This is a genomic window from Candidatus Stoquefichus sp. SB1 (assembly GCF_001244545.1).
Classification (GTDB): Bacteria; Bacillota_I; Bacilli_A; order Erysipelotrichales; family Coprobacillaceae; genus Stoquefichus.
In genome coordinates, this window is the sequence record NZ_LN852696.1 from 980,414 (window position 1) to 1,038,084 (window position 57,671).

Below are 57,671 nucleotides of genomic sequence, written 5' to 3' on the forward strand. Positions count from 1 at the left end.
AACCAGAAATTTCACTTTCTTCGCAATTAGAAGATGTTTGTTTTGTTGGTGATGAAGAGCATTGGCGTGTTGCTATTGAAAATATTATTGAAAATGCAACCAGATATGCAAAGTCACAGATTAAAATTGTACTGAAAGATAAATATTTAGAAATATATAATGATGGTGATAAACTTGATGAAGAGACTTTACCTTTCTTATTTGATCCTTATGTCAAAGGTGTCAAAGGTCAATTTGGTTTGGGATTATCTATTGTCAGTAAGATAGCAACGATGTTTGGATATCAGATTGATGCTGTCAATCAGGAAACTGGAGTCAGTTTTATATTTAAAAAAGAAACAACGTCATAAGGCGTTGTTTCTTTATGCATAATTTTTAAGTTTATTTATGACAGCAAATGTAACAAAAATGTTTAAAATAAATTCTGATGATATAAAGATAGAAATCAGTGCACCTTCAGGACCTAATATTTGTAAAATCAATGCATAAAGGATTGTTCCTAACCACATTGCTATAAAACCAATTTTCTTTTCTTTGGTTAATAAATAATATCCAAAAATAATGATGATTCCACAAAAGGCTCTCAAGATATTAAAAACTGAAAAATAATTTGTTAAACTTACTAAAATAGAAATACTCATTAAGACCATTGCGATGCATATAAACGTTGTTGTGAAATTTGTTCCCTTTGATTCCATCATATATTTCCTCCTATACATTTATTATAGCTTATTGTCAGATAAAAAAATAGAAAAAGCAGGTCTTATGCTTAATCTATTTGAAATATCAACGACTTATTAATGAATGAGGTGTTATTTTACGAATACGTAAAGCAACACAAATGGAAATGATAAATCCAAAGACAATAATCATACAGTTTAAAAGAATAAATATGATTGGCAGAATTTCAAAATTAACTTTCATGATGCCAATACTTGAAAATAATAAACTTAAGATAGGATTGATTGTGTAATAAGCAATCATAGAGCCACATAAAGATCCAATAAACAAAGTTGGCAGTAAACTCAAGGCATTTTGTAAAACAAGTTGTAAGGTTGTATAGCCTAATGCTTTTTGAATTCCTAAATGTTTTTTCTTACGTGTGAGTGAAGTTTTCATGACAAGATACAATGTTAAAACAATAATAATAGCAGTCACTATAGCAATCACAATCACTAACATACTCACAATTTCACGATATGTTCCCATTGAGGCAGTGATAGCTTTGATGTTATTAGTAGCATGTAAAAATGTATCAGAGTATTTCTCTTTTATCATTTGAATAAAGTCATCAACATTGACATCATCATTTAAATAGACATTGAGTGTTGATTGCTGATGACCAGGTGATAATGCTTGATAAGCATCAGTTGTCATTGCTGCATCATGTCCCATAAAGTTAGAACCTTGAATGAAACCTGTAATTAAATAATCCTGCTGGTTATCACCTTTAATAAGAGTGATTGTATCACCAATTTGCTTATGAAAAGATTGTGATAGCAGACCTCCAATAGCAACTTCATTGGTATGTTTTGGAAATCTTCCCTGATAGACAATATCTTGATTATCATACTGATCATAATTCAAAGTTGCATAACAGATCACAGAAGCGCCTTCATCAGTCTTTACATATTCTAAGTTATAATCAATTGTTTTTCTCACTTCAGGAAATGTTTCTAACAATGATTTGGCTTGTGATAAATAATGAGGATCTTTCACAACGAGTTGTAAATCACAGATTTCTCCAACAGTATATTCTAAAAAATTATCAAATTTCACTGAGATATTGTCATACATAACACTTGCAAATAAAGCTGCAAAACTGATTCCAGCAATAATAATGCCAATAAAAAGATTTTGTTTGATACTTTGAATAAAAGTTTTTCCAGCCAACAAAATATGCAAATTCCCATGAGTTGTATCAAGCGGGAAAACATTATGTTTGAAACTGTGTGTAGATAACCCACTTCGTAATGCCTGAATAGGCTGAAGATATCTCGCTTTTTGTGATGAAAGAAATGCCACAAAGAAGGTTAACGAAGAGAGTAAAACGATTGTTAATAATGCTGATAGGATATCAAATCCTGGTTCCCATATAATTCCTGTTTGAATCGCAAACATATAAGAGAGCAAGGGCAAAAGTGCATATGAACAGGCAATTCCAAAAATTGCACCAATGATGGTCATTGTTAGAAACTGAAGTAAAAATGAGTTCACAATATCTTTGCCAGTATAACCAATGGCTTTTAAAGCACCAATGTTATGCATGTCTTCTTCAATGGAATTGCCGATTCTAAATTTAATGACAATGACTGATATACTTGCTAATATCACTGCAAATGCAATAATTAATAGAGAACCAATTGATGATGTAATTGTCCTTGCCATTTTTATAGTATCATAGAAAACACAATCATAAAGCATGGAAGAACGATTAACATCAGGGGTATGTCTCGTTGTGTATAGTTCAGCTGATGAAGGATCAGTCAGCTTGACAAGATACATGTTGCCATCGATTGAATGCTGAAATGTATCAGATAATTGCTGATATTGAGCATCTTCTAAAATAAGACCTGTTGTTGTTGAATTAAGAGTTGCTAACATTGTTTCTTCATAAAATCCAGCAACTTGATATGAAAACTTTTTTTCTTGCCCCTCATTTGAGTATACTTTTAAAGAAAATGCATCACCTAATTTATAGTTTCCACCTGTTTTAAAAAGATAAGGTAGATAAATAGGACTATCATATGATTGTTGAGATTTTTCTACATAAGAGATTTGTCCAATCTGATGTTGAGATTTTGTATTCATGATCGCAAATTGCTTTGTTGTTTCATCCTGATTATATTGACATTCACCAGCTAAATACAAAATAGATTGTTTTTCGATTTGAGAAGTCATTTTATCGGTATAAAGTTTCTGTTCAAATGATTCAATATACTTTGAATTGTTTTTTTGAATCGCAATAATGACATCAGCATTATTGTGCTTTTTTGCACTTTGATCAAAAGATTGATTATAATTGAAACCAACCATGAGTCCTAAATTCATTAAAATCGCAGCCAGAATAATCATTAATAAAAGTGAAAAGGATTGTCCTTTATTCTTACGCAAATAGGACTGTGTTAAAAGCCAAATATGTGTCATGATTACCACCCCATCTCAAAAAGAAAAGAAGTTAGAGTTTCATGACGTTTTTGATCATTATGCTGATATGCTCCTAAATGGCATTCTCCACGAATGACTCCATCTTGTAAATAGAGAATACGATTTCCACGACGTGCTGATTTTAAATCGTGAGTGACCATAATGATACTCTGACCTAATTGATTCATCTTGGTTAAAGTATCTAAAACATCAGTACTAGAAGCTGAATTTAATTGACCCGTTGGTTCATCAGCAAAAATAATTTCTGGTTGATTGATTAAGGCACGAACGATACCTGCTCGTTGTGCTTCTCCTCCAGAAAGTTGAGTTGAAAACTGAGACCAGCAATTTTGTGGTAAGCCAACTGATTTTAATAATTGGATTGCACGATTTCTGATATCTTTGCGATCATGTGAAACCAATAAACCAGCAGCCATGATATTATCCATAACACTCATTGTATCAAGTAAATAAATTTGTTGAAAAACAAAACCACAATGTTGTCTTCTAAAAATCGCTAATTGATCATTGTTGAAGTCAGTAATCACTTTATCAGAAAATTGGATAGTTCCAAGTGTTGGCTTATCCATTCCCGATAAAGCATATAATAATGTTGATTTTCCAGCCCCAGAAGGCCCCATAATAACAGTAAAATCTCCTTTATATATGTCTAAATCCAAATTCTTTAAAACATGTTGTTGATTTCCTTGACTAGAGAATGTTTTGCATAACTTTTGAGTTGAAAGTATAATTTCATTCATTTTTATATACCTTCCTTTCTGTCTGTTGACATATTCACTTTATCATAGAAAATCCTTATTTGTCTTTGTCCAATTCTTAACAGTTTCTTAATTATAATGTTAAAGGTAATGATAAAATCAAAGCGAGACCAAGTGATGTTTCTACAGCTTTTATATCTCCATGCATTTGTTGCATAAAATAATGTGAAATATAAAGACCTAAACCAGCTCCACTTTTTTTAGAACTATTGTGACCACGATAAAATTTTTCAAATAATAGGGGAAGTTCATCTTTTTTGACACCTATTCCATTATCAGAAATTGTTATGATAAAATTGTTATTTTCAAATTCAAATCCTATATCAATTTCAGTTGCTTCATATTTATAAGAATTGCTTATAATATTATCAAAGACTTGTTGTAAACGAATAGCGTCAAAAGCCACTAAGCAATCAGGAATAGAATGGATTTGGGTTTTATTTTGATAATCAGAATTTTTGATCATTTGAGAGAGTTCATGACTTTGATGAAGGACAGGAGAGACACTGAGTTCCTGCAATTCTTCTAAGGAAGCATGAAATAAATCTGAGATTAATTGATTAATTTGGTTCGCTTTATCATAAATAATTTGTAGTTGTTGTTTTTCTTTGTCATTTGTTGTTGTGACACTCATGAGTTCTGAAATGGCTTGAATTGATGCAACAGGTGTTTTAATATCATGGCTTAATTTAGCAACCAATTCTTTTTTGCTTTGATTAGCAATTTGTTCATTGAATCGTGCTGTTTTCAATTCTTCACGCATCAAGTCAAAACTTTCACTAAAAGCTCCAAATATATTATGTCGATCCATTGTTAATGGAATATCTAAATCTCCATGAGCAACACGAGAAGCAAATTCCTGCAATTTTTGAAATGGCTGAAAAATAATGTGTTGTAGATAACAAAAATATCCAATCACTAAGATGATTTCTAAAATTGTTGTCAAACAGATAATAAAACTTATTTTCTGCTGATTTTCTAAGTATAGAGAAGGAGTTTGATTATGAACAATGAGTTGTCCAAGAAGTTGATTGTGATTTTGGATATTTACAATTGTATCTTGCTTAGAAAGAGAATGCTGTAAATTGATAAAAAGATCTCTTTGAGTTGTATACAAAACATCTTCTTGATTATTAATGATAGTCAAATCAAAAATATGGTCTTGATCAGGGTTTATAAATGAATGTGTTTCTGATAATGCTTGCCATTGCTGTAATGCAGATTGTTGAATATCATTAATCAGTACACTATCTAAAGGTTCGATATTTTGTGAAGAGAAAACTTGTAAAAGAAGAAGAGCTTGCAGACATATCAAAAAGGCAATGATAATGAGAGTTATTTTCTTTTTCATGATGATTGCTCGTTGAACGAATATCCTATACCCCAAACTGTACGAATCAGGGTAGGTGAATCAGGAGCTTCTTCTATCTTTTCTCTTAAATGACGAATATGAACATTTAAAGTTCCATCGCTTGTGAAATGATCACCCCATACATGATTAAAAATATCTTCTTTACTCACAACTTTATTCCTGTTTTCAATCAGATAACAGAGCAGTTTATATTCTAAACTTTTTAATTGAATAGGTTGACCATGAATACTTACTTTTTGAGCAGAGTAATCAATATAGAGATGTTGATACTCATAAAAATCTATCTTTTTTGTTCCATAACGTTTTAATGTGACTTTCACTTTTGCAAGCAAAACATTAAGTGAATAGGGTTTACGAATATAGTCATCTCCACCAATATGAAGTGCTAATAAAATATCATCATCACTTTGTCTTGCACTGATAAAAAGAATCGGAATCTGTGTTTGTTTTCTAAGTGATTGACACAGATCAAAACCAGATGTTTCTCCTAAATTAATATCAAGCAATATCAAATCAACTGTATTGAATTTTAAAAATTCTATACAGGCATCAGCATCAAATACAGCAGATGAATTGACACCAAATAGATTAAAATATTCTGCTGTACTTTGTGCTAAAGGAATTTCATCATCAACAATTAAACAATCATAATGCATAATTTCACATCCTATCTTTTTTACCATTGTATCGACTTCATCTTTATCTGTCAATTATGTGTTTTACATCTCATTGTTGACAAAGTGATATACTAGAAATGGCTTATCACTTTTTGTTTCATCTATAGAAAAATAAAAGGACTGTTGATAAAGTATTTTATCAACAGTCTAAATAGAAATTTTATTATCCTTTTTTCTTTGGATCTTTTACAATTTCTGCAATAGCAGTTACACTGCTAGCAAGTCCTTGTAAATCACTAGGAATAATAATCTTTGTCGCATCACCAGTTGCTAATTTTTCTAATGCTTTAAATCCTTCTAATGTTAAGTATGATTGATCTGGGTTAGCATCATTAATATACTGAATACCTTTGGCTTGAGCTTCATAAACTAATCTTAATGCTTCAGCTTGACCTGTTGCATGAGCAATTTGTGCTTCTTTTTCAGCATTGGCTTCTAGAATCATAGATTCTTTTTTACCTTCAGCTGTTAAGATAGCAGCTGTTTTCTTACCTTCAGCCTGCAAAATAGCCTCACGTCTTTCACGTTCTGCACGCATTTGTTTTTCCATGGCTTCTTGAATATCACGTGGAGGAATAATATTCTTCACTTCAACACGATGAATTTTAATACCCCAAGGATCAGTTGCTTCATCAAGAATAGAACGCATTCTTGAATTAATAATATCTCTAGATGTTAATGTTTCATCTAATTCAAGATCACCAATAATATTACGTAATGTTGTTGCTGTTAAGTTTTCAATGGCATTTAATGGTCTCACAACACCATAAGTAAATAACTTAGGGTCAGTAATTTGGAAATAGACAACTGTGTCAATTTGCATTGTAACATTGTCTTTAGTAATCACAGGTTGTGGAGCAAAATCCATAACTTGTTCTTTTAATGAGACCTTATTAGAAATTCTATCTAAAAGAGGAATCATAATGTGTAAACCTACATTACATGTACGATTATATGCCCCAATTCTTTCTACAACATAGGCGTAAGATTGAGGAACAATACGAATTGTTCTTGCAATAATAATAATTGCCAAAATGACTAAAATCACTATCCATAAATAATTAACTATAAAATCTAACATACACTATCATCTCCCTGATTTAATTTTTTGACTATAACATGTGCACCTTCAATTGAAACAACTTCAGCATATTCACCAACTTGAATTCTTTCATTATTTAAACTTGTTGCTGCCCATAAATTTCCCATAACTTTCACTTCACCTTTATTATCAGCTGTAATTGTTTCAGTAACTAAGCAATGTTTACCAATAACTCTATCCAAATTTGTTTTAATAGTATTACCACGTAAATATTTTTTAGCCAAAGGTCTTGATACAAATATACATACAACTGAAATAATTGTAAATATAACAACTTGTAAGACTTGGCTCAATCCACAGGCTTCACCAATTAATGCAGCGAGTGCACCTAAACCAAACCAAATACTTACAAGATCAACTGTAATGGCTTCAACAATCACTGAAACCACCAGAACAATTGCCCATATAAGTGTTATTGACATTGATTTCCCTCCTTATAGTTGTGCAGTCATAATTGAATGTACAACATCATATGTGACTCTATACTTATAACATTGGTTTTCACTAAAATCTAATCCAAATTCTTGACTCAGGTCATAAACAAATGACTTGTTTGAGATTCGACCATAGCTTTTTCCCAAAGAAATGCGATGAAGCTGACTAGCAGGATAGATGTTATCATCTATTTCTTGTTTTGTCACTGGCTTAATTCCAATTTGTCTTGCTGTTTTATCAATACCCAATAAGACATAATTGACATCTTCAAAATGAACACAAGCTGCTTTATTAAGCGTTAAATTCGTTTCATAAATTGATAATGTCATTGTTGCAATATCATTTGTAGACCATTCAAAATTCATTCTCTCATCCTCCTTGATATTATTATATTATTAATATTATTTTTTTGCAACAAAATTAGATAAATTTTTACAAACAATTCATATACTTTTCATAAAGTCCGTTTATGATAATGAAGAGGAATTTTATTGCAATGCTTTATATACTTTCAAATCAAGATAGTTTATAATATAAGAGATAAAGGAGAGTACAATGAAGAAAAGAATCTTGTTATTATTATCATTATTTTTATTATGGGGTTGTCAGTCAACACCTAGCAAAACTTTAAGTCAACCTGTGACACTTTCTTTCTTTTATACACAAACATGTCCTGTATGCAAAGCATTTAAAAAAGAGGCTATCCCATATCTTGAAAAAGTATTTGGAAATTCTCTGACTATTGAAATGTATGATATAGATGAAGATGCTACAAAACCTAAATATGATGGCATTATTGATTCATTAGTAGATTTTGACCAATCAGAGTATGGTTACGGTCCTTTTTATGCTGTTGAGGGATATTTTGCTAAGTTAGGATATACAGCTGGTGATGAAGAGTATCTTGCAGATGATATTGAACGTGCTGTTAATCATGAGACATTAAGTGATGAACTGAGCGGTCTACGCTATATATATAAGGAATCATAGATGAAAAAGTTTTTATGTGTTTTACTTCTTTTACTTAGTGGCTGTCATTCGAATCCGCAATATTATTTATATGTTTATTATGCGAAAACATGTCCCGTTTGTCAGTCATTTATAAAGCATGTGATTCCTCAATTAGAAACAGAATATGGTCAAACAATGGAAATTATAGAAATGGACATTGATGAAGAAGCTTCATTAGATGCCTATGCAAAAACATGTAGTTTATTAGAAAATTATTATTTTGATGGTGATTCAGGAAGTGTACCATTCATTGTATTAGATGGTTACTTTGCAAAAGTTGGATATGATATTGGTGAAAGTCAACTGATGATAGATGCGATTAAGAGTGCTATTGCTGGTAAAGACCTTCCATCAAATATCACAGATATATATTATTTTCAAACAGGAAAGACATTTCATTAACATTAAGGAGGAATTTTATTATGTCAACACCACACAATCAAGCAGAATTTGGAGAAATAGCAAAAACAGTTTTAATGCCAGGAGATCCTTTGCGAGCAAAATTTTTAGCTGAAACTTATCTTGAAGATGTCAAACAGTTTAATGCAGTTAGAAATATGTTAGGGTATACTGGTACATATCACGGTAAGAAAGTTTCTATCATGGGTTCTGGAATGGGACAGCCATCTATTGGTATTTATTCTTATGAACTCTTTAAGCAATATGGAGTAGAAGCCATTATTCGTATTGGATCTTGTGGCTCTTTTCAAAAAGATGTTCATTTAAGAGATATTATTATTGTACAAGGTGCTTGTACTGATAGCCGTTTTGCCCATCAGTATGAACTTCCAGGAACATATTCAGCAATTAGTTCATATGACTTACTTGAAAATGCAGTCATGAAATCTAAAGAAAAAGAATTAACATATCATGTTGGAAATATTTTATCATCTGATATTTTCTATCATGCTGATCAAGGGACAACTGAAAAATGGGCGTCAATGGGATGCTTAGGAGTTGAAATGGAATCTTATGCCTTATTTGCAACAGCTGCTCATTTAAATAAAAAAGCATTAACATTATTAACTGTTTCTGATTCACTCGTAACTAGTGAAGAAACAACAGCTCAAGAGCGTGAAAAAACATTTACTGCGATGATGGAAGTTGCATTGGAGATTGCCTAATGACACAAAAGGTTGCACTCTTTGATTTTGATAATACGGTTGCTAAAGGAAATTCCATAACACGTTTATTAAAATATGATCTCGCTAAACATCCATGGCATTTTTTCTACTTTTTGAAGGTCGCATTCTATTACTGTCTTTATTTATTACATCTTTCTTCATTTGAAAAAGCGAAATCAGCGATTTTGTTTCCACTTAATTATATGAGTGATGAAGAACTTTCTGATTTTTATAATCAAGTAATTGTGCCTACATATTATCAAAATGTAGTTGCAGAAATGTATAAAAAGAAAGAGGAAGGCTACCTTGTAATTTTGTGTACTGCATCAGTGGAAGCATATATGCAATACAATCAATTACCTATTGATTGTCTGCTTGCGACACAAACCCAACCTGATTCTTGTCAGGTTATTGGAAAAAATTGCAAAGATCATGAAAAAATTAATCGTATTCAATGTTATTTAAAATCTTTAAATATGGAAATAGATTATGATCATTCTTATGGATATTCAGATTCAGATTCTGATATTCCTATGTTGTCACTTGTGAAACATAAAAAAAGAGTCTTATTAAAGACTGGAGAAATGGTTGATTTTATTCCAAAAAAATAATGGATATACCTGGTATATCCATTATTTTGTATCTAAGTCTGTAAACAGTAACATAATGTTAATGATTCCAGCGATACCAACAATCATATAGATAATAGCACTTAACAATGAAGTCCCAAAAATACTTTCTACGAGGTTAAAATTGAATAAACCAATCAAACCCCAATTAATGGCACCAATGATTGTAAAGACTAAAGCAATCTTTTGTATAACGTTCATAATTTACTCCTCCTAGTGATAGTATAACCAAACATTGCATCTTTATTCATAAAACATGACATTATTCATAAAATATGACGAGGAGGAATAATGATGAATAAGAAATATATTGCAATTGTTGTAAGTGTCGTGGTTGTGTTGATTGGAGGATTTTGTTTTTTTAAATTTAAATCATCGTCACTAGACAAGTTGATGAAAGAAGCTAATGCATATAAAAGCTATCAACTCGTCTGTAACATGGAAATGTTAGAAAATGATGAATTGAAATCTTATCAAGTGACATCAACTTATGGGAAAATTGATGATAAAGATTATTATAAAGTTGAACTCTATGATAAATCTTTAAATCAAGCACAGGTGATTGTTAGAAATGATGATGGAGTTTTTGTTTTAACACCATCTTTAAATCAGGCATTTCAATTTAAAAGTGAGTGGCCAAATAACTCTCCAAAGCCATACATCTATCAATCATTATTATCATTTTTAAAAGATCATAAACCTGAAAAAGTAAAAGATGGCTATGTTGTCAATGGGGATATGACTTATGAAAATGATGAGCGTGTTAAAACTCAGGAAGTGAAATTTGATAAAGAATTAAAGCCAGTTTATGTAACTGTATATGATCAAGATGGAACTGAAGTTATTAAATTAACGGTGACATCTTTTAAAGCAAATGAAGATATTAAAAAAGATGCATTTGTTCAAGACAATATTATGAAGGAAACTAAAAATCAATATACGACAACATCTGCTTTACCACTATATCCAGTTGCTTTAATGGGATCTACATTAGAGAATGAAAAAGTATCAAAAATTGATAATACAACAAATCATATTTTAAAATTTACGGGCGATAAATCATTTACAATTATTGAAAGTGCTTCAACAACAAATGATAAAGTGAATGTACAAACCATAAACAGTGATATGATAGATTTAATTGATGGTGTTGCTTTTCATGATGATAATCAAATGACATATGTTTCTTCTGGTGTTGTTTGTTCACTCTATTCTAACGATTTAACAAAAGAAGAAATGATTGCAGTTTTATCAAGTATGCAATCATCACAAGTAAAATAGGGTCTTGACCCTATTTTTTCTTGAAAAAAAATGGTCTTTAGACTATACTAGAACAATGAAAAGGGGTGTTATTATGACACATTATCGTGATACGTATGCAGTCATTCGTTTAGATTATCTGCAAGATAATGTTGAATTATTATATCAAAAGGTTCAAAAACCAATGATGGCGATTATTAAAGCCAATGCATATGGACATGGTTATCAAGAAGTGGCAACGATGCTCAAATCTCATCCACATATATCTATGTTTGGAGTTGCAACTTTAAAGGAAGCTATTGATTTAAGAAGAATTGGTGTTGAAAAAGATATTTTGGTTTTAGGTGCTATTCCTCTAGAAGATTTAGATGAAGTGATTGCTAATAATATTAGTTTAACATTGTATTCAAAAGATTATATGCTAGAAATGATTGAATCTTTTCATGGTTTACAACCAGTGAAAGTGCATCTTAAAATAGATACAGGAATGAATAGACTTGGGTTAAAGTCTAAGAGTGAATTTGAAGAAGTACTTCATACTTGTCAAAAATCTATTTTTCAAGTTGATGGAGTTTTTACACATTTTGCATCAGCAGATGATGAATTGCAAAATGATGCCTATGAAGAGCAATTAAAGAAGTTTTATGAAATTATAGGTGATCATTCATTTCAATATATTCATTGTCAAAATTCAGCTGCTATGATGTATCATAATGATGAAAAATCTAATATTGCTAGAATTGGAATTGCTATGTATGGAGTGGATCCAGCTGGCGAAGAGTCACAAGAATTAAAACAAGTTATGTCGCTTTATACAAAAGTAACAATGGTTAAAAAAGTGGCAAAAGGTGAACGTATTGGTTATGGATTGACTTATACTGCTGATCAAGATGAGTATATTGCGACAGTGCCAATTGGTTATGCTGATGGTTTTATTCGTGCCAATCAGGGACGTGAAGTTTATATAAATGGTCATTATTATCCAATTGTTGGAAGAATCTGTATGGATCAAATGATGATAAGAGTTGATGAAACAATCAAAGTCCATGATTTAATAGAAATTTTTGGTGAACATTTGAGTCTTTCAAGAATGGCGAAAGAACTGCATACCATTCCTTATGAAATTACATGTTTAGTAAGTGAACGTGTTGAAAGAGTTTATCAGAAATAAAATGAAAATTAATTTTTATGAACCTATTCATGGAGACTATCTTCAATATGTTGTGATGATATGTCACTATCAGGGAAAATGGGTTTTCTGTCAGCATCATACACGTCAGACACTTGAGTTGCCTGGTGGTCATCGTGAAGAGGGTGAAGATAACCTTACAGCAGCTAAACGTGAACTTTATGAAGAAACAGGAGCTATTCAATATCATATCAAACCATTATGTGAATATTCAGTTGTCGATGATAATCAGAAAGAGAGTTTTGGGATGTTATATGATGTTGAAATTCTTGAGTTAGAATCACAATTACATTATGAAATTGCAAAAGTTGTACTTATGGATGAATTACCAAAACACTGGACTTATCCTGATATTCAACCTTATTTAATCCAACATTATCAAATGATGAAAGAAAATGGCTAATGTCATTTCTTTTTTTGCATAAAAAAACCATCATTTAAAGATGATGGAATTCTATTTAAAATTCTCTTTTACAAAATCATAGAGAGAGTAATATTGCATTGCGCCTTCTTTTTTTGCTACCATTTTACCTTCTTTTATAATAAATGTCACAGGATAAGAAACTTCAGATTCAAATGTTTTTTTAACATAATCTTCTAATTTATCTACATCAGCTGTATTTAAATAGTAGAAAGGTGTAGATCTATTCTTTGTTGTATATTTTGTCATAATACTTTGATAACCTTGAACAGTCGTATTGCTAGCATCCCCTAATACAACAACAAAGTCCTCTTTACTTTCAATCATTTGTGTTAATTTATCCTGACTAATTGTCTTATAGTCTTTGAATGTCGCTTGACGATATATAAATAGTCCTAAAAAGATGACAAGTACTAATCCAAAGACACTAATTTCCTTAGCAAATTTTTTAATAAATTCCATGATTTATGCCTCCTAGTGTTCTTATTTTAACAAATTTACATACATATGACAACAAGAAGATTATGTGAGAATATCTAAATAAGTTTACTTTTCTTTTAGAGATGCTAAAATGAAAGTGGTGATGATAATGAATTTAGCAAAATTAAAAATAGAATATCATATGGATTTAGAATATCTGTTAGAAACAATAATTAAATCGCCTATGCCGATTGTTATTCTTTTTAAAGATCGGCAAAGTCGTATCTTATATGTTAATGATCAATTTTATCAAAAACATCCTGAATTTAAAAAGAATCCTGATTCAGTTTTAGGAAAGACTGATTTTGATTTATTTCCTTCCTCTTTAGAACATGCTTCTCAAGCATTTAAAGATGAACAAAATGTAATGGAAACAGGTCAAGCGATTAATATTTTTGAAGTAGAAGGATTAAATCAACAAGGATTTTTTAAAATTGCTCATACCAGAAAATATCCTGTTTATGATGATAATCGGGAATGTGTTGGTATTTTTGTTGTGACTGAAGATGTGAGTAATGATTTATCAGTATTACAAGAAAGTCAGGAAAAGAATGCACAATTGATGAAATTGAATAAAGAATTAACACAAGAGAATACAAAAGATAGTTTAAGTGGTTTATTTAATCGAAGATTTATTCGGGCACAGTTAAATTCATTGTATCAACAATATTTAGAAGAAAAAACACCGTTTTCTATTTTATTAATAGATTTAGATAATTTCAAACAGATTAATGATACTTATGGTCATACATTAGGTGATGAAGTCATTCATTATGTTGGTGAAATTTTATTGAATATTAAAAGACAATATTATCCTACAATTGATCCTTGTCGTTATGGGGGAGATGAATTTTTAGTGATTATTCCTATTTATCAAAAAGAAGGAGCATTAAAGATTGCAAAGGATATATTAGAGGCTTTTGAAAATCAAAAGCTACATTCAGGAGATTTTCATCAAAATATTCAAATGAGTATTGGTATTGCTACGATTGATAATGAAAGTATTCATCATTTATTAGAACGTTGTGATCAATGCTTATATCAGGCAAAGAAAGATGGAAAACATAAGATTTATGGATAAGTCGTGATTGAAACGACTTTTTCTTGTTTCAAATATGAGTTTCTTTTATAATATAAAGGGGTGATTTTGTGAATGAACATGAACAAACACGTTATCTTTTTGCTCAAAGTGCTAAAGATTTAATGAATAAACGTCCATTAGATAAAATAACAGTGACAGATATTGTGAAACATAGTGGGATGACAAGACAAACTTTTTATCGCTATTTTCAGGATAAATATGATCTGGTGAACTGGTATTTTGAAAAATTAGCGGATAAATCATTTCGTCAAATTGGAAATTCTTCTACTTTAAGAGAAGGTTTGATTAAGAAATTTACATTTCTATTTAATGATAAAGTCTTTTTTATGCAAGCTTTTCGTTCTAAAGATTATAATAATGTTGAAAACTATGATTATCAGTGTATCTTAGAATTTTATAAAAATATTATTCAAAAGAAAATTGGAGATATTCCTTCTGATATTATGTTCTTACTAGAAATGTATTGTCATGGTTCCATTACAATGACAGTTGATTGGGCTATTGGTGGGATGCAAGAATCACCAGAAGTGATAGCTGACTTATTAATTGAAGCTTTACCACCAAAATTAGAAAAACTTCTATCTGATTTACAATAATAGAAAAGGTCATTAATAAAGTTTTAATTCTTTATTAATGGCCTTTTTATCATTTCATTCACAGAATACAATATTCTACGAAACAGATTATAACATAGTTCAATGAATTTTCAACCGAATTTAACAAATTTTGCTTTCATTTAGACTTATTTGTCATAAAAATATCACATTTAATAAGATAAATATTAGAGATAATGAAATAATAGATTGTTCATTGTCTTTTTTTTCGCAGAATATTGTATTCTGCGAAAAGGTAATGGATGGAGGAGTTATATGTTTTGGTATGTTGCCAGATGTAAAGCTGGTAAAACAAAGAAACTTGTGAGTACATTAAATAAACAAGCAAACATGAACGCCTTTATACCTAAAAGTGAAAGATGGTTTGGTAGACAAGGAAAGACTATTGAATTTATCGTTAAAGAACTCTATCCCGATTATGTGTTTATCAAGAGTAGTCTGGATATGGAAAGCTTTGATAAAAGATTTAAAGAGTATTTTAAAACTATTAGTGGATTGATAGATTTACTTGAATATAAAGATACATATCCACTTACTAGTAATGAACAGGTTTTATTAGAAAAGTTATTAGATAATGCTGATACGATCAAACATACAAAAGGAATTGTTGTAGATCAGAAATTTGTTCCAACTGATGGTCCCTTAGTAGGTTTAGAAGATATGATTAAAAAAGTTGATAAACATCGAAGAATAGCAACATTAGATACTAGTATTTTGACTGGAAAACTAATGGTTGCAATAGAGATTGAATATTAATGAATTGGTATGTCTTATATGTATTAAGTAATAAAACAAATAAAATACTTTCTAATTTGAATCAAAGAGAAGAACTTACTGCCTTTATACCTAAAAGTGAAGTATTTCATAGGGAAGCAAAGACAAAGACGGTAAGAGATATGTTTAATAACTATATCTTTGTAAAGTCAGACATGAATCAAAGTGATTTTAATAATCTTTTGTTGTCTATGAAAGAAGAAAATGATGGACTTATTAAACAATTAGAGAATGCTGAAGTATCTGCTCTAAGAGAAAAAGAAATAGAATTCTTTAATACTGTATTAGATGATGAGTATGTTGCTAGAGTATCTGTTGGGTATCAAGAAAATGGTAAGACAGTTATTACGAGTGGACCATTACTTCATTATCAGGATCATATTATTAGAGTTATTAAGCATCATTGTATAGCACAACTAGATTTACCTTTCTTTGATAGAAAGATAGTTCTAGGTGTTGAAATTAAAAGCAAGAATTGAGTGTTACGTTGGTTAACTGGCTGACACTTGTATTTGGAACATAAAAGCTAGTTTATTTGGGGTAAGGGGGAACTGTATCTTCTAGCCCATAAATATGGCTTAAACAGGTGATGAACCTGTTTTTTTATGTTCAAAAGAGAGGTGGGAAATTTGTTAAAGATAATAGAAGAAATAAAATTAGCAACTATCAAATAACTACTTTATTAAAACTTTTAACAGTCAAATTATTATTAACTTAGAACCAAAAGATAATAACAAAGAACAAGATTGGTAAAAAGATTATAAGAAACAGTTTGAGAAAAGCTAAGTTTCTTTTAAAGATGGGGAGGTAATTTAATGGAAAAGAATTATAACTTGCAAGTACTTCGGGGGATTGCATGTATTTTTGTGTGTCTTAATCATTTTACTTTTTTTAATAAATACGGATTTGGTAGTGCAGGAGTAGAAGTTTTTTTGATTTTATCAGGATATTTAACAATATTTAATTATTATAAAAAAGGGGGAAATTTATCTGACCATTATCTAAAAAGAAAATTCATCACAATATTACCAATGTATTGGATTCTAACAGTATTAGTTTATATAGTTGGTTTAATAATACCCAGCATTTTTAATACTTTAGATTTTAGTTTTAAAAATCTGATATATTCACTTCTATTAATTCCTGGTAAAACTCCTTTCATTCCACCTGGATGGACTTTAACATATATTTTTTATTTTTATATAATTGTTTATCTATGCAATTCATGTTTTAAACAGATAAGGCTAGAAACAAAAATTACGATTTGGATAGTGTTAGCTATTATTGTTTCTTTCATCATACATAATGAGTTTGTGATTAGTTTGAATAGTCCAATTATGATTGAATTTGTCTATGGTTTTATCTTGTATAGAATTAAAGATTTAAAATTTACTTCAAATAATAAAATTATAACTTCATTCATATCTATTATGTTAGTTCTTATTTTTTTCTTTCCAGGATTACGTTTATTTTTTCAAAACACTATATTAGATTGTAGATTTATTATTCAGGCGTTAATTACTACAGTTTTAATAAAAGGATTTTTGGATGTTGACTTATCGGGATTAAAGTCGAGTCATTTAAAAATGATTGGAGATATTTCGTTCACTATTTATTTAGCGCATGTACTAATAATTAGACCGTTTGATAAAATTGCTCGAATATTCAAAATAGATACATCATTTGTAATGTTATTAATGATACCTATTTGCTTATTTTTTGTTGTGATAATATGCAAATATATTGATTTAATAAATAAAAAAATTTGTATTTATTTAAATAGAATAAATATGGTGGGTTAATTGTAGAACGAATTTATTAATAATAGGAGCAGGTGGACATGGTCGTTGTTGTTTGGATATTGCAAGAGATATGAATGTATTCGATAGGATATCCTTTCTTGATGATAATCACATTAATGAACTAATCAATGATTGTGAGGTTATTGAACCAATTGATGAGATGAGTTCATATTATCCAGAATACACATATATTCATATTGCGATAGGCAATAATGTGGCTAGAAGTAATTTGTTATTAAGAGCGAAAGAAATTGGATATTCATTATCAGTATTAAAGCACCTTACTAGCGTAGTATCTAAATACGAATCTTTGGATGTGGAAGTGTTTTATTCACATATTCGGTTGTAGAAGCCAATAGCAAGATAGGTAAGGGAAGTATAATTGCTTCTAATGTTGTTATAAATCATGATGTTCAAATTGACGAATATGTTTTGTAAATACTGGGACGATAATTCGTCCAAATACAATAATAAAAAAATATGTAAGTATAGGCAGTCAATGCTTAATTGAAATGAACACAATAATTGAAAAGAGAAAAATAATTAAAGATGGTGTCAAAATGTAGCCATTTTTTTAATTTGGGAAATTATGGAGGAAAAAATGATAACTGAAAAACAAAAAAAGTATTTGCCACTCAAAAGAGGAATTGATGTTATATTAAGTGGTGCTGCAATTGTTGTATTAAGTCCAATACTTGGACTACTAGCTTTAGTTATTAAATTAGATTCACCAGGACCAGTACTATTTAAGCAAAAAAGAATTGGTAAAGATAAAAAACTATTTGAGATTTATAAGTTTAGAACTATGAGAATAGATGCTCCTAGAGACATGCCTACTCATATGTTAAAAGATCCAGATCAATTTATTACTAAAACTGGTAAGTTTTTAAGGAAGACTTCTTTAGATGAATTACCTCAAATTTTTAACATCTTTACAGGCAAGATGTCCGTAATAGGACCAAGACCTGCTTTATGGAATCAAGATGATTTAATAGCAGAAAGAGATAAATATTTTGCTAATGATATAACACCAGGATTAACTGGGTGGGCACAAATCAATGGTAGGGATGAATTAGAGATAGAAGTAAAGGCAAAATTGGATGGAGAGTATTATTCAAATTTCTCACTTGTTTTTGATATAAAATGTTTTTTTAGCACAATTGTTTCTGTCCTCAAACATGACGGTGTAGTAGAAGGAAGTACAGGAACAAGAAAAAGTGATAGCGAGGTTAATAAGCATGGATAAGTTAGTTTCAATAATAACTCCAGCATATAATTGTGAAGAATTTATTGAAGAAACAATCGATAGTGTATTGAATCAAACTTATCAAAATTGGGAAATGATTATAATTGATGATTGTTCTACAGACAAAACATCTGTATTAGTAAATAAATATTCACTAGAAGATTCACGAATAAAGTTGGTGTCATTAAATAAAAATGGAGGAGTATCAAATGCCCGAAATATTGGTTTATCTAAAGCGCAGGGATCTTTCGTTGCTTTTTTAGATAGTGATGATATCTGGGCAAAGAATAAATTAGAAAATCAAATTTCGTTTATGGAAAAAAATGATTATTATATAACGTACTCTTCATATGCAAAATTTATAACAACAACACAAGATGTTAAGTCAGTTATATCCGTACCACATAAAATGGAAAAAAATGATATATTGAAAAATACCATTATAGGCTGTTTAACAGTTATTATAAATGTTGAAGAAGTGGGAAGTATTGAAATGCCAAACATTTCACATGCTGAAGATCAATGTACATGGATAAATGTATTGGAAAGAGGATATGTTGCTTATGGAATAAATGAAGTTCTTGCCTATTATAGAATTAATTCTACGTCATTAAGTGGAAATAAAATAGAAGCTGCAAAGAAACAATGGACTGTGTATAGAAAATATCATCATTTCTCTATATTGAAAAGTTTATATTATTACTTTTACTATGCTATTAATGTGTTAAAACGATAGTGTTTTTGGGAGAATGGGTATTGAGATAATATGAAAGTGGAGGAAATTATGAAAAAAATAGCAATTATTACTATATATCATAAAAATTATAATTATGGTGGACAACTTCAAGCATATGCTATGACAAGTTTTCTAAATAAAAAGGGATATACAGCAAAACAAATAGATTTCGATAGAGTTAGTGGTGGTTTTTTAAAAAATAAGGGAAAAGTTTTTATGAAGTGGCCTTATTCTAAGAAAAAAGAATTTATTATAAATCATTTTCAAAGATGGAAATCATCTAAAAATAGTGGAACGTTTACTATGCAATATAATAATACTATTAAGAAATTTGATGATTTTATATTAGAAATACCACATACATCCAAATATAATAAATCAAATATTTCTCAAATAAGTGATAATTATGATTTTTATATTACTGGAAGTGATCAGGTTTGGAATATGGATTATTGCACAGACGAATATTTTTTAGAATTTGTTAAAGATAAGAAAAAATGTATCTCTTATGCTGCTAGTATGCAAGTTTTAGATTTAGGGGAAACTTCAAGACAAAAATTATTTAAACAAATAAAGGATTATAAGGCTATTTCAGTAAGAGAAAGTGGTGCAAAAAATTTAATTGAATCATTAGGAATAGATAATGTTAGTTTGGTTTGTGATCCTGTAATGCTTTTGGATAAAGCACAATGGGACGAAATTGCAAAAGAACCTGATACTAAGAAAAAATATTTGTTTGCGTATTTAATTCAAAGAAATAAGAAAGAACGATCAATTGAATGCGAGAAACTTGCTGACAAACTAGGGTTAGAATTAATATGCATTACTTCTCCTGGATGGGAAAATGATTTGAGTTCAACAATTAATCAAGTTCCTAATGGTATTGGTCCAAAAGAATTCTTAGGATTAATAAAAAACGCTGAATATATTGTTACTGACTCATTTCATGCTGTTTCATTCTCTATTATTTTTAATAAAGTATTTTTCAGTTATGGGGAAGATGATAGAAAAATAACGTTGTTAAATTTTTTTGGATTAAAGAATCAAATAGTTAAAAAATCTGGATTACAAGAAACATATGCAAATAGAGTGATTGATTACTTAGAAGTTAATAAAAAATTAAGTGCATATAATAACAGTTCTATAGAATATTTAGAGAAAGCATTAAATAGTGGTGAAGAAAATGATTAGTCCTTCTAATGATTATAAGAAATGTATTAATTGTGGGGTGTGTGAAAGTGTTTGTAAAAATGACGCTATATATTTTGAAAATAACAATGAAGGTTTTCTTTATGCAAAAATTGATAGTAAAAAATGTATAGGTTGTTTACAGTGTCAAAAAAACTGTATCGCCAATATCGAGTTAGAATACAATCTAATAGAAAGTATGCGAGGCTATGCCGGAAAGTATATGGTTAAAGAAGAAAGAATTAAATCTACAAGTGGGGGATTTTGTGATGCATTATCTAAATATGTAATCAAAAATAATGGATGTGTTTTTGGAGTAGCATATAGTGAAGATTTTAAATTAACAGAATATATATGTGTAAATAATTTTAAAGATTTATCTAAAATACGTGGTGTAAAATATTGTCAATCTACTAATCCAAACATAGCTTTGCTAGAAAAAAAACTAAATGAAACTAATCTGGTTTTAATTATAGGATTACCTTGTGTTATAACTGCATTAAGCAATGCTTTTTCTAGAAAATATAATAATTTATTACTCGTAGCATTAGTATGCCATGGACCCACTAGTACAAAAGTTCATAATAAATTTCTTAGTAAATACAATGAAAATTTTAATTGTATACAACTAAGAAAAAAATATGGTGGAAAAGATTATTTTTATTTAGCTAATGATAATAGAGTTATAGATAAAAGACTATGGGAAAATACATCATATTTTGAAGCGTTTAATATTCTAAATAATGAAGCATGTTACTCTTGCAAATACAAACTAAGTTCTATTAAGGCAGACATATTAGTTGGGGATTATTGGGGATTAGAAGATGATAAAGAATTTTTTTCTGAAGATGGAAATAATGCAATCATATTTATGAATGACAGAATTAAAGAAGATGAATTATTTAGTAATTTGCCTAATTTTGAATATAAAAAGAAAACTATTAATGATATTGTTTCTAGAAATAAATCGATTATTTGTAAAGGAGAAAAATCACCATATTATGATAACTTTATAAAATATATTGATACCTGTGCAAACTTAGATAACACTATAAAGAAAACAATTCCTTTTAAAATTAGAATAAAAAAAAATATAAAAATTATAATTATGAAATTTTTACCAATAAAAGTAATAACTTTCGTACGACAAAGGAGAAAATAAGATGATTATTTTAAGAATGATAGGTGGATTAGGAAATCAAATGTCTCAAGTTGCTTATTCGGCTATATTGGCTAAAAAACTAAACAAAAAATTATATATAGACACTAGTTCATATAATAATTATAAAATAAGACCATGTTCTATACAAAAATTCAGATTAGATGATGGTATAGAATTTTACAAAGACTATAGTAAAATCCAATATAAACGACTACGTATTTCTCAAAGGATATATCATTTACTTCAATTTGTTATAGGAAAGCGAAAACAAATGGGAATAAAATGGTATAACTTTTTTTGTGAAATGGGTCATTATTATTCGTTTGATTCAGATTATTATGGATTTCCAGATTCAAAAAAAGACGTTGTAGATGTATATGGGTATTTTTTAGCAGAAGAGTATTTTCGTGGGAATAAAGAATATATAAAAAAACTTTTTTTATTAGATGATAAGTACATATCTAATACTGCTAAAAACTATTATTCAAGTATAACAAATTGTATATGTCCTGTAGCAATAAGCATTAGACTGCAAGATGATTATCTAAAAAGTAATGTTCACAATGTATGCACAAAAGAATATTTTTTGAAATCTATACAAGTGATACAAGAAAAATTTCCAAATGCCTATTTCTTTATTTTTGCTGATGATATTGAGAGAGCTAAAGAATTGGGATTAAATATACCTTCAACATATATTGAAAATATGACTGATGTTGAAGGTATGTACCTTTTAAGTAAGTGCAAGCATTATATCATTTCTAATAGTTCTTTTTCATGGTGGGGAGCATATTTAGGTGAATTTTCTGAAAAAGTAATAATTGCTCCAAAAAAATGGATGAACAATTCAATAAATTATTCATCAAAATATTATGAAGGAGTTGTTAAGATTTGATGAGAACTGATAAAAATAACACTATAAATATTTGTGCTGGAATTACAACATTCTATCCAACTATAGATGATGTGGAAAACATAATGATGTTAAGTAATTGGTTTGAAAAAATCTACATATATGATAATACACCAAATAGTAATTTAGATTTTACTGAACAAAATATTATGATTATAACTTCTGGTGAAAACAATGGATTAGGTATTGCATGTGATAAAATGTGTAAGATTGCAAAAAAAGAAAAATTTCCATTCATAATGTTTTTAGATCAAGACAGTCGAATTGATTATAAAGATTTAGAAATAATGTCTAATTTTATAAAATCAAATATCCAATTAGCTACTATTTATTGCCCGAAGATAAGTGTTATTAATAATGAAGAAAAACGTAAAGAACAAGAAAAAAAATTTTTTGAATTTGAACTGATCAAATGGTGCATTACTTCGGGAACTATTCTAAGACTTTGCGATTATGGAGAAATATTTTTTGATAAAAATTACTTTATAGATAGGTTGGATATGGATTTATGTACGCAAATAATCAAAAAAGGAGGGAAAATATGTCGTATTAATAGTGCTATTTTGGAGCAAAAGCTTGGTAATAATTATAAAAATAGTTATGCAACACATAGTGCTATTAGACATTATTATATAGCTAGAAATAGATTATATTATAATCACAAATATCAAATTAGTGCTTATGTTAGTGTTTTGCAGTTTATTAAGCATTTTTTAAATATTTTGTTCTATGAGCAAGAAAAATTAAAAAAAATTATTTGCGTAAAGGAGGGTATAAATGATTTCAAAAAAAACAGAATGGGGAAAAAAGTATGATATTGTTTTTGTATTGCCTATGCCAACCAATAAAATAGTTGGTGGATATAAAATGGTGTATGAATACTCTAATTATCTTGTTAATAAAGGGTTAACAGTTTGTTTAATTTATAATGGATGTAATGGTAAGAATTCAAAAGGAATTCCAAAACCAATTATTTTAGGAATGAGATTTATAATGGCAAAAAATGGTCCAAAATGGTTTGATTTAGATAAAAGAGTTGTTCAAAAAACTATTAGTTGTTTTGATGAAAAACTTTTGCCTTCTTCATATATTTATATTGCTACAGTTGCTCGATCAGCAATATTTATAAATTCTATTGACAAGGCGAAGAGCAGGAAAATATATTTTATTCAAGGATATGAAGATTGGGAAATTAGCGAAGAAGAATTACATGAAACATATTCTTTTAATATGAAAAAAATTACAGTATCTAAATGGCTGAAAGATATTATTAGTAAATATTCTAGTTCAGAGGTTGAGTACTTACCAAACGGAATTAATTGTAATATTTTTACTGAAAGTAAACCATTTAATACTAGAAATAATTATACTATTTCAATGTTATTTCACAATAGTGTTTTAAAGGGGGCAAATATAGGTATAGATGTTTTACTCGCTTTGAAAGAAAAGTACCCTCTACTTGAGGCACATTTATTTGGCACTCCAAAAAGACCTGATAGCTGGCCTGAATGGATTAAATACACACAAAATGCGAGTCCTTATGAAGTAAGCGCAATAATGAATAATACTAAAGTTTTTCTTTGTACTAGTAAATCGGAAGGTTATGGGTTAACTGTGTTAGAGGCAATGTCTTGTGGTTGTGCTATTGTAACTACAAAGTGTGGTGGCATAAATGAGTTTACTACTAATAATAATACTTTGTATTGTGAAATTGACGATAAAGATGGATTGATTGCAGCTGTTTCTCTTTTATTTAATAATAATAAAATGTGTAAGCAGTTTGGAAATTTAAGTTTACAAATTTCAAAAGAATTTAATATTGACTATTTAAAAGAAAAATTTTATTTAATCATTCAAGAAGAATTATGTAATATAAAGGAGGAAAACAAATGATAGTTTTTTTAATGTTAGTTATACTATTTTTTATGGTTTTTTCTTATATTACTGAAAAAAATTTGTTTAATCCAATTATGATATTTAATGGTGCGTTTTTTATTTTAGTTTTATTATATTCTTTTCGATTGTTTGGTATATATAGTGTTAATACAATAGTTTTTGATTATATTCTTATTGGAATACTTTTGTTTAATTTAGGAGCTATATTTATTAGATTACTTTCTGGAAATTTTTCGGGTCATATTGGTTCTAAGTCTATGTTTAAGTTTACAAATTTAGAAATCAAGAAATGGAATCATGTATACAACATTCTTATTAAATGTGTAATTATTGCAATTATTATAGAGTTTATTTATGTTATACCATCGATTGAATATTTATTGCAAGGTAATTCGCTTTATGCTTTACGATATGTTGCTGCGAATTCATTGAATGGTGCTAACTCAACAATTATGGTTATACTGCATTCGTATTTTGCTGTACCATTTCTTTTTATTGCTTTACCTGTTTCCTGTATAGAATTTATATGTGAACGTAAGAAAAAACTATTAATACTTGCAATCATTCTTGATATATTATTCTTCTTTACAAATGCTGAAAGAATGGCGTTTGTGTATCCTGTAATTTATATAATTAGTTCACTTCTTTTATTAAGGAATGGTAGAAATAGCATTGTTGATAAAAAACAAAAGAAAAAAATAATTATTATTTTTTGTATTATCATATTTGCAATTTATTTATCAACAATTATTAGAAGTTCAGGAATCAATCAACAGTCTGAAACCTTTTTTAATTCAATGTACCGATATATTATCGGTGCATTGCCTAACTTTTCGCAAAAACTAAATGATTCACAGATTCAGCCATTGTATTCAATGGGACAAGTAACTCTTTATGGATTTTATAATATGTTTAATACTATTTATGAAATATTATTCCATAATACATTACAGTTTTTTTCTAATGGACAATTATTGTGGGATTTAATTAGAGGTGGAATTGTATTTATAGATACTTCGGGTAAACTATATAATTTTTGTACTACAGGATTTATTTATTTCTATGCAGATTATGGAGTTTTTGGTATCTGTTTTTTTAGTACACTTTTTGGAATGCTTTCTGAGTATTTCTATATAAAAGTATTGAGGAAGCAGACTATGTTCAACATGTTGATATATTTAAATATTATGCAATCGCTTGCGATGTTTATTCTTTATAATATGTACAGTAATGTTCAATTTGTTTTAGCTATTGTTTATATTATTATATTTTTTAATGGTAAATTTAAAATGAAAATTAATTTATCAAAAAATAACAATTCTAGTTATGGTGGAGTGCGGTAAATATGAAAATAAAAATAACAAAATATGATGTGATTTGGAATTGGGTAGGTATAATTGTTTCATTGTTTTCGAATTTTTTAATGATACCATTTTTAGTATTGTATTTAGATAGTGATACTTATGGACTTTGGAATGTATTTGTCTCTTTAGGAAGTATTTCAGTTTTATTTGATTTTGGTTTTAATTCAATGTTTTCAAGGAATGTATCTTATTGTTGGAGTGGGGTTAATGAATTAAAAAAAGAAGGAGTAATGCAGGCCAATAAGGATGCTAAAACGAATTATTTATTGCTTGGAAAGGTAATTAAAACTTGTCAATTAATATATTTTTTTATTTCAATAGTAGCTTTTATAGGATTATCAACAATTGGAACAATTTATATAATATATGTGTCTAAAGAAATATTTAATATGAATATTTTATATGCATGGATTATTTATGCAATAGGTGTTTTTCTAAATTTGTTTTATGGTTACTATGATGCGTTTTTACGAGGCGTAGGAGAAGTTGGTACAGTAAATAAAATTAGAACAATTGCTAAAGTAGTACAAATAACTGTGACTGTAGTTCTTTTGTATTTAGGATTAAATTTAATCGGTGTAGCAATTGCATATGTTATTTATGGAATGATTTTCAGAATATTATGTAAAAGAGCATTTTACTCTATTGATGATATTTCAATGAATCTTAACAAAAAATCCAAAATTGATAGATGTGATATTAAACAGATTTTTGAAGTAGTATGGTATAACGCATGGAAAGATGGAGTTGTTTCAATAGCAAATTATATTTCGAATCAGGTTACGACGATTTTATGTTCTCTATATTTAGGCTTGACGGCAACAGGAGAATTTGGATTGATAGTGCAGTTATTCTCAGCAATTGCTCAAATTTCTGGATCCCTTTTCAGTGTTTATCAGCCTTCATTACAAGAAGCGTATGCTAGGAGAGAAAAAGAATATTCGCAAAGAGTTTTTTCTTTCTCAATTATTGTTTTTGGACTTTTATATGTTATAGGTTCAATTGCTGTAATAGTAATAATTATTCCTATTCTTAAACATATGCGTCCACAAATGACATTTAATATTTCTGTGTTAATGCTTCTTTGCGTTTATCAAGGCGTATTAAAATATAGAGATTGTTATGCTTGCTATTTAGCAGGAACTAATAGATTAATCTATTATAAGTCATTTCTTTTTTCAGCGATAGTATGCCTATTATTATCATTAATATTCTTAAAATATTTTGATTTGGGGATTATTGGACTTGGAATAGCCCAGATAATAAGTCAATTGATATATAACGTTTGGTACTGGCCAAGATTGGTTGATAATGAGTTATCGTTGAATTTTACAATGAAATATAAAAAATTTATTAGTGTGTTACAGGATAAAAAATTATAAAACTAAATGCAAAATATTTTAAGAAGATCGTAATTATAAAAACAAGAGATTACGAATATTTAGCCTTTATAATAAGTTTAATTTAAGAAGAAATAGTGGTATAGATTCGTTAAGGATAATAGCAATATTATTAATTGTTCTTAGCCATACTATATCATTTTACTAGAATAATGAGTTCTTTAGTTATGTGAATTTGAGTAATTTTATTAGAGTAATTATTAATTTTATTCTTATTTTGATTAGAAATTTCGGTCAACAAGGAAATATTATTTTTGTAATATGCTCTATATGGTTTCTTATTAGAAATAATAAGATAAATATTAAAAATGTAGTTATTGATATTTTGAGATATTAGTAATATTTCTTATTATATTTAAATTTTTTTAGAATATCTATAAGCATTACGTTAATGGTAAGAAACTTATTATCTATTTTATTCAATGATAATTACTTTTCTAGGAATTTTCATCTAAATAATCATTTATTTATTATTTCGTATATATGAAGTAACTATAAAATAGATAATAACTAAAATGGGCACTTATATTATAGGTTTAGTTTCTAAAGATACATATGAATTAAAGAAAATATTATTAAAATTGGATTAAAACATAATTATAATTTGTAATTATTTTAATGGAGGTGAAACAATGCAATTAAAAACTACATCATATCAAGATATACTGGATTCATTATGTTCAGCATTAGAATTAAAAGAACAAGTCATACTAGATATCATTGATTCTGGCTACTACATGTTTCAACAAGATCATCAAATACTATATATTGATGAATTATATGATTGCTATTTCAGTATAGTTAAGAAAAATTTAAAACATAATATTGAATCAATTCCATTCTATAGCATATCTAGAAGACTAAATGATAATGATAATGAAGGATTAAGTCTGTTAGACTTACTAACAGGAGACAATAGTTTTTCAAACTATTTAAAAGAATATGGACTTACATTCAAATTTGATAATGAAATTGAAATGTATGTTAATGGAAACAAGGTTGATATTCCTGAGAAAGATAGATATAAACATTATTTAAAATATAGATTTAAATATAATTATGCATTTAAGGGATATGCTTTTGATGATCAATTAATGAATAATGAAATATTAGAAATAGTAAAATATGGTCCTGAATTCTTTGGACATCTTTATGAATATATAGATAATGATGATGAAATTATCGATAATTATTTAGAACAAAGTAAATTATATAAGTTTGAGTACTTAGTACCAATTGATGATATATATTTTGAAAATTATGAAGAATTAACTTATAAAGAAAAGCAATATCATATACTTACTATGATGATGCTTAGATTATATTTTTATAAATATGATAAAGGTTTTGTTAAAACTGATGAACTTAATCCACTAATGGTAGTGATTGATAATAAATCACTTTCTAGCAAATATCTTATAAATAAAACTGAATTAGATGATGAGGCACTAGGTTAACAAGTAACTTAGTGTCTTTTTCTGAACAGGTATTTTTATTATTGGTGATTAAATATATAGAATTATGACTAAAAATATTTATAAAACAGTGAATTCTTAAATGTGCAAGATTAAAGTTGTTGAGAATATGTCATGAACAATTTTTAATTAGGAAAGATATGATTTTTAATTTGATAGCAAGTATATTGTATTATAGAATCCTTTTCTTATTTTCATCAGTTATATAAAGATATATGAAAAGTGATTTGAAATGTGACAGATTGATTTATCTGTCACTTGTTTTTAATTTCACATGAATGATAAAATGTGAATAGATAAAAACAAAGGAGATTAGAGATATGGCAAACAGATTTATTTTAAATGAAACAAGTTATCATGGAAGTGGAGCAATTAAAGAAATTCCTAATGAAGTTAAAGCAAGAGGATTTAAAAAAGCAATGGTTTGTTCTGATCCTGATTTAATTCAATTTGGTGTTACAAAAAAAGTAACAGATTTATTAGATGAAGCTGGTTTAGATTATGTTATTTATTCTGATATTAAAGCAAATCCAACAATTGAAAATGTACAAAATGGTGTAAAGGCATTACAAGATGCTAAAGCTGATTATATCATTGCAATTGGGGGAGGATCTTCTATGGATACTGCAAAAGGTATTGGTATTATTGATAGAAATCCTGAATTTGCAGATGTAAGAAGTTTAGAGGGTGTTGCAGATACAAAGAATCTTTGTACACCTATATTGGCTGTTCCAACGACAGCAGGTACTGCTGCTGAAGTCACAATTAACTATGTCATTACAGATGCTCAAAAAGATCGTAAAATGGTATGTGTAGATCCACATGATTTACCAGTTGTTGCATTTGTTGATCCAGATATGATGTCAAGTATGCCTAAAGGTTTAACAGCAGCTACAGGGATGGATGCATTAACACATGCAATTGAAGGTTATATCACTGCTGGAGCATGGGAAATGAGTGATATGTTCCATATCAAAGCCATTGAAATCATTGCTCGTTCTTTGCGAGGAGCTGTTGAAAATACACCTGAAGGTAGAGAAGGTATGGCTTTAGGACAATATATTGCTGGAATGGGATTTTCTAATGTTGGGTTAGGTATTGTTCATTCTATGGCTCATCCTTTAGGAGCATTATATGATACACCTCATGGTGTAGCCAATGCTATTATTTTACCAACAGTTATGGAATACAATGCTCCTGCAACGGGAACAAAGTATAAAGATATTGCTGAAGCTATGGGTGTTGATACAACAGGTATGAGTCAAGAAGAATATCGTCAAGCAGCCATTAATGCTGTTAAGAAATTATCTCAAGATGTCGGAATTCCTGCTGATTTAAAAGATATTGTCAAAGTCGAAGATTTAGATTTCTTGAGCGAATCTGCATATGCTGATGCTTGTCGTCCTGGTAATCCAAGAGAAACAAGTGTAGCAGAGATTAAAGAATTATATCAATCATTATTATAATGCATGTATTCCACATGCATTTTCTTTATTGTTTGATTGTGTTATAATACTTTCAAGGAGTTGAGAGGATGGAATTAATTAATCAGACATTAATCATGGCTTTTTTAGGAATTATAGCAGCTTGTAGTGTTGTCTTTCCCATATTGTTTCTGGTACAAAGAAAAAAACAGCACAAAGCAATAATGGAATTATTAAATAAGAACTCCTCATCTTAAATAGGAGTTCTTATTTTGAGAAATAAAGTCAATCATCATTATGATAAATTGTTTTTGATGAAATGGTGGCATTCTTTCTGGATGCCATTGAACAGCTATGATGAGATGATTTTCTAAGCCTTCAATTAATCCATCTTCGCTCATTGCGCTCAATTTAAGAGATGGTGCTATGTCTTTAACATTTTGATGATGGAAAGAATTAACTTGTATTTTATCAGGAAAATACAAACTCAATAATGAATGAGGTTGAATCAAAACATCATGATAACCTTTTTGATGTTGAATAGATGTCTGATAAAGACTATCAATATCTTGATAGAGTGTTCCTTTAAAAAAGACATTAATGATTTGAATGCCACGACAGATGCCAATAATAGGTTTATGAGCATGATAAAACTGTTGTAACAAAGCAAAATCCATTGTTTCAATCAGTTCATCTTCTTGGATGTTTGAAACATGTGTTCTTTGGTGATAATAATGAGGGTTAATATCATTACCCCCACAAATGAGTAAAGCATCATTTCTTTTGACTATATCACTATAATGATGATGAGTTCTTGGAACAACAAGTTCAATATCAAAATAGGGAAGAAGAAACTGATAATAAGTTTCATTCATAAAAAAAGTCATATGATCTTCTTTTTTTCTTAAAGTAATGGCAATTTTTAACATATTTCTACCTCAAATGTATTTTATTTATTGATAATTCATAAAAATTGATTATACTAATATATATGTAAATACGCGAAGAATTTGACAATTCTTTTAAATTATATTACTATTGAATAAATTTAATCATAAGGAGATTAACAATAGATGGACCCGAGTCAGATAGTTATGATTTTCATGTTTATTATATTAATTGCTTTGTCAGCACTTTTTTCAATGAGTGAAACTGCATTTATGGCGGTTAATAAAATTAGAGTAAGAACTTTAGCAGAAGAAGAGAATAATAAAAAAGCAAAGATCGTTGATAGTTTATTAGACAATCAAGATCGTTTATTAAGTTCTATTTTGGTGGGCAATAATCTTGTGAATATTGCGGCATCATCACTCACAACTTCGTTTGTCATTTCTATATTTGGTAATGAGGGAACTGGTGTGGCAGTAGCGACTGGTGTTGTCACATTAGCGATTTTGATTTTTGGAGAGATTACCCCAAAATCTTTAGCAACGAAGAATGCAGAGTCTATTTCATTTGGTGTGTGTCGTTTTATTAAATTGATAACTATTATTTTTTCGCCAGTAGTGGTTATATTAAATATTATTTCTAGTGTCTTTATTCATTTGTTGGGTGGTGACACAGTCAGTGGACCAACAATGACAGAAGAAGATTTAAAAACCATTGTCACAGTTTCACATGAAGAAGGTGTCTTAGAAGATGAAGAAAAAGAAATGATTCATAATGTCTTTGAATTTGGTGAAACTGAAATCAAAGAAATTATGACACCTAGAATTCATGTTGTGAGTGTGGCCGATGATGTCACATACAATGATTTGATGAAAATTTTTAAAGAAAGTCAATTTTCAAGAATTCCTGTTCATTCAGATTCATATGATGAAATTATAGGTGTTTTGCATATTAAAGATCTAATGTTATCAAAGGTTGTCAAATCTAAATTTGATGTCAAAGATTTTATGCGTGAAACATTTGTTGTTTATGAGTTTAATCATATTTCTGATGTTTTTGAATCAATGCGTAAAGAGCATGTTTCATTAGCGATTGTATTAGATGAATATGGTGTTATGAGTGGAATTGTGACTTTAGAAGATATTGTTGAAGAAATTGTTGGTGAAATTGATGATGAATATGATGAGATTGAAGATTCTATCATTCAATTAGATGATAATCTTTATACAATTGATGGAAGTTTGAATATCGATGAAGTGAACGAAACATGTGGAACTGAGTTTGCTTCAGAAGATTTTGAATCAATTGGCGGTTTGGTATTAGGACAATGTAATGGGAGTCCAGAACTTAACCAGGTTTTAAAGATTGATAATGTTTTATTAACAATTAAAGAAATAGATAAGAATAGAATTGTTTCATTGCAATTAGAACTTTTAAATGAAGAAGAACATGAAGAAGAGGAAAATGAGGAAAAGCATGACTAATGTTTTTCCTTTCTTAATCAATGGAGGGAAAACATCATGATAGCTTTTTATGAGCGTTGTGTTAAAATTTATGATGATTATCGGGCTGTTGTGCCACCATATGCAGCAGCGGCTTTATCGTTTTATTTGTTATTGATTTTAATTCCCGCATTTTCATTGATAGCTGTGGGAACTTCGCTTTTAAATATTGATATGGGACTCATTGAGTCTTTGATTCAACGTATTGTGATGCCAACTTATTCACAGATGTTAATTGATATTTTAGAATCTCGTTCTATGAATACTGTGGCATTAATTACTATGATTATTTCAATTTATACTGTCTCACGCGGGATTGGTAATATTTATGAAATATCTAAGAATATGTATCATCAACATATTGAGGAAACAATTGTTGGGTATTATATTTATACGTTTAAAGTAACGATTTTTTTGTTGTTATTGTTTATTGGAATTATTGCCATTTTGGCCTTAGGTCCATTAGCATATATTTTTAATTTTTTATATTCATATTTTGGCATTAGGCATATTGTTTTATATTTTTTAATGGTCTTTTGCTTAATGAGTATTTATTTGATTGTTCCACGGATCCGTATTCATTATGGTGATGCTTTTCAAGGCGCACTTGTTGCAAGTGCATTAATGCTTGTTTTGTATTATGGATTAAATATTTACTTTCGATTTGCCGATTTTCAGTCTGTTTATGGACCTTTAGCATCTATTGTGGTCATTTTATTTGTATTTGATTGGGCAGCAGAAATCTTTTATATTGGTATGTATATAACGAATATTTTACATTTAAGGAGAGAGAAATGAGAAAAGAAAGAGTAGAAATTAAGAAGTTAGGAATTAATGGTGAAGGAATAGGATATATCAATAAAAAGATATGCTTTATTGATAATGCGATGCCTGGAGAAATTGTTGAAGTAGAAATTACAAATGAAAATCCAAAGTTTTATAAAGGAAAAGTCTTACAATATATTGAAAAATCTACTGATCGAGTAGATACTATTTGTAAAGAAGATCGTCATTGTCAGGGATGTTCATTAACATCTCTGGCTTATAGTAAACATCTTCCTTATAAAAAAGGGATTTTAAAAGATGCATTAAAAAAATATACAAGTTTTGATGTTGATAAATTACCTATAAAAGCCACTTACCCTTCACCAATTGAAAAAGGATATCGACATGTTGTATCATTACCTATTACTTATTTTAAAGGTAAAGTTCATGCAGGTATTTATCAAAGGGAAACAAAATATTTAACATTAATGAATGGATGTCCTATGCAGGATTCATTGATTAATGAATGTTTAGTAAAGATAGAAGATATTTTAAATAACTACCATGTAAGAGATTATAATGATAAGATAAAAAAAGGTTTACGTTTTATGAAACTTCGTAATATCGATGGACAAATTCAAGTTTTATTTGTGACAGGACAAGATGGTATCAAATCAGAAGTGATTGAAGAAATCAGTCAAATAGATGCTGTTAAAAGTATTTGGTTTACTATCAATACAACAAGACATCAAGAGTTTGAATTACAGGGATATAAGAAAGTCTATGGTCAGTCAACTTTACCATTTACATGTTTCAATCAACAATATCTTTATTCTGTTAAATCAGAATTTCCAATGAATCCAGATATGGAAAAAGTAAAATTAGATATCATTCGTTCAATGATTCCAACAGATGCTTCAGTATTATCTTTAAACTGTGGAGTAGGAGTATTAGAATTGGCTTTAGAAAATCCACAAATTATTGCTATTGATGAAAAAAATTATCATATTAAAGATGCTAAAGATAATGCCAAATTCTTACATAAAGATAATGTTGATTTCTTATGTAAAAACATTAATGAAGGAACAATTTCTCAATGTAAAAAACAATCATTTGATTATATTATTGTTCGCAGTGAAGAATTAAGTTCAGCAATGAAGCAAAGTTTTGTCTTATCAAAGTCTAAAAATGTTATTTATGTTAGTGATCATCCATCATCACTTGCTAAAGATTTAGAAGAATTAAGCCAATATTTTGAAATTGAATCTATTCTGCCATTAGATACATATCCATACACAGCGAAACTAGAAACAATCGTTAAACTGAAAAGAAAGTAAAAAAAGGACTAAGGTCCTTTTTTTGATTCTTAATGAGAATGAACAAGCAGTTCATCTTTAGAAAGTTCTTTTCCACATTTTTTACAAATATAAACAATTTCAATGTTGCCATCACAGTCTTTATGATGAAGGCATTTATAACTTTTATCAAGGTGACGATCACCCCAAATAATTAATGCATTGAAAATATCATCTAAGTCTTCACTTTTTTTTGTTAAATGGTATTGGTAACGAGGTGGATGCTGTGAATATAAATCACATTTTAATAAATCATCTTCACATAATGTTTTCAAGCGATTAGATAGTAAATTGGTTGGAATACCAGGTAGGTTTTCTTGTAATTCTTTATATGTTTTGTAACCAGATTGAATCGCATGTAATATCAGAAGAGTCCATTTATCACCAATCAAATTTAAAGTTTGAGCAATATTGCATTCAATATCATATTGTTTTTTCATCGTTTTCACCTCATTTGTTTAAAACTTCATGAATCATTGATTCCATAATATCAATATTTAACTGTCCAATTGCATAACCATATGGCTTTCCATCTTTATCAATCATAAAAGATGTTGGTAAACTTGATACCTTAAAGTCATATGAGACTTCTCCATTATCAAAGAGAACGGGCATATTATAACCCTTTTCATCTAAAAATTCTATAATTTCTTGTTGACTTTTTTCTCTACCACCAGGATTAACAATTGTTATAATCGCAACTTGATTACTGTTTTTATATTTATCATAGAGTTTTTGAATTTCAGGCAATTCTCTTTGACATGGTGGACACCATGTTGCCCAAAAATTAACAAAGACTGCTTTTCCTTTTAAAGATGCAAAAGAAACATCTTTTTGATTTTGATCTTTTAAAGTATAAGGGAGAGGAAATTGATTATCTTCAGTAGATTCCTTTGGGGTAGCAACTGGCGCTGATGCATGACTCATATACTGAGAAATATCATTCATTTTACCTGTGATCATAATTATACCGATAACGATAAGAACAATCGCTCCAGCTTTGACAGCAATATTCATCCATTTTTTACGCTTACTTAACCATTCTAATGCTTGATCAGTAAAGAGACCAACAATAAAGAATGGGAGTGTTAAACCAATCGCATAAATAATAACCAAAAGATTACTTACAAGGAAACTACCTGTACTTGTACCTAAAATAAGAATGGATGCTAGGGCTGGACCAATACAGGGAGTCCAGGCAAAGCCAAATGTAAAGCCTAGAATAAAAGCGAAGATAAATTGTGATGACACATGTTTCCTCGTTGTAAAACGCTTTGTTTGACTCAGCTTTTGTGAACGAATAATTCCAAACTGATAGAGTCCAAGCATAATAATAAGAATTCCACCAATTCGCGTCATAAGGGTCATATATTCTTTAAAGAAAGAACTGATCACCTGGACTGATATATTCAATAAGAATATTGCTATAAAGATACCAATAATAAAACATGTTGTGAGTAAGAATAGTTTTTTACGACTAGGTTTTTTGTCATCATGATTTTGACCAGAAAGATATCCTATATATAAAGGAATAAGTGGTAAAACACATGGTGAGAAAAAAGAGAAAAGTCCTTCAAAGAAAACAAGAATAAAATTCATAAATTATCCTTTCAACATCTTTTCTAAAGTAGGATAAGGAACAAATCCTAACTGCTTGTTTATGATATTACCGTTTTTCACAACAAATAAACTTGGAATGGATTGAACATTGAATTTTGCTGCTAATGTAGGGAGAGCATCAACATCAACTTTTACAACTGTTGCTTCAGGATGTTCATCAGCTAATTTATCAATACTCGGTGCTAACATTTGACATGGACCACACCATTTGGCAAAGAAATCTATAAATAATAACTCAGCATTTTGATATAGTTCTAAAAATTCATTTTCATTTGGATGTAATACTTTTGACATAATTCATCTTCCTTTCTTATATATTGAATAAATCATTGAGAGCTTCACTCATTGATGGATGAGTAAAGATGTGATTTCCAATATCCTGATATTTTAAATTTTGATTCATAGCAAGTTGAACAAAGTTAATCATTTCTTCACTATGTTCACATAATAAGACACAACCTAAAATAGCATCTGTTTTTGTATCAATAATAGCTTTTAAGATGCCTTCTGGTTTGCCATCAACATTGGCACGTGGAATCGCAGCTGTTGGTAATTTAGCAACTTTAACATCATATCCTTGAGCAATAGCTTCTTGTTCACTTAATCCAACGCGAGAGAATGTTGGTGAAATAAAGACAGAATAAGGAATATGTCCACGATTGTGAATTGTTCTTGTTTTATTTCCAAAGAGATGATCTTTAACAATACGATAATCATCTAATGAAATATATGTGAACTGTAATCCACCTTTGACATCACCCATTGCATAAATGTGAGGAACATCAGTTTGTAAGTAGTCATTCACAATAACATTTCCTCTTTGATCAACTTGAACATCAGTGTTTTCTAAACCTAAATCAGCTGTATTAGCAACGCGGCCAGTGGCTAATAAGACGGCATCAAAACGATCAATATATCCAACATGATCTTGATTGTATTGAATAACAACTTTTTCACCTTGGTTGCTGACTTCTTGAACACGGCTACTGAATTTAAAGTGTACGCCTTGATTTTCCAAAATATGTTGAATTTCTAAAGCGACATCTTCATCTTCACGTCCGACTAAGCGTTCATTGAATTCAAAGACTGTGACATGACTACCATAACGTGCATACATACTGGCAAATTCTAAACCAATGTAGCCACCACCAATGATTGCCAAATGTTGAGGAAGTTTTGTTTCTTTCATCATCTTATCGCTTGTATAAATATGTTTCGTTTCATGGATTCCTTTTATTGCTGGAATGACAGATTTTGAACCTGTATTAATAAAGATATAATCAGCTGAAATATTGTCTTTTCCATTGATTTCAACGGTATGATTATCTATAAATCTGGCTGTTCCATCAATGATATCTACATTATCTAATTGTGCTAATTTATCATAATTCTTTTGACGTAATTTTGTAATTAAGTTTTCTTTTTGTTCAACAGCTGCCTGATATTCTTTTGTACCTGCTTGAACAATTAAAGATTTAGAAGGAATACATCCTTCATTAATACATGTTCCACCATACATTTGATTTGATTTTTCAATTAAAGCAACTTTTTTACCACGCTTTGCAAGATCTCCTGCCAACGTTTTTCCACCTTTACCAAATCCAATAATAATTGCATCATAATGTTTCATTTTCTCAAGACCTCCTTTGTCTACGATATCACTTTAACATAGTAACTTTATAAAATCAAGTAATATGAATAAATAAAGTATTTGGTTTTTTTTCGTGATTTATTTTTTTCATGTCTTTTATATGGTACAATGAAAACAAAGGAGGGATAACATGATTGTTTCTACATTATCAACTTATCCAGGTAAGAAAGTGGTCAAAGATTTAGGCATTGTTTTTGCGTATGATGATGCTATAAGAATGACTAGGATAGCTATGAATATGGATAAGTATTTAAATCATGCATTAGATTATTTAGGAGAGAAAGCAAAAGAAAGAGGGGCTAATGCTGTTTTAGGAATATGTTTTGATGTAAGAGATACAATGAAACCGATGTTAATGGGGACAGCGGTAATTTTGGAGGATGAAGTATGATTATTTCCGCTTTACCCTATTATAAGGATAATGAAATTGTTGAAGATTTAGGGTATATTTATGCATTTGATGATCAGATGATGTTTTCTAGAACTGTCGATGATAGTATGGAAGAGGCAATGAAAGCACTGAGTCTAAAAGCTAAGAAACGTGGAGCCAATGCTGTTTTAAGTGTCCATGCACTTATTAATGAAAAATCACGTATTATGCTGTGTGGACAGGCTGTTTTATTGGCTGATAAAGAATAAGAGGATTTTGTCATAGTGTGTCATTTGATGGAAAATAACAGAGAATTGGAAAATATTGTTTGTTATTTTTCCTTTTTTTGTCTAATAAATAATTATTGATAAAAAAAACGTTTATTTTGCTTTTCTAAATAAGAAATTGACTCGTGAAAAGGTTCCCAAAATGAAAAGTTGATGTTATAATGTATAAGTAAAAAGATATGGAGGGATACAATGTCGATTTTATCTGGAAAAGGAAAAGTGAAATTAAATGGACAAAAAGGTTTAACAAAAGATAAACCTATTTTATCTATTGAAGCACCTGACGTTGTTTATATTCCCCTTGTTTTGGGAGTCGCAACTGATTTTGATGTTCATGTCAAAGAAGGCGATCATGTATGTATAGGAACAAAAATTGCAACTCGTAAGAGTATGTATGTACCTATCTATTCATCTGTTTCTGGAACAGTTAAGGGAATTGAAAAACGTATGCATGCTTCAAAAAGATTGCAACAGCATATTGTCATTGAAAATGACCATAAAAATGAGAGAGTGAAAGCATATGAAGTGAAAGATCCTGATCGTATGAGTCAAGAGGATGTCTTCAATGCGATTAAAGAATTAGGAATTGTTGGTTTAGGTGGGTCTGGATTCCCAACTTATATTAAATATTCTCATACAGAAAATATTGAAACAATCTTAATTAATGGTGTGGAATGTGAACCATTCTTAACAAGTGATCATCTTGCAATGAAAAGAGATATTAAAGCTTTGTTTGATGGAACACAATATTTAATGAAAGCTGCTGGAGCAAAGAATGCAGTTATTGCGATTAAAGAACATAAACCAGACTTAATGGAATTATTGGTTGAAGAAGCAAAGAATTACAGCAATATTGAACCAAGAGAAGTTCCTGATCGTTATCCAATGGGATGGGAGAGAGTTTTGGTTGAAACTGTCTTTAAAAAAGAATATGATAAGTTACCTGCTGAAATTGGTGTTATTGTTAATAACTCATCAACGGCAATTGCCTTATCAAAAGGTATTCGTAATGGTGAACCAATAACTCATAGAGTTGTGACTTTCTCTGGTAATGGATTGAAAAATCCTCAAAATGTCGAAGTTGCAATTGGAACACCAGTCAACTATATTGTTGAAAAAATTGGTGGCTATATTGATGAAGACTGTGATGGATTCTTAGTTGGTGGTGGACCAATGATGGGAAAATCAGTCATGAATGATACATTTGTGATTTATTCTCATAATAATGCAATTACAGTGATGAAGAAAGAAGACATCAAACCTTTACCATGTTTAAAATGTGGTGAATGTACATTACATTGTCCTGCTCATTTACAGCCAGTACGTATTATGCAAGGTGAAAAAGCAGCCAATGTAGAATTGATTGAAAAATTAGAAGTTGATCGTTGTGTTGAATGTGGTATGTGTACTTATATTTGTCCAAGTAAGATTGAAGTGACAGATATGGTGGCGAAAGCAAAACGTCGTTATCAGTTAGCACAAAAGAGAAAGAATGCGTAGGGAGGATTATATAGATGAAGATTACTTTACAAAGAACATCACCAAATTATCGTCAAAAACTCTCTACACATAGAATTATGAGAGATTTGACAATCGGATTATTAGTGATTGTTGCTTATTCATTATACAATTTATATTATAACTATACATCTAATGAACCATTAATAACAGCTGCTTTAATTTATGGTGTCTCTATTGTTGTGGGACTTGTTACAGAAGCTGTATGGGGATTAGTTCATAAAACAAATGTATTAGAACAAATAAAAAATGGGTTTCCTTGGGTTACATCAATTATTTTTGCATTGACATTACCTATTGGAACACCACTATATGTTGTAGCCATTGGCTCATTTATTTCTATTTTCTTAGGAAAATTAGTATTTGGTGGTTTTGGACAAAATATCTTTAATCCAGCTTTAGTTGGACGTGTGATTGTTCATTTATCTTTTGGTGATAAGTTATTACCTTATATTGAAGCGATGAAAGGTGCAAGTGGTGCTATTGATATTACAACATCTGCAACACCAGCAGCAATGCTTGCTGGAACAAACTGGATGGGTGGCGATGGATTTAGCTATACACTCACTGACTTGTTGCTAGGAAATCATGGTGGAACATTAGGTGAAACATGTATTTGGCTTATCTTATTAGTTGGAATTGTTTTAGTTGTGAGACGTGTTTTTGATGCCAGAATTCCAGTTGCTTATTTAGGTACAATTTTGGTATTAAGTGAAGTCTTTGCATTAGTATGTGGGTTAGATCCTGTAACTTATCCATTAACACAATTATGTTTAGGTGGAGTTGTCTTTGGGGCTGTCTTTATGGCTACTGATCCAGTGACATCACCAACGAGTCCGCTTGGTAAGATTGTTTACGGTATTTGTTTAGGTTTCTTAACAATGATTATTCGTTTGAAAGCCAATTATCCTGAAGGTGTGCTTTTCTCTATTCTTATTATGAATATGTTAACACCACTTATTGATTCATTTATTCTTGGTAGAACAAATACAAGAATGGCAAAACAATGGTTAACTGTTGGACTTTCTTTAGCTATTGCTGGTGGTTGCGTTGCTGGTATTGGTAATGGTATCCAAAGTGATATTGCTGCTGCTGAAGCAAAAGCTGCTGAAGAAGCAAAGAAAAAAGAAGAAGCTGAAAAGAAAAAAGCTGAAGAAGAAGCCAATGCATTTAACTTTAAGGTATTAGAAGAAATTGATGGTGGATACATCATGGAAACAACTGGATATTCTTCTGATAAACCAATGAAAATTGAAGTCAAGATTTCAGGAGATACAGTGAAATCTGTTAAAGTTTTAGAAGCACCAGGTGAAACTGAATATTATGGAGCTGAACTTGTTAAAGGAACTGATAAGGCATCAACAGAAGCAAAAGCTTTCTATGATAAGTTCTTAACTGGAGAATTTAAGACAAGCGATATTGATGGTGTAGATACAGCAACGGGTGCAACAATGACAACAAAAGGAATTGTTAATGCAATTAAAGGTGCAATTGTTATGTCACAAATTGAACGTGAAGTGAAAGGTGACACTTATGTATATACAATCAGTGAAGCTGGATATAGTGCTGATAAACCAATGAAAATGAAGATTACAGTGGATAAAGCAAAAGAAACTGTAACAAAAATTGAATTCTTAGATGCATCAGGTGAAACTGAATATTATGGTGCTGAACTTGTCAAAGGAACTGATAAAGCTTCTGATAAAGCCAAAGCATTCTATGATAAATATTTAGCACAGCCATTCCAATATGCAGATATTGATGGTGTTGATACTTCAACTGGAGCAACAATGACAACGAAAGGAATTGTAACTGCAATTAGAAAAGCAATTGCAGCGACAAAATAGGAGGGTTATTTATGAAGAAAATTATAACATTAGCTCTTTTCCTTGCGGTTGTTGCTGGACTTTCTGGAGCAGCTTTGTCATTTGTTTTTCAAATGACAGATCCTGTTATTCAGGAAGCAAAAATTGCAAGTGAGAAAGAAAACTTAGTTAAGATTTATACATCTGGTGAAGAATTTAAGGCAGTTGAAACAAACTTAACTGATTATCCTGCTATTCAAGGTGTTTATGAAGCGAGCAGTGGTGGAACTGTAAAAGGTTATGTCTATAAATGTAGTGTTGTAGGATATGGTGGAGCAAGTACACCTATTCAATACTTAATTGCTTTAGATCAAGATGGAACTTATAAAGGTTATGAAGTTCTTGATAAAAGTGGTGAAACAAATGGTTTTGGTTCTAAAATTGGCGATGCTGATTTTAAGAACGGTATTGTAGGAAAAAATATTGGTGACTCTATTGATACAATCTCTGGGGCAACAATATCATCAAGTGCAGTTGTTAGTGGTATCGAACAGGCAACTGCTCATTACGAAGAAAATTTGAAATAGGGAGGGAACATAGATGAAAAAATTTGATATCTTCAAAAAAGGTTTACTGATTGAAAATCCAATCTTTGTCTTATTGTTAGGTCTATGTTCAGCTCTAGCAATTACAACAAATTTAACAAATGCAGTTGGTATGGGAATGGCTGTTATTTGTGTCTTAATTATGAGTAATGTGATTATTTCATTATTGAGAAAAATCATTCCTAATGAAATTAGAATTCCTGTCTTTATCGTAATTATTGCCACATTAGTTAAATGTGTACAAATGTTAATGAATGCTTATACTCCTGCTTTATATGAATCATTAGGGGTATTCATTCCATTAATTGTTGTGAACTGTATTATTCTTGGAAGAGCTGAAAGTTTTGCTTCTAAGAATGGTGTCTTTGATTCTTTCTTAGATGCTTTAGGAATGGGATTAGGATATACTTTTGCAGTTGTTGTGATTTCATTCTTTAGAGAATTGATTGGAACAGGAGGATTATCTTTATATAATCCATTTGATGCAAGTCAAGTTATCTTTGAATTTAAGATTATTAGTGATTATGCCGTTTCATTGTTTACACAACCAGCAGGTGCATTTATCACTTTAGGTTGTATCCTTGCTTTTATTCAATTCTTAAGAGTGAGAAAAGAAAACAAAGCAAAGAAAGTGGAGGTAAAATAGTATGGAATTGGTCAGTTTATTTATTGGATTAACTTTTGTGAATAACGTTGTTTTAAGTAAATTCTATGCTGTTTGTCCATTGCTTGGGGTTTCTAAGAAACCTAAGAATGCTTTAAACATGGGATATGCTGTTACATTTGTTATTTTTGTAGCATCAATTGTGACATATGCTCTTTATCATGGTGTATTGGAACTATTAGATATTACTTATTTAGATTTAATTACATTTATCTTGGTTATTGCTTCTTTAGTCCAATTTGTTGAAATGTTCTTAAAGAAAACAAGTCCAGAGATTTATAAATCAATGGGAGTTTATTTACCATTAATTACAACAAACTGTGCTGTTTTGGGTGTTGCATTAGACAATATTAGTGCAGGTTATGGGATTGTACAAGCAGCTGTAGCTGGATTAGCAGTTCCAATTGGATTTACTATTGTTATTTATGTGTTTGCAACAATTAGAGAAAGATTAGATATCGCTAATGTTCCTGAAAGTTTTAAAGGAACTCCAATTGCATTAATTACTGCTGGTCTTATGGCATGTGCACTTGCCGGAATCGCAGGTCTTGTTTAATGAATATTTGGGCGTTTGTTTGGCTAGCCATTTTGGTTGCTGTCTTTATTGGAACGTATTTATTGAATAAAAATACCCCTAAACCTGAAGGGTGTGAAGATATGAGTGAGTGTGGAGGATGCAATAATATAGCATGCTCTCATCACAGTGCTCATCATGAGGAGGAAGACTAAGATGAATATTAGTGCTGTTTTATCATTGGTGGCTATTGGAGCGGTGCTTGGTGCTATTTTAGGTATTGCTAATAAGTATTTAATTGTTGAAGAAGATAACCGCATTGGTGAAGTTATGGAAATGTTACCTGGTGCCAATTGTGGTGGTTGTGGTTATCCTGGATGTTCTGGATTTGCTAATGCACTTGTTGAAGGTGAAGCGAAAAAAGTTTCTGCTTGTGTCGTAAGTAATCAAGAAACAAGAGAAAAAATTTCAACTTATTTAAATGAAACACCAGGGCCAGATGGTCAACCGGTGAAAGTTACTATTTAATCAAGAAGAATGAAGAATCATGAATAAAAATCATGATTCTTTTTTTGAGCAAATTTTTTGTAATTGGGTATACTTAGGTGTAGAATAGTTAGCGAGGTGAATGAGGATGAATGTAACTGATTCGATAAAATATATTGGAGTTTATGATCAAGAACTTGATTTGTTTGAAGGACAATATCCACTTAGAAATGGTGTCACTTATAATTCGTATATAATTATTGATGACAAAATTGCGATTATGGATACAGTTGATCGTAGAGGTAAGGATATTTGGCTTGAGAATGTTGAAAAGGCGCTTAATGGTAGAGAACCAGATTATTTGGTTGTTTCTCATATGGAACCAGATCATGGGGCTTGTGTGCAATACATTGCTGAGAAGTTCCCAAATATGAAAATTGTTGGAAATGTAAAAACATTTGCAATGATTGATGAATATTTTGATTTAAATGAAAACACTAAGCGTGTTCAAGTTAAAGAAGGAGACACACTGCAACTGGGTTATCATACATTACAGTTTATGATGGCGCCAATGGTTCATTGGCCAGAAGTCATGATGACTTATGAGTTGCAAGAGAAAGTTTTATTCTCAGCTGATGCTTTTGGAACATTTGAAAAAATGTCAGAAGATGAAGCATGGGTTGAAGAAGGTAGACGTTATTATACCAATATTGTTGGTAAGTATGGTTTACAGGTCAAGAATGTTTTAAAAAAGGTAAAAAACTTAGATGTTCAAATGATTTGTCCATTGCATGGACCAGTTTTAAAAGAAGAAATCATGCAATATGTCCGTTATTATGATTTATGGAGTACATATACACCTGAAGAAAGTGGTGTATTGATTGCTTGTGCTTCTATTCACGGTCATACGATGGAAGCAGCTCAGTTACTTAAATCAAAATTAGAACAACAAGGTGAAACTGTTGTTTTGCGTGATTTATCAAGAATAGATGTTTCTTATGTCATTGCTGATGCATTTCATTATGATCGTCTTGTTTTGGCAGCTTCAAGTTATGATGGTGGTGTTTTCTGTCCAATGGAGCAGTTTATTCATCATTTGAAAAGCAAAAATTTTCAAAATAGACCTATAGCATTTATTGAAAATGGAACATGGGCACCAAGTGCAGTCAAAACAATGAAAGATATCTTAGGCACTTTAAAAAACATTGATTATATGGAACCAGCAATAACTATTCGAGGAGCTTTAAAAGAACAAGATAAAGATGCTTTAGAAACAATCGCAACAACAATTATGGAAGGTGGATGTATAGATGAAATATGTGTGTGATGTATGTGGATATATTTATGATGAAGAATTAGGAGATCCTGATCAAGGGGTTGCCCCTGGAACAAAATTTGAAAATATTCCTGAAGAATGGGTTTGTCCATTATGTGGTCTAGGAACAGATGTTTTTTCTCTCATTGAAGAATAATATATAAATATTAATAAAGAATTGACCAAGCAGAATATGTTTGGTTTTTTTCATTAAAAAAATGGCTTTACATTTTTTATTGAATATGATATATTATGTTCGTAGCCGAACAAATAGGAAGTGAAAACATGTATAGAGACCCTGTTGGTCATAGGATTAAGACATTAAATAATTTAATGAAACGTGCAATGGATAAAGAGTTTGGTCATCGACCTGATCGTGCAACATTGATGCATACTTGGATTATTGGTTTTTTACAAGACCGTGAAGATTCAAATATAGATACGTTTCAAAAAGATATAGAAGAAGAGTTTTCTATTAATCGTTCAACGACTTCAGAAATGTTAAAATTGATGTGTCAAAAAGGGATGATTGAAAGAGTTGCAGTTGCTCATGATGCCCGTTTAAAGAAAATTGTTTTAACAGAGCAAAGTCGAGAGTTTAATGCCCGTATGTCTCGCCAAATGGAACATATACATGATCGCTTAGTTGATGGTTTAACCGAGTCAGAAATTGAATGTTTTATCAATATTTCGGATAAGCTTATTCATAATATAAAGAATGCACTATAAAATCAGGATAATCCTGATTTTTATTCAATTATATTGTTCGTTAGCAAACAGTTTGGTTACGTACTAAATAAAAGAAAGGATGATCTTATGATTAAAACTTTAATGAAACAAATTAAAGAATATAAAAAATCCTCTTTAGCAACTATATTCTTTGCTGTTATTGAGGTCGTTCTTGAAATTATTATTCCATTATTAATGGCAAGTTTAATTGATAAAGGGATAGAAGCTCAGAATATGGATGCAGTTATTCAATATGGTGCATTTATGTTTGGTATAGCTATTTGTACTTTACTGTTAGGTTTTTTGGCAGGAAAATATGCTGCAAAGTCTTCAACTGGATTTGCTGCAAATTTAAGAGATGCAATGTATACAAATATTCAAACATTTGCATTTTCTAACATTGATAAATACAGTACAGCAGGATTGGTGACACGTTTAACAACTGATGTTACTAATGTTCAAATTGCTTATCAGATGATTATTCGTATGTGTATTCGTGCACCAATGAGTTTGATTTGTGCTTTAGCAATGGCTTTAATGATTAATGTTGAATTAAGTATGATTTTTGTTGGTGCCATTGTTTTCTTAGTCATTATACTTGGAATCATTATGTATAAAGCTATGCATTATTTTAATGAAGTTTTTCCTAAATATGATGATTTAAACGAAAGTGTTCAAGAAAATGTTGTTGGTATTCGTGTTGTTAAATCATTTGTGAGAGAAAAACATGAGAATGAAAAATTTAAAAAAGCAGCACAAAGTATTTATAAAATGTTTGTGAAAGCTGAAGGTATCTTAGCTTTTAATAATCCTGCTATGATGTGTGCAGTATATAGCTGTATCTTATTATTGTCATGGTTAGGTGCAAAAAGTGTTGTTGCTGGAAATTTAACAACAGGAGAGTTAACAAGCTTATTTAGTTATACAATGAATATTTTAATGTCATTAATGATGTTGTCTATGGCTTTTGTCATGATTACTATGTCACTTGCTTCAGCAAGACGTATTGTGGAAGTCATTAATGAAAAATCTGACCTTGTATCTCCACCTCAAGCTTTGACTTCAGTCAAAGATGGTTCTATTGATTTTAATAAAGTGACTTTTTCTTATAAACATGGTGATGGTGAACCTGTTTTAAGAGATGTTGAATTGCATATTCATAGTGGTGAAACAATTGGGATTATTGGTGGAACTGGAAGTGCAAAAAGTAGTCTTGTGAATTTAATTAGTCGTCTTTATGATGTTGAATCAGGTAGTGTTTGTGTTGGCGGTGAAGATGTTCGCTTTTATGATTTAGAAGTTTTAAGAGATGAAGTTGCAGTTGTTTTACAAAACAATGTTCTATTTAGTGGAACAATCCTTCAAAATTTAAGATGGGGAAATGAATCTGCCACATTAGAAGAATGTCAGGATGCCTGTCGTTTGGCTTGTGCTGATGAATTTATTCAAAGATTTGAAGATGGTTATAATACTTATATTGAACAAGGTGGAACAAATGTGTCTGGAGGACAAAAGCAACGTTTATGTATTGCTAGAGCATTATTAAAGAAACCTAAAATTTTAATTTTAGATGATTCAACAAGTGCTGTAGATACAGCTACAGATGCCAGTATTCAAAAATCATTTGAAGAACGTATTCCAGATACAACAAAATTAATTATATCTCAACGTATTTCAAGTGTTCAAAGTGCTGATCGTATTATTGTTTTGAATGATGGTATTGTGGATGGCTTTGATACACATGAAAATTTATTAGCTGGAAATGAAATTTATCAAACAATTTATGAAACACAAATGAAAGGGAAGGAGGAAGCTTAATGAAAAAGCAAAATGTATTAATGCGTTTATTAAAAGATATTTTTAAACAATATAAGATCCATTTGATTATTGTTTTTATTTGTATTATTGGAAATGCTTTTGCAACAGTACAAGGAACATTATTTATGCAGGTTTTAATAGATGATTATATTATTCCTTTGATTGGAAATCCTCATCCTGATTTTAGTGGTTTATTTCAAGCTTTAATACGTGTAGGATGTTTCTTTGGTTTTGGTGTTGTATGTGCTTATTCATTTAACCGTATTATGGTTTCTGTTACTCAAGGATATTTAAGACATTTAAGAATTCAATTATTTGAACATATGGAGTCTTTACCTATTCGTTATTTTGATAGAACATCACATGGTGATATTATGTCAGTCTATACAAATGATACAGATACACTTAGACAATTAATTAGTCAATCGATCCCACAATTAGTATCAAGTGCTATTACAATTGTTACTGTCTTTATATCTATGCTGACTTTAAGTTTACCTTTAACAGGAGTAAGTCTTATCATGTTGTGTGTTATGATGTTTATATCTCGTAAACTGGGAAGTTTATCTGGTCATTATTTTGTACAGCAACAAAATGATTTAGGGAAAGTCAATGGATATATTGAAGAGATGATTTCTGGTCAAAAAGTAGTAAAGGTCTTTAATTATGAAGATAAAGCAATTGAAGGCTTTAGAAAAATGAATGGTGAGTTGCGAGAAAGTGCTTATCAAGCCAATAAATTTGCTAATATCTTAATGCCAGTTACAGTGCAAACAGGAAACATATCTTATATTATTTGTGCAATCATTGGGGCGGTATTAAGTTTAAGTGGCTATGCTGGGATAACGATAGGAACATTAGTATCATTTTTAACTTTAAATAAAAACTTTAATCAGCCAGTTGGTCAAATTTCACAACAGATCAATAGTGTTGCAATGGCACAAGCAGGAGCAAAACGTATTTTTGATTTATTGGATCAAAAAAGTGAAGTTGATGAAGGTGTTGTCACTCTATGCCGTGTGAAATATGAGAATTCTAAGATGATTGAAACGAATGAAAGAACTGGTCATTGGGCATGGCGTCATCCTCGTAGCAATGGAGAAGTTGAACTTGTTCCAATGCAAGGAGATATACGTCTTGAAAATGTTGATTTTGGTTATTTTGATGATCGAATGGTTTTACATGATGTCAGTGTTTTTGCTTCTCCTGGTGAAAAGATTGCTTTTGTTGGAGCAACAGGAGCAGGGAAAACAACGATTACAAACTTAATTAATCGTTTTTATGATATTCAAAAGGGAACAATCACATATGATGGTATTGATATTAAACTGATTAAAAAAGATGATTTAAGACGTTCTTTAGGTGTGGTTTTACAAGATACTCATTTATTTACAGGTACAATTATGGATAATATCCGCTATGGACGATTAGATGCAACTGACGAAGAATGTATTGCGGCGGCTAAGCTAGCGAATGCAGATATGTTTATTAAACATTTACCTGAAGGTTATCAAACAATGCTGACAGGTGATGGAAATCATTTATCACAAGGTCAAAGACAGTTATTGGCAATTGCCAGAGCAGCAGTCGCTAATCCACCTGCTTTGATTTTAGATGAAGCAACCTCTTCGATTGATTCTCGTACAGAAAAACTTGTTCAAAGTGGAATGGATAAATTGATGGAAGGAAGAACAACATTAGTGATTGCGCATCGTTTATCAACAATCAAAAATAGTGATTGTATTATGGTTTTGGAACAAGGGCATATTATTGAACGTGGTAATCATGAATCTTTAATGAAAGAAAAAGGAAAATATTATCAGTTATATACAGGAGCTATTGAAATGGATTAAGGTCGTAAGACCTTTTTTCTTTGTTGATAAATAAGTAAGGCTGTGATAGACTCAATCTATATATAGAAAAGAGGTAATGAGATGTCAAAAATATTAGTTTTAGCAGAAAAACCATCTGTGGGTAAAGATATAGCAAGAGTTTTAAAATGTCATCAGAAATTAAATGGAGCATTGGAAGGAAATCAATATATTGTCACTTGGGCATTGGGTCATTTGGTGACTTTAGCAGATCCAGAAAAATATGATAAACGATATAAAAATTGGAATTTAAATGATTTGCCAATTATGCCTGAACGTATGTCATTGGTGGTTATTCATCAAACAGGGAAACAATATAATGCTGTCAAAACACAAATGTTAAGAAATGATGTATCTTCAATTGTTATTGCAACGGATGCAGGACGTGAAGGAGAATTGGTTGCACGTTGGATTATTCAAAAAGCAGGAGTTAAAAAACCATTAAAGCGTTTATGGATATCATCAGTAACAGATAAAGCCATTCAAGATGGTTTTAAGCATTTAAAAGATGCAAAAGAATATGAAGCTTTATTTTATAGTGCTTATAGTCGCAGTGTTGCTGATTGGTTAGTTGGTATTAATGCAACACGTGCTTTGACTTGTAAATATAACGCACAACTCGCATGTGGGAGAGTCCAAACACCAACTTTGGCTATGATTGCTGCTCAGGAAGATAAAATTCGTCAATTTAAACCTAGGGATTTTTATGGCATTCAAATCAAAACTGATGGAATGATATGGACATGGAGAACTCAAAAAAACGAAACACATCTTTTTGATGAAGAAAAAGTTGATCACATGATAGAGGATTTACAAAATCACTCATTTCAAGTCACAGATATTCAAAAGAAAGCAAAAAAGAAATATTCACCCCAACTCTATGATTTAACAGAATTACAAAGAGATGCTAATAAAATATATGGATATTCTGCAAAAGAAACATTATCCATCATGCAAAATTTATACGAATATCACAAACTACTGACATATCCTCGAACAGATTCACGTTACCTAACAGATGATATTGTTCCAACTTTAAAAGAACGTTTAGAAGCATCATTAGGAGGACATCATGATAATACGATTCAAAAGATTCTTGCAAAACCTATTCAAAAACAATCTCACTATGTTAATAATAGTAAAGTCAGTGATCACCATGCAATCATACCAACTGAACAGCCTGCCTATTTAGGAGAACTTAATGATAGTGAATTAAAAATTTATGAATTGGTCTTAAAAAGGTTTTTAGCAGTATTATTACCACCATATGAATATGAACAAACCACATTAACTGCAACAATTGCTCATCAGTCTTTTTATGCCTCTGGGAAAATAGAAAAAGCTTTAGGCTGGAAAGAAGTTTATGGCCATATTGAAGAAGATGAGGATGATCTTTCACAAACTTTACCTGCTGTAAAAAATGGTGAGTATTTGAAAATAACAGATATGAAAAAAACCAGAGGGCAAACACAACCACCAGCTTATTTCAATGAAGCTTCTTTGTTGTCAGCAATGGAAAATCCAGTGCGTTATATGAGCGGAACTTCACAGGAATTAAATAAAACGCTCATTCATACAGGTGGTCTTGGAACTGTCGCAACAAGAGCTGATATTATTGAGAAATTATTCAATACTTTCTTAATTGAAAAACGTGGGCAAGACATTCATGTAACACAAAAAGGCCGTCAATTATTAAATCTTGTTCCTCATGACCTATGTTCACCAGAATTAACAGCGAAATGGGAAAGTGAACTTGCTTTAATTGCCAAAAGAAAGAAACATTCACAGGAATTTATTAAAGAAATACGTCAATATACAACACAAATCATTGATGAAATTGAAAACAGTGATGCTCAATTTAAACATGATAACCTAACGACCAAAAAATGTCCTGAATGTGGAGAATTGTTACTAGAAGTCAATGGTAAAAAAGGAAAAATGCTTGTGTGTTCATCACGAGAATGTCATTATAAAGAGAGTTTATCGATTGTAACAAATGCCCGCTGTCCTCAGTGTCATAAAAAATTAGAACTGGTTGGCAAAGGTGAAAAGCAGATGTTTGTTTGTAAAACATGCGGATATCGTATAAGTATGAAAGCTTTCCAAAAAGAACGCAATGAAAGAAAAACAGCAGCTGGACGAAGTGATGTTAAAAAGTATTTACAAAAACAACAAAAAGAAAAACAAACAAGTGTTGAAGATTCTCCTTTTGCAGCATTATTGAATTTAAAAGATCAGTTAAAATAGTTTCATGATATTTGGAAATATTTGTGATATCCAAGCACATTCGTTGAAAAATAACATAGTCTATGATAGACTCTGTATAGATTGATACAGAAGTATCATAATAGAGAGTGAAAGGATGATAAATATGTCAAATGTAATACATGCAAATAGTAGTGAATTTAATGATGTCATTGCCAATAATGAATTGGTTTTTGTGGATTTCTTTGCTCAATGGTGTGGACCATGTAAAATGTTAGCACCTAGCATTGAAAAATTAGCTGATGAACATCCAGAAGCAAAAGTTTTAAAAGTTGATGTTGATCAGGAAAATGCTTTAGCAATGCAATTTGGAGTTCAATCTATTCCAACTTTAATTGTGTTTAAAAATGGTCAACCAGCATCTCGTCAAATGGGATTCATGCCTTATGAAGCATTAGAACAAATGTTAAAATAAAGTGATATTTGAAACGGTATAGTTTGCTATATCGTTTTTTTGTATAATTAAAAAAGCAAGGAATTAACCTTGCTGAAGAAGTCTTTTTAAACGCATTTGTGAAGCTGTTTTCAAAATGATATCAGGTTCATTGAGATATTGGGCTAAAACATCTGCATCTTTTAACAGTTCACTATACTCATCATCAATATGTTCTTTATGACTGTGTAAAGCAATCGCATTTAAAATGATTTGTTTTTCTGAATCATTGAATTCATTTAATAAAGAAGTTAACATTTCACTGCTTCTTTTTGCATGTTCAAATGAAGAATGATGAATAAATTGAGCATAGTCATGAAATAAGCCGATAATTGCAGCCAATTCAATATTCAATCCTCTTTCTAAGGCAAGTTTTTGGCATAATGAAGAAACAGCAAGACTGTGAAAATAAGCTCTTTGTTTATAAATACCATGTGTTTTCTCTTCAATAGTTTGATAAAAAATATCTTTTAAATTCTCATATCGATTCATCGTCTTAACCCCTTTGGATATAAATTTTTAGCCTGATGATTGCTTTCTTTGTAAAAAGAAAGTGGATAATCTTCAACAAATAAAACACCATAGCCCGATTGATTGCTACCGGGAATCGATTCACCATGAAGATAGTCTAGAATTTCTTTATCAAATTCATGATATGTATAAGATTGTTTAACATCCTCTTTGTGTAAAGTTCTTGCTAAGGCTAAACTCGGTTCAAAACGATTCTTTTTACATTCACCTAGATAGAGACCATTTCTTAAAACACGTAATCCTTTCAGTTCAGGAAATTGTGGCATAATTGCATAAATATGATTGTTGTTGTCATAGAGATAAGGGGGTGTTTTGATAGAAAGATATTGTTTGAAAAAGTCATTAACGAGTTGCTGATTTTGTTTTGAAATCATCGGTTTGAGAGCTTTGATTTTAACCGGTTTGGCTTCTCCGTGTTTTTGAATAAGAGCAATAAAATGTCCTTCGCCTTGGTAATGATGAGGATATAGACGCACAGCCTCTGGCATATGAACACCTGGCAGTATGCCATGACTCTTATCAAGCGGTATGAGAGAGCAATCATGGTGGTCTAATAAATACTGGATCTGTTGTTCATTTTCAATCGTATTGTATGTACATGTTGAATAAATCAGTTGTCCACCTGGTTTTAATAAAGTCATTGCTGCATCAATCAATTGACGTTGAATATAAGCACATTCATGCACTTTTTCCATTGACCATGTATCAATAGCTGCGTCGCTTTTTCGAAACATCCCTTCACCACTGCAAGGGGCATCTAAAATAATCTTATCAAAAAAACCTACTAATCCTTGAGTCATCTGTAAAGGATCACAATTTGTAACAATAGTATTTTTAAGTCCAAATCTTTCAACATTCTCAGAAAGGATCTTAGCACGCAATAAAACAATATCATTCGTAATCATTAGCCCCTGAGAGGATAAACGACTTGCGACTGCACAGGTTTTTCCACCAGGAGCCCCACACATATCTAAAATATAATCATCTGGCTGAATATCTAAAAAGTGTGAAACAAGCATTGCGCTTGGTTCTTGAATATAATAAAGTCCACATGAAAAAAAAGGCGATTTTCCTAATGGATAGCTTTCATAATCAAAATAATAACCATCTTTTACAACAACATGAGGATGAATATATTGTTGCTTTAAATATTTTAATCCATTTTTTTTAGCTGGATTAAGATAAAAACCCTTAACTGGTGGTTTTTCTAATGCCTGCATAAAATCATCATATTCATCTTTTAATAAATCTTGCATTTGTTCTTGAAATAATTTATTCATTCTTATCACCTTTTATCATTATACAAATCAAAATGAGATGTGTAAACAAAGAATCTATGATATACTGAATTTGGTGATGAAAATGAAAAGATGTGCATGGGCATACAATGATGAATTAAGAGAATATCATGATCATATTTGGGGTCAGCCTCAACATGATGAGGTGATGCTCTATCGAATGTTAATATTAGAAGGGTTACAAGCTGGATTAAGTTGGGATATTGTTTTAAAAAAAGAAAAGGCTTATGAACAAGCGCTTGATCATTTTGAATATGAAAAGATTGCAAAGTACAATGAAGACAAATATCAGGAATTAATGCAAACACCTTTATTGATTAAAAACAAACTCAAAATGAAAGCCATTATAACAAATGCGCAGGCATTTATAAAAGTACAAGATGAATTTAAGAGTTTTGATCATTATATTTGGTCATACGTTAATTTTAAACCAATTAAACACCATTATCATTCTTCATCAGAGGTACCAGCTTTTGATGAACTTTCACAATTGATTTCTAAGGATTTAAAGAAGAGAGGGTTTAAATTTGTTGGACCAACTATTATTTATAGTTATTTACAGGCAATTGGTATTTATAATGATCATGAAATTGATTGTGACTTATATTGACGATTCCTTTTTAAAAATGAATATTGTATAATATAAGTATCTAAGAAATTAAAGGAGGTAATAAAGAAATGAGTTTTCCAAAAGATTTTTTATGGGGTGGTGCAGTTGCTGCCAATCAATGTGAAGGTGCCTATTTAGAGGATGGAAAAGGATTATCAGTTCCTGATATGTTATTGGGTGGAGATGTTCATACACCAAGAACTTTCTTACCAAAAACGGATCTAAATGCTTTCTATCCAAGTCATGAAGCCATTGATTTTTATCATCATTACAAAGAAGATATTGCTATGTTTGCTGAGATGGGATGGAATGTTTTTAGACTTTCTATTAACTGGGGACGTATCTTCCCTAATGGTGATGATGACGAGCCAAATGAAGCTGGTTTAGCATTTTATGACAAAGTTTTTGATGAATGTCATAAATATGGAATGGAACCATTAGTGACTTTATGTCATTATGAAATTCCATGGAATATTGTGACAAAATATAATGGTTTTTCTGATCGTCGCGTTATTGATTTATTTGTTAAATATGCAACAACTTGTTTTGAACGTTATAAAGACAAAGTAAAATATTGGTTAACATTTAATGAAATTAATATTCCTTGTATGGGGGAAGGTGGTATTGGTAATCTTTATGGATTAGGAATAATGGATAAAGATGATGTCAATGCAGATCATCGTATTCCATTAAATGAATTAAAATCTAATGATCAAATAACATTTATGGCTTTACATAATGAATTTGTCGCAAGTGCTTTAACTGTGAAAGCAGGACATGCGATTAATCCTGATTTTATGATTGGAAACATGATTGCTCATACAACACTTTATCCTTTAACACCAAATCCAAAGGATATTATGGCTGCTTTTGATGAAGAAAACTTTAAAAACAATTTCTGTGGTGATGTTCAGGTACGTGGAGAATATCCAAGTTTTATGTTTAGATATTTTAAAGAACATGGAATTGATACTTCGTTTATTACAAAAGAGGATAAACAGATTTTAAAAGAGGGAACAGTGGACTTCTATACATTCTCTTATTACATGTCTAACTGTGTAACTGTTGATGAAAATGCTGAAAAGACACAGGGAAATATGTCTGTAGGAGCAAAGAATCCTTACTTAAAAGCCTCTGATTGGGGTTGGCAAATCGATCCTGATGGATTAAGATATACTTTAAACGTTTTACATGATCGTTATCCAAAAACACCATTAATGATTGTCGAAAATGGTTTTGGTGCATTTGATAAGGTAGAAGCAGATGGATCTATTCATGATGATTACCGTATTGATTATTTCAGAGGACATATTCAGGCTATGAGTGAAGCGATTGAAGATGGTGTACCTTTAATTGGTTATACAACTTGGGGTCCTATTGATTTAGTTTCTGCGGGAACTGGACAATATGCAAAACGTTATGGTTTTATCTATGTTGATAGACATGATGATGGAACAGGAGATTTTTCAAGAAGTAAAAAAGATTCATTTTACTGGTATAAAAAAGTCATTGCTAGTCATGGTGAAGATTTAGATTAATCATTAAAAACCAATCTCTTATGGGGATTGGTTTTCCATATAAATTAATCATAATTTCTATTGCATTTTATAAAAATATATAATATAATAATTGAGCAGTTCGCATTGCCCGAGTGGCGAAATTGGTATACGCACAGCACTCAAAATGCTGCGACTCGCGTCATGTCGGTTCGAGTCCGACCTCGGGCACCAATACTTATATGAAAGACTTTCTTTATGAGAAGGTCTTTTTTTGTTTTTGGTTTCAATATTCTTTATAAACTATTTATGCATTATTCATGAGAATAAAGGTGATTTTCATCAATAATCAATTAAATTTGTTGAAAAATGTTATCCTATAGATAGATAATGTTTTACAAATTTAGACAAAAACAGATAAGAACTGATACGCAAAAATTCTTATATTCGTCTTTTTTTTGCTATAAAAGTATAAACTTCTTAGGAAATATATCGTTTTATAGTAGAATGGAGTTAGGAGGTAACGTATATGATATTAGAACGTGTTGTAAAT

The 57,671-nt window shown here is 30.1% G+C and carries 66 protein-coding genes and 1 tRNA gene (2 of these 67 running past the window's edge); 50 read left to right on the forward strand and 17 right to left on the reverse strand.

What is annotated here, in order from left to right:
• Positions 1-350 carry the 3' portion of a sensor histidine kinase gene (locus BN1865_RS17410; RefSeq protein ID WP_050638514.1) on the forward strand. 997 nt of this gene lie to the left of the window's left edge, so 350 of the gene's 1,347 nt are visible here — the last part of the coding sequence; its start codon lies beyond the left edge, outside the window; its stop codon occupies positions 348-350.
• Positions 351-362: 12 nt separating this feature from the next.
• Here BN1865_RS17410 and BN1865_RS17415 read toward each other — a convergent pair whose 3' ends face one another.
• The 8 genes from BN1865_RS17415 to BN1865_RS17450 all read right to left on the reverse strand — a co-directional run bounded on the left by BN1865_RS17415 (position 363) and on the right by BN1865_RS17450 (position 7,877).
• Entirely contained in the window at positions 363-701 is a 339-nt protein-coding gene (locus tag BN1865_RS17415) for a hypothetical protein (RefSeq protein ID WP_232780436.1), read from the reverse strand.
• A gap of 85 nt (positions 702-786) precedes the next feature.
• A complete protein-coding gene (locus BN1865_RS17420) occupies positions 787-3,147 on the reverse strand; it encodes an ABC transporter permease (RefSeq protein WP_050638515.1) in 2,361 nt (786 codons plus the stop codon).
• Positions 3,148-3,149: 2 nt separating this feature from the next.
• Positions 3,150-3,908: an ABC transporter ATP-binding protein gene (locus tag BN1865_RS17425; protein ID WP_050638516.1), complete on the reverse strand. Its 759-nt coding sequence runs from the start codon at positions 3,906-3,908 to the stop codon at positions 3,150-3,152.
• A gap of 91 nt (positions 3,909-3,999) precedes the next feature.
• Complete coding sequence (locus BN1865_RS17430; RefSeq protein ID WP_050638517.1) at positions 4,000-5,277, reverse strand: HAMP domain-containing sensor histidine kinase; 1,278 nt, start codon at positions 5,275-5,277, stop codon at positions 4,000-4,002.
• The gene (locus BN1865_RS17435; protein WP_232780437.1) at positions 5,274-5,981 is read right to left on the reverse strand and encodes a response regulator transcription factor; all 708 of its coding nucleotides are present in this window, start codon (positions 5,979-5,981) and stop codon (positions 5,274-5,276) included. The genes BN1865_RS17430 and BN1865_RS17435 overlap by 4 nt, the downstream gene beginning before the upstream one ends.
• A 157-nt stretch (positions 5,982-6,138) precedes the next feature.
• Positions 6,139-7,056 (reverse strand): SPFH domain-containing protein, encoded by a 918-nt coding sequence (locus tag BN1865_RS17440; protein ID WP_050638519.1) that lies wholly within the window; start codon positions 7,054-7,056, stop codon positions 6,139-6,141.
• Complete coding sequence (locus BN1865_RS17445; protein ID WP_050638520.1) at positions 7,050-7,499, reverse strand: NfeD family protein; 450 nt, start codon at positions 7,497-7,499, stop codon at positions 7,050-7,052. The genes BN1865_RS17440 and BN1865_RS17445 overlap by 7 nt, the downstream gene beginning before the upstream one ends.
• 12 nt (positions 7,500-7,511) lie before the next feature.
• Entirely contained in the window at positions 7,512-7,877 is a 366-nt protein-coding gene (locus BN1865_RS17450) for a hypothetical protein (RefSeq protein WP_050638521.1), read from the reverse strand.
• A 190-nt stretch (positions 7,878-8,067) separates the two neighbouring features.
• Here BN1865_RS17450 and BN1865_RS17455 point away from each other — a divergent pair, with 190 nt between their 5' ends.
• Genes BN1865_RS17455 through BN1865_RS17470 form a run of 4 tightly spaced genes read left to right on the forward strand, consistent with a single transcriptional unit; the run spans position 8,068 to position 10,258 of the window.
• Positions 8,068-8,502 (forward strand): hypothetical protein, encoded by a 435-nt coding sequence (locus BN1865_RS17455; protein WP_050638522.1) that lies wholly within the window; start codon positions 8,068-8,070, stop codon positions 8,500-8,502.
• Positions 8,503-8,925, forward strand: coding sequence for a YbbN family protein (locus BN1865_RS17460; protein WP_050638523.1), 423 nt, complete (start codon positions 8,503-8,505; stop codon positions 8,923-8,925).
• A gap of 20 nt (positions 8,926-8,945) precedes the next feature.
• Positions 8,946-9,647, forward strand: coding sequence for a purine-nucleoside phosphorylase (gene deoD / locus BN1865_RS17465; RefSeq protein WP_050638524.1), 702 nt, complete (start codon positions 8,946-8,948; stop codon positions 9,645-9,647).
• Positions 9,647-10,258 (forward strand): HAD family hydrolase, encoded by a 612-nt coding sequence (locus BN1865_RS17470; RefSeq protein WP_050638525.1) that lies wholly within the window; start codon positions 9,647-9,649, stop codon positions 10,256-10,258. The genes deoD and BN1865_RS17470 overlap by 1 nt, the downstream gene beginning before the upstream one ends.
• A 21-nt stretch (positions 10,259-10,279) precedes the next feature.
• On the opposite strand, the gene BN1865_RS17475 is transcribed toward BN1865_RS17470, so the two are convergent.
• On the reverse strand, positions 10,280-10,477 hold the full coding sequence (locus BN1865_RS17475; protein ID WP_050638526.1) for a DUF378 domain-containing protein: 198 nt from the start codon (positions 10,475-10,477) through the stop codon (positions 10,280-10,282).
• Between the two features lie 93 nt (positions 10,478-10,570).
• Between BN1865_RS17475 and BN1865_RS17480 the strand changes: the two genes are divergently transcribed.
• The 3 genes from BN1865_RS17480 (at position 10,571) to BN1865_RS17490 (ending at position 13,128) form a co-directional block, all read left to right on the forward strand.
• On the forward strand, positions 10,571-11,557 hold the full coding sequence (locus BN1865_RS17480; RefSeq protein WP_050638527.1) for a LolA family protein: 987 nt from the start codon (positions 10,571-10,573) through the stop codon (positions 11,555-11,557).
• 73 nt (positions 11,558-11,630) lie between these two features.
• Entirely contained in the window at positions 11,631-12,707 is a 1,077-nt protein-coding gene (alr, locus tag BN1865_RS17485) for an alanine racemase (protein ID WP_050638528.1), read from the forward strand.
• A 1-nt stretch (position 12,708) separates the two neighbouring features.
• Positions 12,709-13,128 carry an NUDIX hydrolase gene (locus tag BN1865_RS17490; RefSeq protein ID WP_050638631.1) on the forward strand — a complete coding sequence of 140 codons (420 nt, stop codon included), beginning with the start codon at positions 12,709-12,711 and terminating at the stop codon, positions 13,126-13,128.
• A gap of 51 nt (positions 13,129-13,179) precedes the next feature.
• Here BN1865_RS17490 and BN1865_RS17495 read toward each other — a convergent pair whose 3' ends face one another.
• Positions 13,180-13,608, reverse strand: coding sequence for a hypothetical protein (locus BN1865_RS17495; protein ID WP_050638529.1), 429 nt, complete (start codon positions 13,606-13,608; stop codon positions 13,180-13,182).
• A gap of 127 nt (positions 13,609-13,735) precedes the next feature.
• Between BN1865_RS17495 and BN1865_RS17500 the strand changes: the two genes are divergently transcribed.
• The 19 genes from BN1865_RS17500 (at position 13,736) to BN1865_RS18645 (ending at position 30,979) form a co-directional block, all read left to right on the forward strand.
• Positions 13,736-14,707: a sensor domain-containing diguanylate cyclase gene (locus tag BN1865_RS17500; protein ID WP_050638530.1), complete on the forward strand. Its 972-nt coding sequence runs from the start codon at positions 13,736-13,738 to the stop codon at positions 14,705-14,707.
• Between the two features lie 68 nt (positions 14,708-14,775).
• On the forward strand, positions 14,776-15,324 hold the full coding sequence (locus BN1865_RS17505; protein ID WP_050638531.1) for a TetR/AcrR family transcriptional regulator C-terminal domain-containing protein: 549 nt from the start codon (positions 14,776-14,778) through the stop codon (positions 15,322-15,324).
• Between the two features lie 273 nt (positions 15,325-15,597).
• Positions 15,598-16,098, forward strand: coding sequence for a transcription termination/antitermination NusG family protein (locus BN1865_RS17510; RefSeq protein WP_050638532.1), 501 nt, complete (start codon positions 15,598-15,600; stop codon positions 16,096-16,098).
• Positions 16,098-16,595 carry a transcription termination/antitermination NusG family protein gene (locus BN1865_RS17515; RefSeq protein WP_050638533.1) on the forward strand — a complete coding sequence of 166 codons (498 nt, stop codon included), beginning with the start codon at positions 16,098-16,100 and terminating at the stop codon, positions 16,593-16,595. The genes BN1865_RS17510 and BN1865_RS17515 overlap by 1 nt, the downstream gene beginning before the upstream one ends.
• A 336-nt stretch (positions 16,596-16,931) precedes the next feature.
• Positions 16,932-17,918, forward strand: a complete 987-nt coding sequence (locus tag BN1865_RS17520) for an acyltransferase family protein (RefSeq protein WP_050638534.1) — start codon at positions 16,932-16,934, stop codon at positions 17,916-17,918.
• Between the two features lie 70 nt (positions 17,919-17,988).
• Positions 17,989-18,267: a PglD-related sugar-binding protein gene (locus BN1865_RS18870; protein WP_232780438.1), complete on the forward strand. Its 279-nt coding sequence runs from the start codon at positions 17,989-17,991 to the stop codon at positions 18,265-18,267.
• Entirely contained in the window at positions 18,225-18,356 is a 132-nt protein-coding gene (locus BN1865_RS18875) for a hypothetical protein (protein WP_232780444.1), read from the forward strand. The genes BN1865_RS18870 and BN1865_RS18875 overlap by 43 nt, the downstream gene beginning before the upstream one ends.
• A gap of 163 nt (positions 18,357-18,519) precedes the next feature.
• Entirely contained in the window at positions 18,520-19,164 is a 645-nt protein-coding gene (locus BN1865_RS17530) for a sugar transferase (protein ID WP_050638535.1), read from the forward strand.
• On the forward strand, positions 19,157-19,900 hold the full coding sequence (locus BN1865_RS17535) for a glycosyltransferase family 2 protein (protein WP_050638536.1): 744 nt from the start codon (positions 19,157-19,159) through the stop codon (positions 19,898-19,900). The genes BN1865_RS17530 and BN1865_RS17535 overlap by 8 nt, the downstream gene beginning before the upstream one ends.
• A 48-nt stretch (positions 19,901-19,948) precedes the next feature.
• The gene (locus BN1865_RS17540) at positions 19,949-21,091 is read left to right on the forward strand and encodes a polysaccharide pyruvyl transferase family protein (protein ID WP_050638537.1); all 1,143 of its coding nucleotides are present in this window, start codon (positions 19,949-19,951) and stop codon (positions 21,089-21,091) included.
• On the forward strand, positions 21,084-22,250 hold the full coding sequence (locus BN1865_RS17545) for a Coenzyme F420 hydrogenase/dehydrogenase, beta subunit C-terminal domain (protein WP_050638538.1): 1,167 nt from the start codon (positions 21,084-21,086) through the stop codon (positions 22,248-22,250). The genes BN1865_RS17540 and BN1865_RS17545 overlap by 8 nt, the downstream gene beginning before the upstream one ends.
• Before the next feature lies 1 nt (position 22,251).
• Complete coding sequence (locus BN1865_RS17550) at positions 22,252-23,145, forward strand: alpha-1,2-fucosyltransferase (RefSeq protein ID WP_050638539.1); 894 nt, start codon at positions 22,252-22,254, stop codon at positions 23,143-23,145.
• Positions 23,145-23,978 (forward strand): glycosyltransferase, encoded by an 834-nt coding sequence (locus BN1865_RS17555; protein ID WP_050638540.1) that lies wholly within the window; start codon positions 23,145-23,147, stop codon positions 23,976-23,978. The genes BN1865_RS17550 and BN1865_RS17555 overlap by 1 nt, the downstream gene beginning before the upstream one ends.
• Positions 23,941-25,056, forward strand: coding sequence for a glycosyltransferase family 4 protein (locus BN1865_RS17560; RefSeq protein WP_050638541.1), 1,116 nt, complete (start codon positions 23,941-23,943; stop codon positions 25,054-25,056). Before BN1865_RS17555 ends, BN1865_RS17560 begins: the two co-directional genes overlap by 38 nt.
• On the forward strand, positions 25,053-26,402 hold the full coding sequence (locus BN1865_RS17565) for an O-antigen polymerase (RefSeq protein WP_050638542.1): 1,350 nt from the start codon (positions 25,053-25,055) through the stop codon (positions 26,400-26,402). Before BN1865_RS17560 ends, BN1865_RS17565 begins: the two co-directional genes overlap by 4 nt.
• Positions 26,403-26,404: 2 nt before the next feature.
• Complete coding sequence (wzx, locus tag BN1865_RS17570) at positions 26,405-27,805, forward strand: O-unit flippase-like protein (protein ID WP_050638543.1); 1,401 nt, start codon at positions 26,405-26,407, stop codon at positions 27,803-27,805.
• A gap of 650 nt (positions 27,806-28,455) precedes the next feature.
• A complete protein-coding gene (locus BN1865_RS17575; RefSeq protein WP_050638544.1) occupies positions 28,456-29,280 on the forward strand; it encodes a hypothetical protein in 825 nt (274 codons plus the stop codon).
• Positions 29,281-29,618: 338 nt separating this feature from the next.
• Positions 29,619-30,764, forward strand: a complete 1,146-nt coding sequence (gene fucO, locus BN1865_RS17580; RefSeq protein WP_050638545.1) for a lactaldehyde reductase — start codon at positions 29,619-29,621, stop codon at positions 30,762-30,764.
• A gap of 68 nt (positions 30,765-30,832) precedes the next feature.
• A complete protein-coding gene (locus BN1865_RS18645; protein WP_198527307.1) occupies positions 30,833-30,979 on the forward strand; it encodes a hypothetical protein in 147 nt (48 codons plus the stop codon).
• Here BN1865_RS18645 and BN1865_RS17585 read toward each other — a convergent pair.
• The gene (locus BN1865_RS17585; protein ID WP_050638546.1) at positions 30,971-31,651 is read right to left on the reverse strand and encodes a gamma-glutamyl-gamma-aminobutyrate hydrolase family protein; all 681 of its coding nucleotides are present in this window, start codon (positions 31,649-31,651) and stop codon (positions 30,971-30,973) included. The two genes, BN1865_RS18645 and BN1865_RS17585, sit on opposite strands and share 9 nt — an antisense overlap.
• A 144-nt stretch (positions 31,652-31,795) precedes the next feature.
• Between BN1865_RS17585 and BN1865_RS17590 the strand changes: the two genes are divergently transcribed.
• From BN1865_RS17590 to rlmD, 3 genes are read left to right on the forward strand one after another with little or no spacing between them, the layout of a single operon-like run.
• On the forward strand, positions 31,796-33,094 hold the full coding sequence (locus tag BN1865_RS17590; RefSeq protein ID WP_050638547.1) for an HlyC/CorC family transporter: 1,299 nt from the start codon (positions 31,796-31,798) through the stop codon (positions 33,092-33,094).
• Positions 33,095-33,130: 36 nt separating this feature from the next.
• Positions 33,131-33,910 (forward strand): YihY/virulence factor BrkB family protein, encoded by a 780-nt coding sequence (locus tag BN1865_RS17595; RefSeq protein WP_050638548.1) that lies wholly within the window; start codon positions 33,131-33,133, stop codon positions 33,908-33,910.
• The gene (rlmD, locus tag BN1865_RS17600) at positions 33,907-35,214 is read left to right on the forward strand and encodes a 23S rRNA (uracil(1939)-C(5))-methyltransferase RlmD (RefSeq protein WP_050638549.1); all 1,308 of its coding nucleotides are present in this window, start codon (positions 33,907-33,909) and stop codon (positions 35,212-35,214) included. Before BN1865_RS17595 ends, rlmD begins: the two co-directional genes overlap by 4 nt.
• A 29-nt stretch (positions 35,215-35,243) precedes the next feature.
• Here rlmD and BN1865_RS17605 read toward each other — a convergent pair whose 3' ends face one another.
• From BN1865_RS17605 to BN1865_RS17620, 4 genes are read right to left on the reverse strand one after another with little or no spacing between them, the layout of a single operon-like run.
• Positions 35,244-35,672 (reverse strand): winged helix-turn-helix transcriptional regulator, encoded by a 429-nt coding sequence (locus BN1865_RS17605; protein ID WP_050638550.1) that lies wholly within the window; start codon positions 35,670-35,672, stop codon positions 35,244-35,246.
• A gap of 10 nt (positions 35,673-35,682) precedes the next feature.
• Positions 35,683-36,831, reverse strand: a complete 1,149-nt coding sequence (locus BN1865_RS17610; RefSeq protein ID WP_050638551.1) for a redoxin domain-containing protein — start codon at positions 36,829-36,831, stop codon at positions 35,683-35,685.
• Positions 36,832-36,834: 3 nt separating this feature from the next.
• Positions 36,835-37,146, reverse strand: a complete 312-nt coding sequence (locus BN1865_RS18235) for a thioredoxin family protein (RefSeq protein ID WP_050638552.1) — start codon at positions 37,144-37,146, stop codon at positions 36,835-36,837.
• 16 nt (positions 37,147-37,162) lie between these two features.
• Complete coding sequence (locus tag BN1865_RS17620; RefSeq protein ID WP_050638553.1) at positions 37,163-38,482, reverse strand: FAD-dependent oxidoreductase; 1,320 nt, start codon at positions 38,480-38,482, stop codon at positions 37,163-37,165.
• Positions 38,483-38,633: 151 nt separating this feature from the next.
• On the opposite strand from BN1865_RS17620, the gene BN1865_RS17625 reads away from it, so the two are divergent.
• The 16 genes from BN1865_RS17625 to trxA all read left to right on the forward strand — a co-directional run bounded on the left by BN1865_RS17625 (position 38,634) and on the right by trxA (position 53,165).
• Positions 38,634-38,894 (forward strand): heavy metal-binding domain-containing protein, encoded by a 261-nt coding sequence (locus tag BN1865_RS17625; protein ID WP_050638554.1) that lies wholly within the window; start codon positions 38,634-38,636, stop codon positions 38,892-38,894.
• Positions 38,891-39,142, forward strand: a complete 252-nt coding sequence (locus BN1865_RS17630) for a hypothetical protein (protein ID WP_050638555.1) — start codon at positions 38,891-38,893, stop codon at positions 39,140-39,142. Before BN1865_RS17625 ends, BN1865_RS17630 begins: the two co-directional genes overlap by 4 nt.
• 210 nt (positions 39,143-39,352) lie before the next feature.
• Positions 39,353-40,660 carry an RnfABCDGE type electron transport complex subunit C gene (locus BN1865_RS17635; RefSeq protein ID WP_050638556.1) on the forward strand — a complete coding sequence of 436 codons (1,308 nt, stop codon included), beginning with the start codon at positions 39,353-39,355 and terminating at the stop codon, positions 40,658-40,660.
• Positions 40,661-40,674: 14 nt separating this feature from the next.
• Complete coding sequence (locus tag BN1865_RS17640; protein ID WP_050638557.1) at positions 40,675-42,525, forward strand: RnfABCDGE type electron transport complex subunit D; 1,851 nt, start codon at positions 40,675-40,677, stop codon at positions 42,523-42,525.
• Between the two features lie 11 nt (positions 42,526-42,536).
• Positions 42,537-43,070: an FMN-binding protein gene (locus tag BN1865_RS17645; RefSeq protein WP_050638558.1), complete on the forward strand. Its 534-nt coding sequence runs from the start codon at positions 42,537-42,539 to the stop codon at positions 43,068-43,070.
• A gap of 13 nt (positions 43,071-43,083) precedes the next feature.
• Positions 43,084-43,734: an electron transport complex subunit RsxE gene (rsxE, locus tag BN1865_RS17650; protein WP_050638559.1), complete on the forward strand. Its 651-nt coding sequence runs from the start codon at positions 43,084-43,086 to the stop codon at positions 43,732-43,734.
• A gap of 1 nt (position 43,735) precedes the next feature.
• Entirely contained in the window at positions 43,736-44,308 is a 573-nt protein-coding gene (locus BN1865_RS17655) for an electron transport complex protein RnfA (RefSeq protein WP_050638560.1), read from the forward strand.
• Entirely contained in the window at positions 44,308-44,481 is a 174-nt protein-coding gene (locus BN1865_RS18650) for a hypothetical protein (protein WP_198527308.1), read from the forward strand. The genes BN1865_RS17655 and BN1865_RS18650 overlap by 1 nt, the downstream gene beginning before the upstream one ends.
• 1 nt (position 44,482) lies before the next feature.
• On the forward strand, positions 44,483-44,794 hold the full coding sequence (locus tag BN1865_RS17660) for an RnfABCDGE type electron transport complex subunit B (protein WP_050638561.1): 312 nt from the start codon (positions 44,483-44,485) through the stop codon (positions 44,792-44,794).
• Positions 44,795-44,900: 106 nt separating this feature from the next.
• Positions 44,901-46,079 carry an FprA family A-type flavoprotein gene (locus BN1865_RS17665; protein ID WP_082190036.1) on the forward strand — a complete coding sequence of 393 codons (1,179 nt, stop codon included), beginning with the start codon at positions 44,901-44,903 and terminating at the stop codon, positions 46,077-46,079.
• Complete coding sequence (rd, locus tag BN1865_RS18135; protein ID WP_082190037.1) at positions 46,063-46,224, forward strand: rubredoxin; 162 nt, start codon at positions 46,063-46,065, stop codon at positions 46,222-46,224. The genes BN1865_RS17665 and rd overlap by 17 nt, the downstream gene beginning before the upstream one ends.
• A gap of 95 nt (positions 46,225-46,319) precedes the next feature.
• Positions 46,320-46,796 carry a MarR family winged helix-turn-helix transcriptional regulator gene (locus BN1865_RS17670; RefSeq protein ID WP_232780439.1) on the forward strand — a complete coding sequence of 159 codons (477 nt, stop codon included), beginning with the start codon at positions 46,320-46,322 and terminating at the stop codon, positions 46,794-46,796.
• Positions 46,797-46,883: 87 nt separating this feature from the next.
• Positions 46,884-48,614 carry an ABC transporter ATP-binding protein gene (locus BN1865_RS17675; RefSeq protein ID WP_050638564.1) on the forward strand — a complete coding sequence of 577 codons (1,731 nt, stop codon included), beginning with the start codon at positions 46,884-46,886 and terminating at the stop codon, positions 48,612-48,614.
• Positions 48,614-50,467 carry an ABC transporter ATP-binding protein gene (locus tag BN1865_RS17680; RefSeq protein ID WP_050638565.1) on the forward strand — a complete coding sequence of 618 codons (1,854 nt, stop codon included), beginning with the start codon at positions 48,614-48,616 and terminating at the stop codon, positions 50,465-50,467. Before BN1865_RS17675 ends, BN1865_RS17680 begins: the two co-directional genes overlap by 1 nt.
• Positions 50,468-50,548: 81 nt before the next feature.
• The gene (locus BN1865_RS17685; RefSeq protein WP_050638566.1) at positions 50,549-52,732 is read left to right on the forward strand and encodes a DNA topoisomerase III; all 2,184 of its coding nucleotides are present in this window, start codon (positions 50,549-50,551) and stop codon (positions 52,730-52,732) included.
• A 124-nt stretch (positions 52,733-52,856) separates the two neighbouring features.
• Entirely contained in the window at positions 52,857-53,165 is a 309-nt protein-coding gene (gene trxA, locus BN1865_RS17690; protein ID WP_050638567.1) for a thioredoxin, read from the forward strand.
• A 63-nt stretch (positions 53,166-53,228) separates the two neighbouring features.
• Here the strand turns inward: trxA and BN1865_RS17695 are convergent, their stop codons facing one another.
• Positions 53,229-53,675 (reverse strand): HD domain-containing protein, encoded by a 447-nt coding sequence (locus BN1865_RS17695; protein ID WP_050638568.1) that lies wholly within the window; start codon positions 53,673-53,675, stop codon positions 53,229-53,231.
• Positions 53,672-54,994, reverse strand: a complete 1,323-nt coding sequence (locus BN1865_RS17700; protein WP_050638569.1) for an RsmF rRNA methyltransferase first C-terminal domain-containing protein — start codon at positions 54,992-54,994, stop codon at positions 53,672-53,674. The genes BN1865_RS17695 and BN1865_RS17700 overlap by 4 nt, the downstream gene beginning before the upstream one ends.
• Before the next feature lie 82 nt (positions 54,995-55,076).
• Here BN1865_RS17700 and BN1865_RS17705 point away from each other — a divergent pair, with 82 nt between their 5' ends.
• The 4 genes from BN1865_RS17705 to BN1865_RS17720 all read left to right on the forward strand — a co-directional run.
• Positions 55,077-55,622 (forward strand): DNA-3-methyladenine glycosylase I, encoded by a 546-nt coding sequence (locus BN1865_RS17705; protein WP_050638570.1) that lies wholly within the window; start codon positions 55,077-55,079, stop codon positions 55,620-55,622.
• 68 nt (positions 55,623-55,690) lie between these two features.
• On the forward strand, positions 55,691-57,160 hold the full coding sequence (locus tag BN1865_RS17710) for a glycoside hydrolase family 1 protein (RefSeq protein WP_050638571.1): 1,470 nt from the start codon (positions 55,691-55,693) through the stop codon (positions 57,158-57,160).
• A gap of 107 nt (positions 57,161-57,267) precedes the next feature.
• A tRNA-Leu gene (locus BN1865_RS17715) sits at positions 57,268-57,352 on the forward strand.
• Positions 57,353-57,647: 295 nt separating this feature from the next.
• A protein-coding gene (locus BN1865_RS17720) for an IS1096 element passenger TnpR family protein (protein ID WP_050638572.1) crosses the window boundary here: on the forward strand, positions 57,648-57,671 show its 5' portion. 813 nt of this gene lie beyond the right edge of the window; 24 of the gene's 837 nt are visible here — the first part of the coding sequence; the start codon lies at positions 57,648-57,650; its stop codon lies beyond the right edge, outside the window.

Bases quoted from the DNA above. Each gene is read 5' to 3' on its own strand.
- BN1865_RS17415 (WP_232780436.1), bottom strand. From the start codon at position 701: ATGATGGAATCAAAGGGAACAAATTTCACAACAACGTTTATATGCATC.
- BN1865_RS17420 (WP_050638515.1), bottom strand. From the start codon at position 3,147: ATGACACATATTTGGCTTTTAACACAGTCCTATTTGCGTAAGAATAAA.
- BN1865_RS17425 (WP_050638516.1), bottom strand. From the start codon at position 3,908: ATGAATGAAATTATACTTTCAACTCAAAAGTTATGCAAAACATTCTCT.
- BN1865_RS17430 (WP_050638517.1), bottom strand. From the start codon at position 5,277: ATGAAAAAGAAAATAACTCTCATTATCATTGCCTTTTTGATATGTCTG.
- BN1865_RS17435 (WP_232780437.1), bottom strand. From the start codon at position 5,981: ATGGTAAAAAAGATAGGATGTGAAATTATGCATTATGATTGTTTAATT.
- BN1865_RS17440 (WP_050638519.1), bottom strand. From the start codon at position 7,056: ATGTTAGATTTTATAGTTAATTATTTATGGATAGTGATTTTAGTCATT.
- BN1865_RS17445 (WP_050638520.1), bottom strand. From the start codon at position 7,499: ATGTCAATAACACTTATATGGGCAATTGTTCTGGTGGTTTCAGTGATT.
- BN1865_RS17450 (WP_050638521.1), bottom strand. From the start codon at position 7,877: ATGAATTTTGAATGGTCTACAAATGATATTGCAACAATGACATTATCA.
- BN1865_RS17455 (WP_050638522.1), top strand. From the start codon at position 8,068: ATGAAGAAAAGAATCTTGTTATTATTATCATTATTTTTATTATGGGGT.
- BN1865_RS17460 (WP_050638523.1), top strand. From the start codon at position 8,503: ATGAAAAAGTTTTTATGTGTTTTACTTCTTTTACTTAGTGGCTGTCAT.
- deoD (WP_050638524.1), top strand. From the start codon at position 8,946: ATGTCAACACCACACAATCAAGCAGAATTTGGAGAAATAGCAAAAACA.
- BN1865_RS17470 (WP_050638525.1), top strand. From the start codon at position 9,647: ATGACACAAAAGGTTGCACTCTTTGATTTTGATAATACGGTTGCTAAA.
- BN1865_RS17475 (WP_050638526.1), bottom strand. From the start codon at position 10,477: ATGAACGTTATACAAAAGATTGCTTTAGTCTTTACAATCATTGGTGCC.
- BN1865_RS17480 (WP_050638527.1), top strand. From the start codon at position 10,571: ATGAATAAGAAATATATTGCAATTGTTGTAAGTGTCGTGGTTGTGTTG.
- alr (WP_050638528.1), top strand. From the start codon at position 11,631: ATGACACATTATCGTGATACGTATGCAGTCATTCGTTTAGATTATCTG.
- BN1865_RS17490 (WP_050638631.1), top strand. From the start codon at position 12,709: ATGAAAATTAATTTTTATGAACCTATTCATGGAGACTATCTTCAATAT.
- BN1865_RS17495 (WP_050638529.1), bottom strand. From the start codon at position 13,608: ATGGAATTTATTAAAAAATTTGCTAAGGAAATTAGTGTCTTTGGATTA.
- BN1865_RS17500 (WP_050638530.1), top strand. From the start codon at position 13,736: ATGAATTTAGCAAAATTAAAAATAGAATATCATATGGATTTAGAATAT.
- BN1865_RS17510 (WP_050638532.1), top strand. From the start codon at position 15,598: ATGTTTTGGTATGTTGCCAGATGTAAAGCTGGTAAAACAAAGAAACTT.
- BN1865_RS17515 (WP_050638533.1), top strand. From the start codon at position 16,098: ATGAATTGGTATGTCTTATATGTATTAAGTAATAAAACAAATAAAATA.
- BN1865_RS17520 (WP_050638534.1), top strand. From the start codon at position 16,932: ATGGAAAAGAATTATAACTTGCAAGTACTTCGGGGGATTGCATGTATT.
- BN1865_RS18870 (WP_232780438.1), top strand. From the start codon at position 17,989: ATGAATGTATTCGATAGGATATCCTTTCTTGATGATAATCACATTAAT.
- BN1865_RS17530 (WP_050638535.1), top strand. From the start codon at position 18,520: ATGATAACTGAAAAACAAAAAAAGTATTTGCCACTCAAAAGAGGAATT.
- BN1865_RS17535 (WP_050638536.1), top strand. From the start codon at position 19,157: ATGGATAAGTTAGTTTCAATAATAACTCCAGCATATAATTGTGAAGAA.
- BN1865_RS17540 (WP_050638537.1), top strand. From the start codon at position 19,949: ATGAAAAAAATAGCAATTATTACTATATATCATAAAAATTATAATTAT.
- BN1865_RS17545 (WP_050638538.1), top strand. From the start codon at position 21,084: ATGATTAGTCCTTCTAATGATTATAAGAAATGTATTAATTGTGGGGTG.
- BN1865_RS17550 (WP_050638539.1), top strand. From the start codon at position 22,252: ATGATTATTTTAAGAATGATAGGTGGATTAGGAAATCAAATGTCTCAA.
- BN1865_RS17555 (WP_050638540.1), top strand. From the start codon at position 23,145: ATGAGAACTGATAAAAATAACACTATAAATATTTGTGCTGGAATTACA.
- BN1865_RS17560 (WP_050638541.1), top strand. From the start codon at position 23,941: ATGATTTCAAAAAAAACAGAATGGGGAAAAAAGTATGATATTGTTTTT.
- BN1865_RS17565 (WP_050638542.1), top strand. From the start codon at position 25,053: ATGATAGTTTTTTTAATGTTAGTTATACTATTTTTTATGGTTTTTTCT.
- wzx (WP_050638543.1), top strand. From the start codon at position 26,405: ATGAAAATAAAAATAACAAAATATGATGTGATTTGGAATTGGGTAGGT.
- BN1865_RS17575 (WP_050638544.1), top strand. From the start codon at position 28,456: ATGCAATTAAAAACTACATCATATCAAGATATACTGGATTCATTATGT.
- fucO (WP_050638545.1), top strand. From the start codon at position 29,619: ATGGCAAACAGATTTATTTTAAATGAAACAAGTTATCATGGAAGTGGA.
- BN1865_RS18645 (WP_198527307.1), top strand. From the start codon at position 30,833: ATGGAATTAATTAATCAGACATTAATCATGGCTTTTTTAGGAATTATA.
- BN1865_RS17585 (WP_050638546.1), bottom strand. From the start codon at position 31,651: ATGTTAAAAATTGCCATTACTTTAAGAAAAAAAGAAGATCATATGACT.
- BN1865_RS17590 (WP_050638547.1), top strand. From the start codon at position 31,796: ATGGACCCGAGTCAGATAGTTATGATTTTCATGTTTATTATATTAATT.
- BN1865_RS17595 (WP_050638548.1), top strand. From the start codon at position 33,131: ATGATAGCTTTTTATGAGCGTTGTGTTAAAATTTATGATGATTATCGG.
- rlmD (WP_050638549.1), top strand. From the start codon at position 33,907: ATGAGAAAAGAAAGAGTAGAAATTAAGAAGTTAGGAATTAATGGTGAA.
- BN1865_RS17605 (WP_050638550.1), bottom strand. From the start codon at position 35,672: ATGAAAAAACAATATGATATTGAATGCAATATTGCTCAAACTTTAAAT.
- BN1865_RS17610 (WP_050638551.1), bottom strand. From the start codon at position 36,831: ATGAATTTTATTCTTGTTTTCTTTGAAGGACTTTTCTCTTTTTTCTCA.
- BN1865_RS18235 (WP_050638552.1), bottom strand. From the start codon at position 37,146: ATGTCAAAAGTATTACATCCAAATGAAAATGAATTTTTAGAACTATAT.
- BN1865_RS17620 (WP_050638553.1), bottom strand. From the start codon at position 38,482: ATGAAACATTATGATGCAATTATTATTGGATTTGGTAAAGGTGGAAAA.
- BN1865_RS17625 (WP_050638554.1), top strand. From the start codon at position 38,634: ATGATTGTTTCTACATTATCAACTTATCCAGGTAAGAAAGTGGTCAAA.
- BN1865_RS17630 (WP_050638555.1), top strand. From the start codon at position 38,891: ATGATTATTTCCGCTTTACCCTATTATAAGGATAATGAAATTGTTGAA.
- BN1865_RS17635 (WP_050638556.1), top strand. From the start codon at position 39,353: ATGTCGATTTTATCTGGAAAAGGAAAAGTGAAATTAAATGGACAAAAA.
- BN1865_RS17640 (WP_050638557.1), top strand. From the start codon at position 40,675: ATGAAGATTACTTTACAAAGAACATCACCAAATTATCGTCAAAAACTC.
- BN1865_RS17645 (WP_050638558.1), top strand. From the start codon at position 42,537: ATGAAGAAAATTATAACATTAGCTCTTTTCCTTGCGGTTGTTGCTGGA.
- rsxE (WP_050638559.1), top strand. From the start codon at position 43,084: ATGAAAAAATTTGATATCTTCAAAAAAGGTTTACTGATTGAAAATCCA.
- BN1865_RS17655 (WP_050638560.1), top strand. From the start codon at position 43,736: ATGGAATTGGTCAGTTTATTTATTGGATTAACTTTTGTGAATAACGTT.
- BN1865_RS18650 (WP_198527308.1), top strand. From the start codon at position 44,308: ATGAATATTTGGGCGTTTGTTTGGCTAGCCATTTTGGTTGCTGTCTTT.
- BN1865_RS17660 (WP_050638561.1), top strand. From the start codon at position 44,483: ATGAATATTAGTGCTGTTTTATCATTGGTGGCTATTGGAGCGGTGCTT.
- BN1865_RS17665 (WP_082190036.1), top strand. From the start codon at position 44,901: ATGAATGTAACTGATTCGATAAAATATATTGGAGTTTATGATCAAGAA.
- rd (WP_082190037.1), top strand. From the start codon at position 46,063: ATGAAATATGTGTGTGATGTATGTGGATATATTTATGATGAAGAATTA.
- BN1865_RS17670 (WP_232780439.1), top strand. From the start codon at position 46,320: ATGTTCGTAGCCGAACAAATAGGAAGTGAAAACATGTATAGAGACCCT.
- BN1865_RS17675 (WP_050638564.1), top strand. From the start codon at position 46,884: ATGATTAAAACTTTAATGAAACAAATTAAAGAATATAAAAAATCCTCT.
- BN1865_RS17680 (WP_050638565.1), top strand. From the start codon at position 48,614: ATGAAAAAGCAAAATGTATTAATGCGTTTATTAAAAGATATTTTTAAA.
- BN1865_RS17685 (WP_050638566.1), top strand. From the start codon at position 50,549: ATGTCAAAAATATTAGTTTTAGCAGAAAAACCATCTGTGGGTAAAGAT.
- trxA (WP_050638567.1), top strand. From the start codon at position 52,857: ATGTCAAATGTAATACATGCAAATAGTAGTGAATTTAATGATGTCATT.
- BN1865_RS17695 (WP_050638568.1), bottom strand. From the start codon at position 53,675: ATGAATCGATATGAGAATTTAAAAGATATTTTTTATCAAACTATTGAA.
- BN1865_RS17700 (WP_050638569.1), bottom strand. From the start codon at position 54,994: ATGAATAAATTATTTCAAGAACAAATGCAAGATTTATTAAAAGATGAA.
- BN1865_RS17705 (WP_050638570.1), top strand. From the start codon at position 55,077: ATGAAAAGATGTGCATGGGCATACAATGATGAATTAAGAGAATATCAT.
- BN1865_RS17710 (WP_050638571.1), top strand. From the start codon at position 55,691: ATGAGTTTTCCAAAAGATTTTTTATGGGGTGGTGCAGTTGCTGCCAAT.